Origin of the sequence: Kocuria sp. 2SI (assembly GCF_005502825.1) — a bacterium.
Classification (GTDB): Bacteria; Actinomycetota; Actinomycetes; order Actinomycetales; family Micrococcaceae; genus Kocuria; species Kocuria palustris.
The window spans coordinates 57105-114775 of record NZ_SCNB01000010.1; the positions used below are offsets into that span (position 1 = coordinate 57105).

A 57671-nucleotide genomic window follows, 5' to 3' on the forward strand; every position below is an offset into this window, starting at 1 on the left:
CGCCGGATCGGAGAGGTCTTCGGCGTGGACGAGCTGATCCTGGGCGGCGGCGGGACCCTGAACTGGTCCATGGTCCGCGACGGGCTGTGCGATGAGGTCAGCATCGTGATGATGCCGCTGGCCGACGGCGAGACCGACACCAACTCCCTGTTCGAGGCCAGCAGCGAGCACTCCAACCCCCCTGCCGATCGGCTTCGCGCTGAAGGGCGCGGAGCCTCTGGAGGACGGCAGCCTGTGGCTGCGCTACGACGTGACGGGCCCGGTCGAGCAGGATCAGTCATGACCCGCATCCTGGTCACCGGATCGACCACCGGCGTGGGCCGCGCCACCGCCGCGGCGCTGCTGGAGGACGCCCACGACGTCGTCGTCCACGCCCGCTCCCAGGATCGGCTGGCAACCGTCGAGGACCTGATCCGTGACGGAGCCGCATGCGTCGTGGGCGATTTCGCGGACCCCGAGCAGGTGCGCGGGATCGCCGAGCAGGCCCAGCGGATCGGCCCGCTGGACGCGGTGATCCACAATGCCGGGATGATCGCCGGGCCCGCCCTGCTGCTGGTCAACGTGGTGGCGCCCTATCTCCTCACCGCGCTGATGGCCGCGGTGGCGCGGCTGCGCCCGGACGTGCACGCACATGCCGTCGATCCCGGCTGGGTGCCCACTCGCATGGGCGGCCCCGACGCCGCCGAGGACCTCGATCTGGCCCATGTCACCCAGGCCTGGCTGGCGACGACCCAGGACCCCGAGGCGCTGAGCTCCGGCGGGTACTGGCATCACGGGCGCGTGGAGCAGACCCATCCGGCAGTGCACGACGAGCGCTTCCAGCACGAGCTGATCACCGCGCTCGCCGAGCACACGGGAACGCATCTGCGCGACGGCTGAGCGTCGCTGGTCCGTGGAGGCCGCGGCCGGTCAGGATGCCGCAGTGCCGACCGGAGGCGGCTCAGGCCGGCCGCGTCTCCCAGAAGGCCACCGCAGACGCCGCGGCCACGTTCAGCGAGTCCACCCCGTGGGACATCGGGATCCGCACGGTGAGATCGGCGTGATGGATGGCCGGCGGCGTGAGCCCGTGGCCTTCGGTGCCCAGCAGAAGGGCGAGCCTCTCCCCCGATTCCCGCACGCGGGTGCCGAGCTCGTCGAGGGCCAAGGAGTCATCCTCCAGCGCCATGGCCGCGGTGAGAAAGCCGGCGTCCTTGACCTGCTGCAGATCCGCTGTCCAGTGCTCCAGTCGCACCCACGGGACCTGGAAGACCGTGCCCATGGACACCCGGATCGCCCGGCGGTAGAGCGGATCGGCGCAGCGCGGGGTCACCAGCACGGCATCGACCTGCAGGGCTGCCGCCGAGCGGAAGATCGCCCCCAGGTTGGTGTGATCGACCACGTCCTCCACGATCGCCACGCGCTGCGACGAGGCCAGCACCGAGGCCAGCGGCAGCGGCTCCGGGCGCTGCATGGCCGCCAGCGCCCCGCGGTGCAGGTGGAAGCCGGTGACGCCCTCGAGCACCTCGTCCTCCCCCACATAGAGAGGGACCTCGGGGTGGGCGTCGAGCACATCGGCCAGATCGAGCACCCACTTGCGGGACATGAAGAACGACCGCGGCTGATGCCCCGCCGCAAGCGCCCGGCGCAGCACCTTGGAGGACTCCGCCAGGTACATCCCGCGCTCGGGCTCGAGCTTGCGCCGCAGCGAAACATCCGTCAGCGAGGTGTAGTCGGCCACCCGAGGATCGGCCGGATCCCTCAGGACCGTCAGCTGCGGGAACCGCGCGCCGAGCTCGTCGAAGGACGGGGGGATCTGCTGGCTCACAGCACCTGCCTCACCATGTTGGCCAGGGCGGCCAGCCCCAGGATGACGATCACCGTGCGCAGAGCCACCGGAGAGAGCCGGCGGCCCACCTTGGCGCCCAGCCACGAGCCGACCGACGACGAGATCGCGATCAGCACCACGACCCACCAGTCGATGCGCTCGAAGGAGAAGAGGATGTAGGACACGGCGGCCACGATGTTCACCGCGGCCACCAGGAAGATCTTCACGGCGTTGGCCGACTGTATGGACGCCAGCAGGAACACGCCCAGGATCCCCAGCAGCAGCACGCCCTGCGCGGCCACGAAGTAGCCGCCGTAGATGCCCGCGATGAAGACCAGCACGTAGAGGATCGACGGCTGCGGCAGGGAGTTCGGATCCAGCTGTGCCGGCTCCTCGCCGTGGGCCCGGGCGGCGTCAGCGATCTCCTGAGCCTGAGCCTCCTTCCGCTGCCGCACAATCCCCTGCAGTCGGGGCTGGAAGACCACGAAGAACAGAGCGACGACGATCAGCGCCGGCGCCACATAGGAGAAGACCTCCTCGGGCAGCACCATGAGCAGCCCGGCGCCTATCGCGCCGCCGACGATGGAGCACGGCAGCAGCTTCAGCAGGGTCCCGCGCAGGCCGCGCAGCTCGGCGCGGTAGTTCCACGCACCGGTGAGGTTCCCGGCGATCAGCCCCATGGCATTCGACATGGTCGCTGTCACCGGCGGCACGCCCATGGTGACCAGCACGGGGAAGGTCACCAGAGTGCCGGAGCCCACGATCGTGTTGATCAGACCGGCCCACACCCCGGCCACGAGGATCAGCCCCGCCTGCCACCAGGTGAACTCGAACGAGTCGAGCAGCCCGGACATCCACTCCATCGAGAGGACCGGATCAGTCGCGGCGGAACGCGGCGAAGCGATCGCCCACGCGCACGAGCTTCAGCGGCATGCCGAAGGTCTCCGAGAGGTTGGACTGCGTCATGACCTCGCCCACCGGTCCAGCAGCGACCACGCGGCCCTCGCTGAGCAGCAGGGCGTGCGTGAAGTTCGGGGGCACCTCCTCGAGGTGATGGGTCACCATCACCACGGCAGGGGCCAGCTCGGAGGCGGCCAGCTCATCCAGGCGGGTCACCAGGTCCTCGCGCCCGGCCACATCCAGCCCGGAGGCGGGTTCATCGAGCAGCAGGATCTCGGGATCGGTCATCAGGGCGCGGGCGATGAGCACGCGCTTCTTCTCCCCGGAGGACAGCGAGCCGAACTTCCGATCGGCCAGTCCCTGCAGGTTCCAGTCCGACAGCAGCTGCGCGGCGCGCTGCGTGTCGGCCTCGCCGTAGCGCTCGCGCCAGCGCCCGGCCACGCCGTAGGCGGCTGTGAGCACGACGTCGGCGACGGTCTCCCCGCCGGGGATCTGCTCCGCGAGATGGGAGGAGGTCAGACCGATCCGGGGGCGCAGCTCGAACACATCCACTCGGCCCAGGGTCTCGTCCAGGATCTCGACGGTGCCGCGGGTGGGGTGCTGGCGGGCAGAGGCCAGGGAGAGCAGGGTGGACTTGCCGGCGCCGTTGGGCCCCAGGACCACCCAGCGCTCGCTGTCCTGCACGGACCAGCTCACCTGCTCCAGCAGGTTCTTCCCGCTGCGGACGAGATCGACATCGGTCATCGACAGGGCTGCGCTCATGACGGCCACTCTAACCCCGCTGGCATGCCTGCCGAGTGCGAACCGCTCGGTCATCGATGCCGGATGACAAGCCCACTGCCGCTAGACTCGCCGCCATGACCGAGCAACTCGCCCTGATCGCCCTGGCGCGGACACCGCATCCGGAGACCGTCGGGCAGATCATGGAGACCATCGAGGAGGCCGGGGGCGACATCGAGTCCCACGGCCGCGTCCGCGTCACGCCCAGCGCCTCCGGCGGCGGCTCGGCGGATGGAGACCTCATCGGCTACAACGCCGCCTACGCGAAGTTCACGGGCCTGACCCTGGACGCGGCTCGCCGGATCGTGCGGCCTGATCCCCTCTCGTCCCTGTGGGACGACGTCGACGTCAGCGTCGTCCCCGCCTCGATCCTGGATCCCGAGCGCCGCAAGCTGCTCGTCATGGACATGGACTCCACCTTCATCCAGCAGGAGGTCATCGACCTGCTGGCCGCCAAGGCAGGAGTGCAGGACCACGTCGCCGATATCACCGAGCTCACCATGCGCGGGGAGCTCGACTTCGCCGCGTCGCTGCGCGAGCGCGTCGCCCTGCTGGAGGGCCTGCCGGACTCCGTGATCGGCGAGGTCGCCCAGGAGCTGCGTCCCACGGTGGGCGCTGCTGTGCTGGTCGAGACGTTCCACCGCGCCGAGTGGACCGTGGGCGTCGTCTCCGGCGGCTTCCGCCAGGTGCTCGAGCCGCTGATGGCCAAGCACGAGATCGACCACTACCTGGCCAATGAGCTGGAGGTCGTGGACGGTCGCCTGACCGGACGCATCCTGGGCCCCATCGTGGACGCCTCGGTGAAGGCCTCGATGCTGCGCGCCTGGGCCGAGTCGGACGGAGTCGCTGCCGATCAGACCATCGCCGTGGGCGACGGCGCGAACGACATCCAGTTGCTGGAGGCCGCCGCGGTGGGCATCGCGTTCAACGCCAAGCCCGTGCTGCGCGAGGTCGCCGACGCCCAGATCAACATCCCCAACCTGGATGCGGTGCGCTTCTTCGCCGACCTCTGAGGTCCCCCTGCACGACGACGGCGGCGCCGAGCTCACTGAGCTCGGCGCCGCCGTCGTCGTATGTCGAAGGTGCTGGATCAGCCCTGCGACTGGGCCAGGAAGTCCTCGGCCCCGCCCACGAGCTCCACATGCCCGGTGGGGACGTCGGCGGTGACCATGGCGGCGATCTCCTGAGCGAACTCCTGGACCGTGTAGAGACGTCCGGCGGACTCGCGGCGCTGATCAAGGGCCCCGGGGCGGGCGCGATTGAGCAGCGTGGCGGTGACGGTGCCCTCGATCATGTCCGCGGAGACCACGACGAAGTCGATGCCCTTCTCGGAGAGCATGGGGATCCGCTCGGTGAGCGCATCTTCGCCGGCGCGCTTGGACAGCGCCACCTGCTCGTACTCGGGCATGGTCTCGACCTCGCGGATGAAGTGCGCCTGGTGGCTGGTCACGAACACCACGCGACCGCCCTGGGGCAGCGCCTCGGCCGCGGTCTCCAGGGCGCGGACCTGGGCGTCGCGGTTCAGGCGCATGGCGTAGTCCTCGCCGAGGTCCGACTCCATGCCGCCCGAGGCGTTGAGGATCACGACGTCGACGGACCCGAAGCTGTCCTGTGCAGCCTGCAGCAGCGGGCTGATGCCCTGATCATCGGTGAGGTCGGCGCCCACGGCCACGGCCTTGCCGCCGGCCTCCTCGATCTGCTGTACGACCTTATTAGCGCGCGGAGCCTTCTGCCGGTAGTTCACGACGACGTTCGCGCCCTGTCCGGCGAGGATCTTGGCGGTGTCGGCGCCGACGCCGCGCGAGGATCCGGTGATGACGACAGTCTTGCCTGCCACTGAGTCCATGGTGCTCTCCTGTGCTCGCTGCTGCTGGATGTCTGCGACCGCTCGAGGGCCTCAGATGCTGTGTCGGGTGCGTCCGGGAAGGCGGAGGCCTCAGACGCCCATGCCGAAGCCGCCGTCGACCGGGATCACGGCTCCGTTGATGTAGGCGGCCCCGGAGGAGGTGGCCAGCCAGCGCACGACCTCGGCGACCTCCTCGGGCTCGCCGAAGCGGTTGGCCGGGATGCGCTCGGCGTAGCCGGCCGAGACGTCTTCGGGAAGCTCCGCAGTCATGTCGGTGCGGATGTAGCCCGGGGCCACGACGTTGGCGGTGATGCCACGGCCGCCGAGCTCGCGGGTGATGGAGCGGGCCATGCCCTGGAGCCCGGCCTTGGAGGACGCGTAGTTGACCTGCCCCGGACCGCCCGTGTAGCCGACGATCGAGGAGATGAACACGATGCGCCCGGCCTTCTTCTTGAGGAAACCGCGGGTCGCGCGCTTGGAGACCCGGAAGGCCCCGGTGAGGTTGGTGTTCACCACGGAGGTGAAGTCCTCCTCGCTCATGCGCATGAGCAGGGTGTCCTGCGTGATCCCCGCGTTGGCCACCACGACGTCCACGGGGCCCCAGGTCTTCTCGATCTCGGTGAAGGCCGCGTCCACGGACTTGGTGTCGGAGACGTCGCAGCGCACGGCGTCGACGCCCTCCGGAGCCTCGCCCGAGCGGTAGGTCACGACGACCTGATCGCCCTGGGCACGGAAGGCCTCCGCGATGCTGCGTCCGATGCCTCGGTTGCCGCCGGTCACCAGGACCACTCGCGGAGTCTGCGCGTCCTGTGTCTGAGCTGTCATGTGGTGTCGAGCCTTTCGAAGCGGAAGAAGTCCAGCGACACATTACCGGCCGGCGTCCGCCGATCCGTGGTGGAGCATCTCAGAGATTCCCCGTTCCGGCTTGTGCCGATCAGCAGTCAGCCGCCCGGCCCGAGGTTGTCAGCGCGCGGGTGCACAATGGTGGGATGCCGTCGGGCGGCTGATCCGACGGCCGCGGCGCACCGGGTTCCTGCTGCGCCGTCTGAACGCGGCGGAAGGAGCTGAGGACATGACGCCCCGATACCTCAACCCCTCCGACCTCGCCGCCATGCAGGCCACGGCCGAGCGAGCGCGCGCCCGCTCCCGCGCTGTCGAGCCCCGAGCCTCCTCGTCCTCAGGATCGGGCGGGAAGCGTCGGGGGAAGGACGCGGACTCCTACTCGATCACCTCCACACCGGAGGCCCACTCGGCGGACATGGGCCGGCGCATGGTCGTCTACGGCATCCAGATGCTGCTGCGCGTGGTCTGCCTGATCGCGTTCGTGCTCGTGGACCACTGGATCCTGCGCATCGTGTGCGGGCTGGGCATCATCGTGCTTCCCTGGTCGGCCGTGCTGCTGGCCAATGTGGGCGCGGACCGCACCGAGCGCTCGTCGTCGTACATGGCCCCTGATCCGGAGCCGGCCCCCGTCCAGCTGACCGCCGAGCCCGCGAGCGATTCCGATGCGGAGACGATCGACGGCGAGTGGAGCGAGGACACCGAGCGCATGCTCGAATCCGGCCGGGGCCGCTCCGCTGCCGGAATGCAGGACAATGGAGCCGGCGGCGGGTCCGACTGAGACCCGCCCGCACCGCCTGAGAACCTCTTCACCAGACCACCAGGAGTCCTCTCCCCCATGTCCTTCGATCTGCTCGGCTCGCTGTCCGACGGCCCCCGGGAGCCCCGGGAGGCCGCTTCGGCGGATCAGGACGGCGCGGCCCCTCAGTGCTCGCGCCGCGGCTGCCGTCAGGCCGCCGTGTGGGTGCTCGAGTGGAACAATCCTCGCGTCCACGCCCCTCAGCGGCGCAAGCGCTGGGTGGCCTGCCAGGAGCACCGGCAGCACCTCGGCGAGTTCCTGGACGCTCGCGGCTTCCTGCTCGAAATCCGTCCGCTGTCAGAGGTGCAGGCATGAGGCGGTTCCTGCAGACCTACTCGTTCCTGCTCTCCGGGCGCTGGATCGGCTGGTTCATCGTCTGCTGCCTGGGCGCGGCCCTGTGCCTGTACCTGGGCAGCTGGCAGTACGACCGCGCCGAGCAGATCGATCACAGCAACCAGCTGATCATCGACAACTACGACGCCGATCCCCTCACCGGCCAGGAAGCCCTGTCCGCCTTCGAGGACTACGACGGCTCCCAGCGGTGGCACCCGGTGCAGCTGCGCGGGGAGTACCTCACGGAGGACACCGTCCTGGCTCGCAACCGGGCCTCCGAGGGGCAGATCGGCTACGAGGTCCTGGTGCCGCTGCGCACGCAGCAGGGTGCCGTCGTGCTGATCAGCCGCGGCTGGATCCCCACGTCCGAGACCGGCGACGGCAGCCCCTCCGAGGTCCCGGAGGCTCCCGCCGGCCAGGTCGAGGTCACCGCCCGCGTGCAGCCCTCGGAGGGCACGCCCGAGCGCACCGCTCCCGAGGGCCAGGTCGCCTCGATCCACCTGCCGGACGTGGAGGAGGTCTCCGGCGCGGATCTCGTGGACCAGGCCTACGGGCAGATGATGGCGGAGGACCCTGCCGCGCAGACGCGGCCGGCCGGATTCGCCGAGCCGGACCTGGACTACGGGCCGCAGCTGTCGTACTCGATGCAGTGGTCGGCCTTCGCGCTGCTGGCCTTCGTGGCCTACGGCTACTCGGCGCGCCAGAAGGTGCGCAACGACGCCTGGGACCGCGACTACGCCGCCCGGATCGAGACCGAGCTGGCCCAGTACTACGACACCGAGGGCCGCTTCATCGGCATCGGCGACGGACGCACCGAGGAGGACCTCATGCGCCAGCTCGAGATGGTCGACGACATGCCGGCGCATCTGCGCGATCTGACCCGGCCCAAGCGCCGCAAGCGCTTCGGGGTGCAGGACGCCGCCGAGGAGGATGCCGCCCTGGACGTGCGCTGAGGCTCGCTCGCAGCGGCTGCCCGGCTCCCGCAGTGCCCTGGAGCCGGGACCGCGAGGCTCAGGCCAGCGAGATGAGGTCCTGGTACTCCTGCGACCAGTGGTCCTCGATGCCGTCCGGCAGCATGACCACGCGCTCCGGGTTCAGCGCCTCCACAGCTCCCTCGTCGTGGGAGACCAGGACCACGGCACCCTCGTAGCGGCGCAGCGCGGCCAGGATCTCCTCGCGGGAGGCCGGATCCAGGTTGTTGGTGGGCTCATCGAGCAGCAGCACGTTGGCCGAGGAGGCCACCAGAGTGGCCAGGGCCAGGCGGGTCTTCTCACCGCCGGAGAGCACGCCGGCGGGCTTGTCGACGTCGTCGCCCTGGAACAGGAACGAGCCGAGCACGGTGCGGGCCTGGGTGTCGGTGAGCTCCGGGGCCGCCGTCTTCATGTTCTGCAGGACCGTGCGGTCCTGATCCAGGGTGTCGTGCTCCTGGGCGAAGTAGCCGAGCTTCAGGCCGTGGCCGGGCTCGACCTGCCCGAAGTCCGGCTCGGCCACGCCGGCCAGCATGCGCAGCAGCGTGGTCTTGCCCGCGCCGTTGAGGCCCAGGATCACCACGCGCGAGCCGCGGTCGATGGCCAGGTCGACGTCGTTGAAGATCTCGAGCGAGCCGTAGGACTTGGACAGCCCGGAGGCCCGCAGAGGGGTCTTGCCGCAGGGCGCCGGTGCCGGGAAGCGGATCGCGGCGACCTTGTCCTGGACGCGCTCGCCCTCCACGGAGGCCATCAGCCGCTCGGCGCGCTTGAGCATCTGCTGCGCCGCCACGGCCTTGGTCGCCTTGGCGCGCATCTTCTCGCCCTGGGCCTTCAGTGCCGTGGCCTTCTTCTCCGCGTTGGCGTACTCCCGCTTGCGGCGGTGCTCGTCCTGCTCGCGCTGGGCCTTGTAGCGCTTCCAGTCCATGTTGTAGACATCCACGACCGCCCGGTTGGCGTCGAGGTAGAGGACCTTGTTGACCACCATCTCCATGAGCTCGACGTCGTGGGAGATCACCAGGACGCCGCCGGAGTAGCTGCGCAGGAACTCGCGCAGCCAGGCCACCGAATCGGCGTCGAGGTGGTTGGTGGGCTCGTCGAGCAGCATCGTGTCGGCATCCGAGAACAGGATGCGGGCCAGCTCCACGCGTCGGCGCTGACCGCCCGAGAGCGTGCGCAGCGGCTGGTTGAGCACACGGTCCGGAAGGTCCAGGTTCGCGGTGATCGTGGCGGCCTCGGACTCGGCCGCGTAGCCGCCGCCGGCCTGGAACTCGGTCTCCAGGCGGGGGTAGCGCTTCATGGCCCGGTCCCGCACGGTCTCGTCCTCGGAGGCCATCTCCTCCTCGGCCGTGCGCATGCGGGCGATGACCTCAGCAAGGCCGCGCGCAGAGAAGATCCGGTCGCGGGCCAGCTGCTCCATGTCCTCGACCTTGGGATCCTGCGGCAGGTAGCCGATCGTGCCGCTGCGGGTCACGGTGCCTCCGGCCGGGATGCCCTCGCCGGCCAGCACGCGGGTCATGGTCGTCTTGCCGGCGCCGTTGCGCCCGACCAGGCCGACCTTGTCGCCCTTCTGCACCCGGAAGTCCACGTCGTCCATCAGCAGCCGGGCTCCGGCTCGCAGTTCGAGGTTCGACACGGTGATCACTTCAGGCACGGCCTTTCGACGGGGGCGGGCGCCGTCGGCGGACGGCGGAACCGATGCAGTCTAGCCGGGAGCATTCCCCGGCGCTGTCAGCTGGGACACCGCTGCCCGGATCGACCGGACCGGCGACGCGCCCCCGCGCCCGGTCGGGGCGCCTCCCCGCAGGCCTAGACTCGACCGGAGGCTGTGCCCCCGCCATGGAGGCGACAGATGAGATCCCGATCGAAGGCGAACCCGATGACCAGTGACCCGACCCCGGCCGGCACCGCGTCCACGGGCGACCCCGATCGCTCGCCCCGGCGCGGAGGGGCGTCGTCCGGCGGCTCGCACATCGCCGCGGCGGAGCCCGTGCTGCACCAGCACTCGGATGCCCCGGGGCCCGCACAGCCGCCGGAGCAGCTGGATGCCGGCGGCGGCGTCTGGCGCGATGCGATGGGCCGTGCCGCAGGACGCGCCGCGCAGATCCTGATCCTCGGCATCCTGGCGGCAGCCCTCGTCTGGGTGATGATCATCGTCCAGCTGGCGGTCATCGCGGCGCTCGTCGCCCTGATCCTGGCGACCACGGTCGGGCCGCTGGTCAACGCCCTGGTGCGCCGCGGCCTGCCGCGCTGGGCCGGTTCCGCGATCGTGTTCGTGGCGCTGATCGTGGTGGTCTCGGGCATCGTCGCCGCGGTCGCCGCCACGGTCACGGCCGAATGGGACACGCTGTCCCAGCAGTTCGCCCAGGGGGTCGATGACATCGAGGGCGTGCTCACGGATCCCTCCGTGCCGATCGACTCCCAGATGCTCTCCGACCTGACGTCCTCCGCCGGGTCCATGCTCTCGTCGCAGGCGGTCGTCTCGACTCTGTTCTCGAGCTTCGGAACCGCCGGCAGCGTCCTCACGGGCACGATCCTCTCGCTGGTCATGCTGTTCTTCTTCCTGAAGGACGGCCCCCGGATGTGGAACTTCCTGCTGCGTTGGTTCCACGGCGGGGTCCGCGCCCGCATGGCCGAGACAGGTGATCGCACGGCCGAGGTCCTGGGCGGATACGTCCGGGGCATCGTCATCGTGGCCACCGTCGACGCCACCCTGATCGGTCTCGGACTGTGGGCGATCGGCGTCCCGCTGGCGCTGCCGCTGGCGGTGCTGTGCTTCCTGTCCGCCTTCATCCCGATCGTGGGCCCGTTCTTCTCGGGCTTCTTCGCGGCCATCGTGGCGCTGGTGACGCTGGGGCTCCCCTCGGCGCTGGCGGTCGCGGCGCTGACCATCATCGTCAACAACGTCGACGGCAACCTCCTCCAGCCCCTGATCGTGGGCAAGTCCCTGAGCCTGCACCCGCTGATCGTGCTCACGGCGCTGACGATCGGCGGGCTGGTCGGCGGGATCGTGGGCACCATCCTGGCCACGCCCCTGACCGCGGTGGCCTGGTCGGTGATCCAGATCTGGTCGGATCGCTACCAGTCGGGAGATGACCCCGTGCTGGGGGCGGACCCGGTGGACCCGGCGACGTCGGCGGCGCGTCGGGCCTCGCTGGCCGAGCGCTGGCGCTATCAGGCCATGCGGCTGCAGCCTGCCCGCCATGCCTCCCGTGGCGCGACCGCGACCGATGCCGCCACCGGTCAGCTGCTGCCGGCCGCGCATCCGCCGACCCAGCCGCTGCGGGATCCCGTGGCCGAGTGGCCTGTGCACCAGCCCGACGGCGGCACACCCCGGGCCGATCCGCGCTCCGAGGAGATCGGCGATCTCGGTCGTCCCGCGCCGTGGGGCGAGACCGCAGGCGCGGGCGGCCGGTCGAGCAGCGGTCCCGACGAGGGCGAGACCGCGGACTCTTGCCACGACCGGCGCCCTGCTGCCGATTGATATCCGAACCCTCCCCTATCCTTGTGCCATGCCTTCATCAACGCCAGCATCCTCCCGTCCTCAGGATTCCGCCGACTCCGCACAGACCGCTCCTGCCGCCGCACGGAAGCAGACGGCCCCTGGTCGCAGCGCGGGCACGGATCTCGGCCTGATCGCCGTCTTCGCGGCCTTCGTGGCCGTGTGCGCCGTCCTGCCGGCCATTCCCGTGGGACCCCTGGCCGTGCCGATCACCCTGCAGACGCTGGCCGTGTACCTCACCGGACTGGTCCTGGGCGGGCGCCGCGGCTTCCTGGCCGTCGCGCTCTATGTGGTGGTGGGCCTCGTCGGTCTGCCGATCTTCTCCGGCTTCCGCGGCGGACCGGCGGTCCTCGCCGGCCCCTCCGCCGGCTACATCATTGCGTTCCCGATCGCCGCCGCCTGCGTAGGGTTCTTGGCCTACGCCGTCCTGCGCCGCGGCGTCTCACGAGGCCGTGTGCTCCTCGGGCTGATCAGCGCTGCGCTGCTCGGCGGGTTCCTGATCACCCGCGTCTTCGGCATCCCCGGGATGATGCTCAACGGCGGACTCACCCTGCGCGATGCCTTCCTCGCAGATCTGATTTACTGGCCCGGCGATCTGCTCAAGCTCGTGCTGGCGGCGCTGATCGCCGCTGCCGTGCACCGCGCCTTCCCCCGGCTGGCCGCACGGTCGTGAGCGGCGGGCAGCACCGCGGAATCGAGCTGCGCGAGATCGTCGTCGAGGTCCCCGGCCCGCCGAGCAGCAGCGAGCCCGTTCGCCTGCTCGGGCCGCTGAGCGTCGCGCTGCACGAGCGCCGGATCGCGGTGATCGGGCTCAACGGCTCCGGCAAGTCCACGCTGCTGCGCGTGCTCAACGGCCTGGCCGAGGTCTCCTCGGGTTCGGCCCGCGTCCACGGGACGGACGCGGTGCACGACGTCCGCGCGGCCCGTCGCGCCGTCGGGTTCCTGTTTTCGGACCCTTCCGCCCAGCTGCTGATGCCCACCGCGCAGGAGGACGTCGAGCTCTCCCTGCGAGTCGCGGGCGAGCCCCCCGGGAGGCGGGCCGAGCTCGCCGGGCGGCTGCTCGAAGAGGCGGGACTGTCCCGGCAGCGCCACCAGTCGATCCATGACCTCTCCGGCGGTGAGCGCCAGCTCGTGGCTCTGACGGCGGTGCTGGCCGTGCAGCCCAGGGTGCTGGCCCTCGATGAGCCCACCACGCTGCTGGACCTGCGCCACCGGGATGCCCTGCTCGAGCGCCTCGACGCCCTGCCCCAGCAGCAGATCATCTCCACGCACGACCTGGAGCTGGCGGCCACGGCCCAGCGGGCGCTGCTCATCCACGACGGCCTCCTGCTGGATGACGGCCCCGCCGAGGAGGTCATCGACCGCTACCGGCGCTGCTGCCGCGAGGGCTTCCCCACCGCTCCGTCGAGACCCGGGGCCGGTCCGTGAGCCGTTCGCGCCGCGAGCTCTTCGGCTTCCACCGCCCGGCCGACACCCCGGTCCACCGCGCCCCGCTGGCGCTCAAGGCCTCCGGCGTGGCGGTGATCTCGGTGCTGCTGATGCTGCCCTTCCCATGGCTGCTGCGACGGCTCGGCATCGAGGCGCCCGAGACCTCGTGGGCGGTGCCCGCCGGGTGCCTGCTGCTGGTCCTGCTCGCGGCAGCCGCCGCACGGATAGGTCCGCGCGCCTGGTGGCACAGTCTCCGTCCCGCCTCGTGGATCCTGGGTCTGCTGGCGGCCTATCACCTGCTGCTGCGCCGCGATCCCGCCATGGCCGCCGAGGTGCTGCTCACGGTCGTGACCGCGCTGCTGGCCACCCGGGTCCTGCTGGAGACCACGCCCCTTCCCGAGCTGCTCGACGGGCTCGTGCGGCTGCTGTCCCCGCTGCGGCTGATGGGGGCGGATCCGGAGCGGATCGGGCTGGCGATCCAGATCATGCTGCGCTCGATCCCGTTCCTGACCGGCGTGCTCGACGACCTCCGCGATGCCGCCGCCGCGCGCGGTGCCCGTCTCGGCCCCGTCGGGCTCGCCGCTCCCCTGGTGATATCCGCCGTGGCCCACGGGCAGCGCACCGGCGAGGCCCTGGCTGCCCGCGGACTGGACTCGCCCCGGCCGTGACCCGTCCCACGGTCGATAGAGTGGCCGTGAACCAGCACCCGAGATCAGGAGAGTCGATCGTGAAGTTCCTCTGCCGCATGCAGGTCCAGTTCCCCGAGTCCATGCCCGCCGAGGAAGTGGCCCAGAAGCAGGCCCAGGAGAAGGAGTACTCCCAGGGGCTGCAGGAGGCCGGCGAGTTAGAGGCCATCTACCGCGTGGTCGGGCAGTACGCCAACGTCTCGATCTTCGAGGTGGAGTCCAACCAGCGACTGCACGAGATCCTCTCGGGCTTCCCCATGTACCCGTACATGACGATCGAGACCACTCCCCTGTGCCAGCACCCGAACTCGATCCGCTGATCGAGCGCTGACGCGGGGCTGTCGGGCCCGCGCACACGACGACAGCGCCCGGTCGCGCAGCGGATCAGCTGCGCGACCGGGCGCTGTCGTGCGCCGCAGGCGGGTCAGATGTTGAAGCCCAGGGCCCGCATCTGGTCGCGGCCGTCCTCGGTGATGCGCTCCATGCCCCACGGCGGCATCCAGACCCAGTTGACGTGCCACTCGTCGACGAGCGGGCCGAGGTTCTGCTCGACCTGCTCCTCGATGACGTCCTGCAGCGGGCAGGCCGCCGTGGTCAGCGTCATGTCGAGCTTGAGGGCCCCGTCCTCCATGTAGGAGGCGCCGTAGAGCAGGCCCAGATCGACGATGTTCACGCCGAGCTCGGGATCGATGACGTTCTTCAGCGCGTCCTCGACCTCGGAGATCTGCGGCGCGCCCGCGGGGACCTGGCCCGCGTCGGCGGTCGTTTCGGTCATGGTGTCCTCCTCGTCCGGGTTCAACCGGTCACTTGGCGGCAGCGACGTACTTGTCGTAGCCCTCGGCCTCGAGCTGCTCGGCCAGCTCCGGGCCTCCCTGCTCCACCACGCGGCCGTCGGCGAAGACGTGCACGTGATCGGGAGCGATGTAGCGCAGGATGCGCGTGTAGTGCGTGATGAGCATGACGCCCATGCCGTTAGCGGCCTTGGCGCGGTTCACGCCCTCGGACACGACCTTGAGGGCGTCGATGTCCAGGCCGGAGTCGGTTTCGTCCAGCAGCGCCATCTTGGGCTTGAGCAGCTCGAGCTGCATGATCTCCATGCGCTTCTTCTCGCCGCCGGAGAAGCCCTCGTTCACGTTGCGCTGGATCATCTGCGGATCCATCTTCAGCTGAGCGACGGCCTCCTTGACGTCCTTGGTCCAGGTCCGCAGAGCGGGGGCCTCGCCGTCGACGGCGGTCTTGGCCGAGCGCAGGAAGTTGGAGGTGGTCACGCCCGGGATCTCGACCGGGTACTGCATGGCCAGGAAGAGCCCGGCCCGCGCCCGCTCGTCCACGGACATCTCCAGGACGGACTCGCCGTCCAGCAGGATGTCGCCCGAGTCCACGCGGAACTTGGGGTGGCCCGCGATGGTCGAGGCCAGCGTGGACTTGCCGGAGCCGTTGGGCCCCATGATCGCGTGGACCTCATCCGAGTTGATGGTGAGGTTCACGCCCTTGAGGATCTGCTTGCTGTTCTCGTCGTCGAGCAGGACCGATGCGTGAAGGTCCTTGATCTCCAGAGTGCTCAAAAGTCTCTCCTGAAATGGTGAAGGTGTGGGTGCCGTGATCGGCAGGTGCTTCGGTGGCGGGACCTCAGGCGCCGCGCTCGACGTTGGCCAGCTCGGCCTCGACGATCTCGCGCAGGCGCTCCTCGATGCTCTCGTCCTCGATCTGCTGCAGGATCTCGAAGAGGAAGCCGCGCACCACCAGGGCGCGGGCGTCGCGCTCCGGGATGCCTCGCGACATGAGGTAGTAGAGGTGCTCGGCATCCAGCTGCCCCGTGGTGGAGGCGTGGCCCGCGCCGGCGATGACTCCGGTCTCGATCTCCAGGTTGGGGATCGAGTCCATCCGGGGCCCGTCGTTGAGGATCAGGTTCCGGTTGAGCTCGTAGGTGTCGGTGGCCTCGGCGGCCGGGCGGATCAGGACGTCGCCGACCCACACGCCGTGGGCGCCTTCGCCCTGCAATGCGGACTTGTAGGTCACGCGCGAGCGGCAGTTGGGCTGCGAGTGATCCACGAACAGCCGCGACTCGAGGTGCTGGCCGTCATCCACGAAGGTCAGGCCGTACATCTCGACGTCGGCACCCGGTGCGCGGAAGCGCACCGACGGGGTCACGCGCACGGTGTCGCCGCCCAGGGAGACGACCACGTGCTTGAAGCGCGAGTCGCGGCCGAGCGAGACGTGCTGCGCCGAGGCGTGCACGGTGCCCTCGTCCTCCCACTCCTGCAGGGAGACCACGGTGATGTTCGCCGAATCGGCGATCGAGAACTCGACGTTCTGCGAGACCACGGCTGAGCCGTGGTGGCGCAGCACGATGCGCGCCTTCGAGAACTGCTCGGCGACCACGACCAGGTGGGAGGCGGCCGGATCCGGGCTCGTGCCCTCGATCTCGATCATCACGGTGCCGTCGATCTCGGCCTCGGCCGGCACGGTCACCACGGTGGCCTCCTGGAAGGCGGCCCAGGCGCTGGCCGAGAGGAGGTCCTCGGGGATGCCGGCCGAGCCCATGCGGGCGTCGTCGCGGCCCACGGTCTCGACGCGCACGCGATCGGAGCCGGACACGGTCACCGCCGGGGCGGGCCCCGTCAGCTCATCCGTGTGCAGTCCCCTGAGGCGCTTGAGCGGGGTGAACCGGAAGTCCTCCTCGCGCCCGGTCAGCTCCGGGAAGTCCGCGAGGTCGTAGGACGCCTGCCGATCGGCGCGCGAGGTGCCGGCGATCTTGGTGCCCTTGACCTTGCCGTCCTCCTGCGAGGCGGAGACCCCCATGGCCTCCTCCTCGGACTCGACCATGGCGGTGGCGAGCTTCTCGCCCTCCTGGGTCATCCCGGGGATGGCGATGCGCGCCTCATCGGTGCGCACGCCGTCGACCACATCCTCCTCGGGGGTGGTGGTGCCGGGTGCTGCGGCGGTGCTGGGCTTATCAGCCAACGGATCCCTCCATCTGCAGTTCGATCAGGCGGTTGAGCTCGAGCGCATACTCCATGGGCAGCTCGCGGGCGATCGGCTCCACGAAGCCGCGCACGATCATGGCCATGGCCTCGTCCTCCGGCAGGCCGCGCTGCATGAGGTAGAACAGCTGCTCCTCGGACACGCGCGAGACTGTGGCCTCGTGGCCCATGGAGACGTCGTCCTCGCGGATGTCGACGTACGGGTACGTGTCCGAGCGCGAGACGGTGTCCACGAGCAGGGCGTCGCAGACCACGTTCGACTTGGCGTGGTGGGCGCCCTCGCGGACCTGGACCAGGCCGCGGTAGGCGGAGCGGCCGCCGTTGCGGGCCACCGACTTGGACACGATCGACGACGACGTGTGCGGGGCGACGTGCACCATCTTGGAGCCGGTGTCCTGGTGCTGGCCCTCGCCGGCGAAGGCGATCGAGAGGGTCTCGCCGCGGGCGTGCTCGCCGGTCATGTAGACCGCCGGGTACTTCTGGGTGACCTTGGAGCCGATGTTGCCGTCGACCCACTCCATGGTGGCGCCCTCATGGGCGATGGCGCGCTTGGTCACCAGGTTGTACACGTTGTTCGACCAGTTCTGGATGGTCGTGTAGCGCACGCGGGCGTTCTTCTTGACGATGATCTCGACGTTGGCCGAGTGCAGCGAGTCCGTCTTGTAGATCGGCGCGGTGCAACCCTCGATGTAGTGGACGTAGGAGTCCTCATCCGCGATGATCAGCGTCCGCTCGAACTGGCCCATGTTCTCCGTGTTGATGCGGAAGTAGGCCTGCAGCGGGATGTCCACGTGGACGCCCTTGGGCACGTAGACGAACGATCCGCCGGACCACACGGCCGTGTTCAGCGCGGCGAACTTGTTGTCGCCCACCGGGATGACCGTGCCGAAGTACTCCTCGAAGAACTCCGGGTGCTCGCGCAGCGCGGTGTCGGTGTCCATGAAGATGACGCCCTGGGCCTCCAGGTCCTCGCGGATCTGGTGGTAGACGACCTCGGACTCGTACTGCGCGGCCACGCCGGCCACCAGGCGGGAGCGCTCGGCCTCGGGGATGCCCAGCTTCTCGTAGGTGTCGCGGATCTCCTCGGGCAGCTCCTCCCAGGAGCCGGCCTGCTGCTCGGAGGCGCGCACGAAGTACTTGATGTTGTCGAAGTCGATGCCCGACAGGTCCGCGCCCCAGGTGGGCATGGGCTTGCGCTGGAAGAACTTCAGGGCCTTCAGGCGCAGGTTCAGCATCCACTCGGGCTCGTTCTTGCGCGCCGAGATGTCGCGCACGACGTCCTCGTCGATGCCGCGGCGCGCGGAGGCTCCCGCGACGTCCTTGTCGGCCCAGCCGTACTCGTACGTCCCGATGCCCTCGAGCTCGGGGTTCTTCTCCAGGATGTCGGAGATGGTGGTGTCGTTGGCTTGTGTCACATCTGTCACGACGGCCTCCTCTGGTGGTCTGCTGCCGATCCGGGCTCTGCCCGGTCGACCGCGGTGGTTCGGATGGTGAGGGAAAGTCTCAGGTGCGCTCGGCGCTGCGTGGTGGATCCTCGTCCCGGCGCTCGAGGGGCACATGCGTGTTGCACACGTGCCCCCCGGAGGCCAGCGTGGACAGCCGACGGATGTCGACGCCCAGCAGGGAGCCGATCATCCTCGTCTCCGCCTCGCAGAACTCGGGGTAGTCCTCTGCCAGCTCGAGCAGGGGGCAGTGCCCCTGGCACAGCTGCAGGGAGGCCATTCCGCGGCGCTGGGAGCCGACCTGCACGACGGTGGAGCTGGCGGCGTAGCCGTCGGCGGCCATCTGGCGCACGAGGGCGTCCATACGATCGGCGACGTCCTCCCCTGCAGCCTCGACGGCCGGGCGGTACCGGTTCTCGATGCGCTGCTGGTGACGCTGCACGAAGCCTCGCAGGGCCTCTTCTCCCCCGAGCTCGCGCATGGCGCGCAGCGCGTCGTGGGCGACCTCGAGGTAGTCGTTGCCCAGGCGCTCGTGGCCCTCCGGGGCCACCACGTAGCGACGGGCGGGGCGACCCGCACCTGCTCCGGGGCGGCGCACCAGGGTGACCTCGATGAACCGATCCCGCTCCAGGGCATCCAGGTGACGGCGCACTGCGGCGGCCGTGAGGCCCATCTGCGCTGCGATCTCGCTGGCGGAGACGGGTCCGGATTCCAGGACGGCGTTGAGGATCCGGGATCGGGTGGTGGACTCGGCGGCGTCCTCGGTGCTGCGCGCGCTCCTGACGTCCGTCTGGACCATGCTCGTACCGCCTCTCGCCGTCTCGGGGGCCCGTGATGCGGACCCTGTCCAATACACAACTCGAGTATGTCCAAATCCATTCCGCGTTCCTAGCAAGGTCACCCTCAGAAAGACCGGGATGTGATGAGAACCTCATCCTTCGACTCGGTCAGGCGCAAACGCGCAGGGGCCGCTGGATTCCGCAGCGACGGATTCCAGCGGCCCCTCCCGAACCGGTGCGGGCTTCGATGCGCCCTCAGACGGTGACGGGCCCGTCGCGGCGCTCGGCCTCCGTCAGCACGGGAGCCTCGGAGGTGACGTGGAAGCCCTTCTCCACCGCCATGGACACGACGGCCACGAACAGGGCCGAGCCGATGAGGTGCAGCGCGACCACCAGGATCGGCAGGCCGTTGAAGAACTGGTAGAAGCCGATCAGCGCCTGCATGATCACGACGAGTCCCACGAGCTGCAGCGACCGGCGCACCGCCATGGGCCAGGTCCGGCGGCCGACGAGCAGTCCGACCAGCACCAGCGCGACGACGGCGTAGGCGGGCAGAGCGTGCAGCCGGGCGATCACGAGGGCGTCGAAGGTGTGCCGCACGACGTCGCCGGCGTCGCCGCCGTGAGGACCCGTGCCGGTGACCAGCGTGCCCAGGTAGATGCTCAGCGCCGCGAACACGGCCAGTGCGATGAGCAGCCCGCGGATCGGGCCGCGCTGCTGCGGCGACTGTCCGGCCAGCTCCGCCTGCGCCACGTGCTCCAGGCTCAACCGCCGGGTCCGATTCACGAGGATCGCGGCCATGGCGATCATGGCGGAGGAGATCATGAAGTGGATGCCCACGATCCACGGATTGAGACCGGTCAGCACCGTGACGCCGCCGACCACAGCCTGAACGGGGATGCCGAGACCGAGCAGCAGGGTCAGCACGAACAGCGACGCGTGACGGCGGGCCATGCGCACGACGGCCAGGAAGGCCAGCACGGCGACGATCATGAGCACGCCCGTCAGCGTGCGGTTGCCGAACTCGATGAACCCGTGGATGCCCATCTCCGAGGTGTTGGTCCAGGACTCGTCCGTGCACCGGGGCCAGGTGGGGCAGCCGAGGCCGGAGCCGGTGAGCCGGACCAGGCCGCCGGTGAGGATCAGCAGCATGTTGGCCGCCAGGGAGGCCCAGGCCGTGAAGCGGACCCATCCGTCGACCTCGCCGCGCAGGAAGAAGCCGATCGGAGCTCGATCACTGCGCGGCTCGGGTCCGGGCCCCGGAGCCTCCCGCGGGTCGTCGCCGAGGTCCGAGGCGGTCGGGGCCGAGGAAGGGGTGCTCACGTGCTCACGTCCAGGATCTGAAAGGGGGGTCAGTGCTTGCGCGACCGGAGCGCCGGGCGCCCGACCAGTCTAGTCCCTCACCCTGTGCACCCGGACCGGAGCCGGCGGCCCGTGCGCAGTCTCAGCTCCAGCGGAACAGACGGACGGTCGCCGCCCAGCTGAGCAGGCCCCATACGGCCAGGACCGCCAGATGCAGCACCAGGGGGCCGTGGCCGGTGCCGACCAGCACGATGCGCAGCGACTCCCCCAGCGCAGCCGATGGCAGCAGCGAAGCCGCCCAGCCGAGCACACCCGGAAGGGCTGCGGCCGGGCCCAGGGTTCCGCCGGCTGCCGCCAGCAGGACCCACAGCAGATTGACGACGGCCAGCGTGGCCTCAGCGCGCAGCGTGCCGGCCACGAGCAGGCCCAGCCCGGTGAACACCGCGGCGCCCACCCCGAGGATCAGCAGCATGGCCAGCACGGACAGCGGCTCGGGCCGCCAGCCCAGGGCCAGACCGATCCCGCAGATCAGCACCGTCTGCACGGCCAGCACCGCCAGGATGGCGCCGAGCTTGCCGGCGATGAGCCCGAACCGGCCCAGGGGCGTGGTGGACAGCTGCCGCAGCACGCCGTAACGGCGGTCGAAGCCGGTCTGGATGCCCTGGCCGGAGAACGCGTTCGAGATCACCGACAGCGCCAGGACCCCGGGCACGGCCAGGTCGATCCTCTCGGCACCGGCCGGCAGCGCCCCGTCGAGCAGATCCATCCAGGTCAGCGCGAACAGAGCCATGACCGGGAGGATGATCAGCAGCAGCAGCTGCTCGCCGTTGCGCAGCATGGTGCGCGTCTCGTAAGCGGCCTGGGCGGCGACGCGCCGGCCAGCAGGGGCCGGCCGCGACGGGGTCGGGTCCTCGGAAGCAGTACGGGACAGGATGGTCCTCTCGGTCATCGGATCTGCCTCCCCGACAGCTCCAGGAAGACGTCCTCCAGCGAGCGGGGCTGGAGGCTCAGGGACAGGGGCAGCTCGCCGGTGGCCGCGAGCCACTGGCTCAGCTCGGCCAGCTCCTGCGGGCGCGTCGCACCGCTGATCACGATCCGGGCTCCCTCCGCGCTGACCTGCAGGTCCGGGCGCTGCACGAGCTCAGGGGGATGCTGCGCCCAGCGCTGCTGCTGGGCGGCGGTGAGCTCCACGCGCAGGGCTCCGGAGCGGCCGTCGCCGTCGATCAGCTCCTGCACGGAGCCGCAGGCGCGGACCTGGCCCTCATCCACGATGACCACCTGGTCGGCCAGGCGCTGGGCATCGTCGAGCAGGTGCGTGGTGAGGATGACGGCGGTGCCGTCGCCGCGCAGCTCGTCGATCAGGTCGAAGACCACCGCGCGCGACTGGGGATCCAGGCCGGCCGAGGGCTCGTCGAGGAAGACGATCTCCGGCCTTCCGGCCAGCGCCGCGGCCAGCGACACGCGCTGGCGCTGGCCGCCGGAGAGCCGCCGGATGGGGGTTCCGGCGAAGGAGCCGATGCCCAGGCGCGCCTGGAGCTCGTGCTGCGGGACCGGGTCCTGGTACATCGCGCTGATGTGGCGCAGGTACTCCCCTGCCCTGACCGACTGCGGCAGGCCGCCGTCCTGCAGCATCACGCCGGCGCGGGCGCGCAGCTCCGGTCGGGCGCCCCAGGGCTGCTCACCCAGCAGTCGGACGGTCCCGGACGTGGGCCGCCGAAGGCCCTGGGCGCACTCGAGCGTGGTCGTCTTGCCCGCCCCGTTGGGCCCCAGCAGCGCGGTGACCTCGCCGTTGCGGGCCGTGAGGCTCAGGCCGTCCACGGCCCGGAGCCTCGAGCGCGGCGCAGGCGTGTCCGCGCCCGTGTCGGGGTCGCGGCTCCCCCGGCGACGCCGGCTGGGCGCACGGCGCTGCGGGAACGCCATCACCAGGTCCTCGATCTCGAGCGCGGCCGTCACTGCTGCATCTCCGCGCGCAGTTCGCGGACGGCCGAGCGGATGCGCTCGCGGCTGGGCGTGCCCACCGGGTGCAGGGGCCGCCTCGGCGGGGCGGTGCGCATGCCGCAGATGTCATTGAGGGCGTAGAGCGAGCTCAGCGGCCGCTCCCAGCGCAGCACCTCGATCAGCGGGGAGAACGCCCGGCGCCAGCGATCCACGAGCTCGACGTCCCTGGCCGCAGCGGCGGCGCGGAACGCGACCCACTCCCGGGGCAGTGCGGCGGCGAAGCCGGTGTGCCAGGCGATCGAGGCATCGGCCGAGTTCAGGATCAGCGAGGTCCCGGCGATCCCGAAGCTCGTCCCGGGCTCGGCCAGCTCCAGGAAGAGGTGGCGACGGTTCTGCAGGGCTCGCTCGGAGTCGACCGTGTCCTTGAACGCCACGACGTTGCCCAGATCGCTCAGCTCGGCGGCCAGGTCCACGGGGTAGACGAAGCCGGTGGTCGAAGGGTTGTTGTCCAGGCACAGCGGCAGCGCGACCGACGAGGCCACGGTCTCGACCTGATCCGCGATCTCGGGCGAGCGCAGGGCCACATAGGACAGCGGGTTCAGCACCAGGCCGTCCGCTCCGGCACTCTCCGCGTCCCACGCCAGCTCCAGGACGTCCTGGGTCGTCATGGCGGAGACTCCGGCTCCCACGGGGATCCCGGAGCCCGCGGCAGCCTGGACGGCCGTGCGCACCACGGTGGCGCGCTCCTCGGAGCTCAGATAGGCGAAGGAACCGGCCGTGCCGAGCACGCAGATCGAGTCCACGCCCGAGCCGACCAGGACCTCGACCTGGCGGGCGAGCTCAGGCAGGTCCACGGCACCGGCGGTCGTGAACGGTGTGACCGGATAGGCGATCAGCCCGGAGAAGTCCATCCTGAGCGTGCTCTCGATTCTGGAGGGAGTGATGGGGCCGCGACCCGTGCGGGTCCGGGGAACGGGGACTCAGCGCGAGCCGGCTGGTCGGCGGGCGCGAGGGTCGCCGTGCGTCAGCTGCGCGACGTTCAGAGGATCGGTCCGCCGAGGAACGGATCCAGCGCCACGGCCACGAACACGAGGCTCAGATAGGTGATCGAGCCGTGGAAGACCTTCATGGCCTGTGTGGAGGTGGGCTCAGCCTGGCTGGCCAGCCCCAGCAGCCGGTGGCACTGCAGCAGGAACCAGGCTCCGGCGGCCAGCGTGACCACGGCGTAGACCCAGCCGGCGCCGCTGACCGGGACGAGCAGCAGCGAGCAGATGACGGTGGCCCAGGCGTAGAGCACGACCTGGCTGGCCACGCGCCCATCCGAGGCGATCGCCCCGAGCATGGGGATCCCGGCGCGGGCGTAGTCGTCCGAGTACTTCATCGACAGCGGCCAGTAGTGGGGCGGGGTCCACAGGAAGATCACCGCGAACAGCACGACGGCCGGCCACTCGACGGTCCCCGTCACCGCGGCCCAGGCGATCAGCACCGGCATGCAGCCGGCGACCCCGCCCCAGACGATGTTCTGGCTGGTCCGCCGCTTGAGGATGATCGAGTAGAAGACCGCGTAGAGGAAGATCGCCGCGGCCGTCAGCACGCCCGACAAGACGTTGACCGCCAGGGCGAACAGCAGCACCGAGGCCACCGAGAGGACCCAACCCAGGACCAGGGCCTCCCAGTCGTTGACCACGCGGGTGACCAGCGGGCGCTTGGAGGTGCGCTTCATCAGCCGGTCGGACTCGCGGTCGATGTAGGAGTTGAAGGCGCCCGCGGCACCTGCGGAGAGCGTGCCGCCCACAAGGGTGACCAGGATCAGCCAGATGCTCGGGAAGCCGCCGTTGCCGTGGTAGTGGTGGGCGAAGATCATGGTCGGCACCGTGGCCACGAGCAGCAGCTCGACGATGCGCAGCTTCATCAGCTGCAGGTACGCCCGCACGCGCTGACCAGGTGTGGTCCGCCCGCTCTCCCGACGCGCATCCGACGGATCCTGGGGACCGGTCGGTGCTGCATGCCTGGAGACCTGCGCTGAACTCACGTGAACTGACTCCCTGGAACGGTGACGGGGTCGATGACTCGGAAACGGACTCCCCGTCGTCCAGGCCGACCCGGGCCCGGAAGGTGGTGTGCGCGGCGCCTGGCGGATGGCGTGCGACGGGGATGATCCGGCCAGTATAGACCCTCATGGCCGCTCGCGCCGTGGCCCGCGACGCATCACCGGCGATGCGACCGGAGGAGGCATCGACTACGCCCTCAGGCAAACCACGGAATCACCCCTTCCGCTGACCGACGTGTGTTCTAGGCTGGATCCACAACTCCGGCGTCGCCGCACGTGCGAGCGGTGCCATGCGCCCCCGAGAAAGGACAGTGCACCTGTGCCTCAGTCTGATCAGACACTCACCTGGACCGATGTCGATCGCCGCGCCGTGGACACCGTCCGCGTGCTCGCCGCGGACGCCGTGGAAAAGGTGGGCTCAGGACATCCCGGGACGGCCATGAGCCTGGCCCCGGCCGCCTACCTGCTCTTCCAGAAGGTCATGCGCCATGACCCCAGCGATGATCGCTGGACCGGCCGCGACCGCTTCATCCTCTCCCCGGGCCACACCTCGCTGACGCTGTACATCCAGCTCTTCCTGGGCGGGTTCGGCCTGGAGATGAAGGACCTGGAGGAGCTGCGCACCTGGGGCTCCAAGACCCCGGGCCACCCGGAGTACCGCCATACGGCCGGCGTGGAGATCACCACCGGCCCGCTGGGCCAGGGCCTCTCCTCGGCCGTGGGCTTCGCCTACGCCCAGCGCTACACCCGCGGGCTCTTCGACCCCGAGTCCGCTCCGGGCCAGTCCCCGTTCGACCACCGCGTCTACACGATCGTCTCCGACGGCGACCTCCAGGAGGGCGTGACCTCTGAGGCGTCGTCGCTGGCCGGGCACCAGGAGCTCGGCAACCTCATCGCGATCTACGACCAGAACCAGATCTCGATCGAGGACGACACCGACGTCGCGTTCACCGAGAACGTCGCCGAGCGCTACAAGGCCTACGGCTGGCACGTCCAGACCGTGGACTGGACCGCAGGCGGCCCCAACGGCAACGAGTACGTCGAGGACGTCCAGGCCCTGCACGACGCCATCCGGGCTGCGGAGGCGGAGACCTCCGCCCCGTCGCTGATCTGCCTCAAGACGATCATCGGCTATCCGGCGCCCAGCAAGCAGAACACCGGTGGCATCCACGGCTCCAAGCTCGGTGCCGAGGAGCTCGCGGCCACTAAGAAGGTCCTCGGCTTCGACGCCGAGCAGAGCTTCGTGATCGAGGACGAGGTCCTGTCGCACACCCGCGAGCTCGTCGAGCGCGGCAAGGCCGATCGCGAGGAGTGGGATAAGGGCTTCGCCGAGTGGCGCCAGGCCCACCCGGACCGCGCCGAGCTCTACGACCGCCTGCGCGACGGCACCCTCCCCGAGGGCTACGCCGAGGCCTTCCCGCAGTTCCCTGCCGGTGAGACCGTGGCCACCCGCGCGGCCTCCGGCAAGGTCATCAACGCGATCGCCGACACCTTCCCGGAGCTGTGGGGCGGCTCCGCCGACCTCGCGGGATCGAACAACACCACGATCGAGTCGGCCAACTCGTTCAACCCGTCCAGCCGCACCACCAAGAAGTTCTCGGCGGACCCGTACGGACGCGTCCTGCACTTCGGCATCCGCGAGCACGCCGCTGCCGCCATCGTCAACGGCATCACCATGTCGTCGCAGACGCGCGCCTTCTCGGGCACGTTCCTGATCTTCTCGGACTACCAGCGCCCGGCAGTGCGCCTCGGCGCGGTCATGCAGGTCCCGTCGATCTACATCTGGACCCACGACTCGATCGGCCTGGGCGAGGACGGCCCCACGCACCAGCCGGTCGAGCAGCTCAGCTCGCTGCGCGGCATCCCGGGCCTGAACGTCGTGCGCCCGGCCGACGCCAACGAGACCTCGGTGGCCTGGCGGACCATCATGGAGACCACGGAGAGCCCCTCCGGCCTGGCGCTGACCCGCCAGAACGTCCCCACGTTCCGCCGCGAGGACATCCACCCGGATGGCGAGGGCGAGGCCTTCGCCTCGGCCGAGGGCACTGCCAAGGGCGGCTACGTCCTGGCCGACGCCCCGGAGGGCACGTCCCTGGACGTCGTCCTCATCGGCACCGGCTCCGAGGTGCAGCTGGCCGTGGAGGCCCGCGAGCAGCTCAAGGAGAAGGGCATCGGCGCGCGCGTCGTGTCCATGCCGTGCCGCGAGTGGTTCGACGCCCAGGACCAGGACTACCGCGAGTCCGTGATCCCCCGCGAGCTCACCGCACGCGTGAGCGTCGAGGCCGGCATCGCCATGTCCTGGAACGACCTGCTCGGCTCGAACGGCCGCGCTGTCTCGCTCGAGCACTTCGGCGCCTCCGCCGCCTACGAGCGCCTCTACAGCGAGTTCGGCATCACCGCCGAGGCCGTCGTCGAGAAGGCCCAGGAATCCATCGCCGCCGCGAAGTGACGCACCCGGTGACTGTGGCCGATCCGTCGGCCGCAGTCACCGGCCCCAGCACGACCACGCAGCGTCGCCTGCACCGCAGACGCACTGACGATCCTTCGACATCACAGGAGCATCATCATGACCGACACCACTGCCAAGCTCTCCCAGGCCGGAGTCTCCATCTGGCTCGACGACCTCTCCCGCGAGCGTCTGAGCACCGGCAACCTGCAGGAGCTCATCGACACCAAGGACGTCGTGGGCGTGACCACGAACCCCACGATCTTCGCGGGCGCGCTGTCCAACGGGGAGTCCTACGCGGCTCAGGTCAAGGAGCTGGCCGCCGAGGGCGTCGACGTCGACGAGGCCGTCCTCCGGATCACGACCGACGACGTCCGCGACGCATGCGACGTCTTCGCCCCGATCGCCCAGGCGACCCAGGGCAAGGACGGCCGCGTCTCGATCGAGGTCGATCCCCGGATGGCGAATGACGCCCAGGCCACCTCGGAGATGGCCCAGCGCCTGGCGCAGACCATCGATCGCGACAACGTGCTGATCAAGATCCCGGCCACCGAGGCCGGCCTCCCCTCGATCACGGCCACGCTGGCCGAGGGCATCTCGGTCAACGTGACCCTGATCTTCTCGCTCGAGCGCTACCGTGCCGTCATCAACGCCTTCCAGACCGGTCTGGAGCAGGCGCTGGAGAACGGCAAGGACCTCTCGAAGATCCACTCGGTCGCCTCGTTCTTCGTCTCCCGCGTGGACTCCGAGGTCGACAAGCGCCTGGATGCCATCGGCACCGATGAGGCGACCGCGCTGAAGTCCAAGGCCGGCCTGGCCAATGCCCGCTTGGCCTACCAGGTCTACCAGGAGGCGTTCTCCACGGAGCGCTGGAAGCGCCTGGCCTCGGCCGGCGCCAACGCCCAGCGCCCCCTGTGGGCCTCGACCGGCACCAAGGACCCGTCGCTGCCGGACACGCTCTACGTGGACGGACTGGTGGCCGCCGACGTCGTGAACACCATGCCGGAGAAGACCCTGGACGCCGTGGCCGATCACTCGGAGATCACCGGCGACACGATCACCGGCACCTATGACGAATCCAACGCGCACCTGGACCGCCTGGCCGAGCTGGGCATCGACTACGACGAGGTCGTGAACCTGCTCGAGAAGGAGGGCGTCGAGAAGTTCGAGGCCTCCTGGGCCGAGCTGCTTGAGACCGTGCAGTCGGCGCTGGACTCCTCGCGCTGAGTCCCTCAGGCCACCGGATCTCGCGTCTGCTCGCTGTCCGGTGGCCCCCGTCGGCCCGTCCGCTCCGGCCGTCGCCGCAGCGGACGGGCCGACGCACCGCAGGACCGCAGCATCGCAGGACTTCAAGCATCGGATCGCGAGGCAGATCGGCCGCCGACGGCCGAACCGGAGCCCCGCTCATCGAGAGGACATCATGAGCACCCTTTCCGTCACCGCCGCGGGCGCCGCCCGCGAAGCCATCGATCGCCACGTGCCGCAGCTCGTCGAGGACCGCTTCGCCTCGCGGCTGTTCGCCAAGGACCACACCCTCTGGGGCGCCGACGCCGAGGACGAGGCCTCGAAGCGCCTGGGCTGGGTCGAGGCGCACGACGTCTCCCGCCCCCTGATCGAGGAGATCCTCGAGCTTCGCTCGGCGTTCGAGGCCGAGGGCGTCGACCGCTTCGTGCTCGCGGGCATGGGCGGCTCCTCGCTGGCCCCCGAGGTCATCACCCGCACCGCAGGCGTGGAGCTGTTCGTGCTCGACTCCACGGACCCGGTGATGGTCCAGGCGGCGCTGTCGGATCGCATCGGCCGCACCGCGGCGATCATCTCCTCCAAGTCCGGCTCGACCGTCGAGACCGACTCGGCCCGTCGCGCCTTCGAGAAGGCCTTCACGGATGCCGGTATCGATCCGGCGCGCCGTCTGGTGGTCGTGACCGATCCGGGCTCCCCGTTCGACCAGACCGCCCGCGAGGCCGGGTATCGCGCCGTCTTCAACGCCGATGCCTCGGTGGGCGGGCGCTTCTCCGCCCTGACGGCCTTCGGCCTGGTCCCCTCGGGGCTGGCAGGCGCAGACATCACCGCCCTGCTGGATGACGCCGAGGCCGCCGCCGAGATGCTGCGCGAGGACGCCGAGGACAACCTGGCTCTGCGCCTCGGTGCGGCCCTTGGCGGCACCTCGCCGCTGCGCGACAAGATCGTGCTGCAGGACCGCGGCTCCGGCATCGTCGGATTCGCCGACTGGGCCGAGCAGCTGATCGCAGAGTCGACCGGCAAGCTGGGCACCGGCATCCTCCCCGTCGTCGTGGGCCAGGACGCTCCCGAGCTGCAGGCGCCCGTGGCCGCCGACGTCCTGCCGGCGCTGCTGGTGGCCTCGGACGACGAGAGCGTCCTGACTGGAGACGTCGACGCCGTGGCGGTCGCCGGCTCGCTCGGCGCGCAGATGCTGCTGTGGGAGGTGGCCACCTCCGTGGCCGGCGCCCTGCTGAAGATCAACCCGTTCGATCAGCCGGATGTCGAGTCCGCCAAGATCGCCACTCGCGCCGTGCTCGCGGACAAGCCCGAGCCGACTCCGGCGGACCTCGTCGACGGCTCCGTGGAGATCCGCGGCGACGCCTCGCTGCTGGACGGAGCCGATGACCTGCGCGAGGCCATCCAGGCTCTGCTGAAGACGCTGCCGGACAACGGCTACCTGGCTGTCCAGGCGTACTTCGACCGTCTGACCTGGACCGAGCTCGAGGATGCCCGTCCGCTGCTGGCCAGCATCACCGGACGCCCCACCACGTTCGGCTGGGGCCCGCGCTTCCTCCACTCGACCGGTCAGTTCCACAAGGGCGGCACCCCCGTGGGCTCGTTCCTGCAGATCACTGCAGCCTCGGACACCGACCTGGACATCCCGGGCGGCGACTTCACCTTCGGCGAGCTGATCTCCGCCCAGGCCGACGGCGACGCCCAGGTGCTGCGCGAGCACGACCGCCCCGTGCTGCAGCTGCGCTTCACCGATCGCGAGACCGGCGTCAGCCAGGTGCTCGACGTCCTGCACGCGATCCTGGGCCGCTGACCCGGTCCTGGCAGAACCGGACCCCATCCGGCCTCAGCCTGCGCCGCGCCGTCGCCCGCTCTCAGGGCGGCGGCGCCGCGCACGCCGGACCCGGCTCTCGCCGCGTTCTCGCGCTGCTCCCCCGCCGTCGCCGCTCGGCCGTCGTCGGGCAGGAGTAGTCTCATCCCCGCCCGACGTCCTCGGATGCTCAGCGCACCCGACGTCGTGCCCGCACCCCAGCCCTGCTCTCCAGAGGAGCCCCGTGCCGCATTCCGCACCTCCTTCGACCAATCCGCTGCGCGATCCCCGCGATCGCCGCCTCGCCCGCGTTGCCGCACCGTCGGCCCTCGTGCTCTTCGGCGTGACGGGCGATCTCGCCCGCAAGAAGCTGCTGCCCGCCATGTACGACCTCGTGAACCGGGGCCTGCTGCCGCCGTCGTTCTCGCTGGTCGGCTTCGGACGCCGCGAGTGGAGCCACGAGGACTTCGCCGCCTACGCCCGCAAATCGGTGATGGCCAACGCCCGCACCGAGTTCCAGGAGACCGTGTGGCAGCAGTTCGCCGCCGGCCTGCGCTTCGTGCAGGGCGAGTTCGACGACTCCGCCGCCTACGACCGCCTGACCGAGGTCCTCGCCGAGCTCGATGAGGACCGCGGCACCCGGGGCAACCACGCCTTCTACCTCTCGATCCCGCCCAAGGCCTTCGAGCTCGTGTGCCAGCAGCTGGCCGAGCACGGCCTGGCGGAGAACCCCGAGGCCGAGGGCTGGCGCCGCGTGGTCATCGAGAAGCCCTTCGGCCACGATCTCGAATCCGCCAAGGAGCTCAACTCGATCGTGGAGAGCGTGTTCTCCCACAACGCGATCTTCCGGATCGACCACTACCTGGGCAAGGAGACGGTCCAGAACATCCTGGCCATGCGCTTCGCCAACGCCATGTACGAGCCCCTGTGGAATGCCGACCACATCGATCACGTGCAGATCACCATGGCGGAGTCGATCGGGATCGGGACCCGCGCCGGGTACTACGACGGCGTGGGCGCGGCCCGCGACGTCATCCAGAACCACCTGCTGCAGCTGCTGGCGCTGACCGCCATGGAGGAGCCCGGCAGCTTCACCGCCCGTGCGCTGCGCTACGAGAAGGCCAAGGTCCTCTCGGCCGTCGTGCTCGGCGACGACCTCGGCGAGTCCTCGGCCATCGGCCAGTACGGCGAGGGCCTTCAGGGCGGCGAGGAGGTCAAGGGCTTCCTCGAGGAGCAGGACATCCCCTCGGACTCGCGCACGGAGACCTTCGCGGCGCTGCGCCTCGAGGTCGACAACCGCCGCTGGCAGGGCGTGCCGTTCTTCCTGCGGGCCGGAAAGCGCCTGGGCCGGCGCGTCACCGAGATCGCCGTGATCTTCAAGCGCACCCCCAACCGCCTGTTCACCCCGCACGACACCGAGGAGTTCGGTCAGAACGCGGTCGTGATCCGCATCCAGCCCGACGAGGGCGTGACGATCCGCTTCGGCTCGAAGGTCCCCGGCACGCAGTCGGAGATCCGCGACGTCACCATGGACTTCGGCTATGGCCATGCGTTCACCGAGTCCTCCCCCGAGGCCTACGAGCGCCTGATCCTGGACGTGCTGCTCGGCGAGCCGCCGCTGTTCCCGGATCACGAGGAGGTCGAGCTGTCCTGGAAGATCCTCGACCCGTTCGAGCAGTACTGGGCCGCCCATGACGTGCGCCCCGAGACCTACGCCCCCGGCTCCTGGGGACCCGCATCGGCGGACCGGCTGATGCAGCGAGAAGGAAGGACCTGGAGGCGACCGTGATCATCACCCTCGAGAACACCACCACCGCAGACGTCGACAAGACCCTGCAGCGCCTGCGCGAGGAGAGCGGCGTGGTCACCCTGGGCCGCGTCCTCACGCTCGTGATCGTGGCCGAAGCCGGGCACTCCGAGAAGGCCCTGGATGCCGCGATCGAGGCCTCCCACGAGCACCCGTGCCGCATCATCATGCACGTGGCGCACTCCGTGAACGACTCCACGCGCCTGGACGCCCAGGTCCGCGCCGGCGGCGACGCCGGTGCCTCGGAGGTCGTCGTGCTGCACGGCTACGGCGAGCTCGCCGAGCCGTCCGAGACCCTGGTCTCGGCGCTGCTGCTGCCGGACGCCCCTATCGTGGCCTGGTGGCCGCATCGGGTGCCGGTCAGCCCCGCCGCGTCGTCGATCGGCCGGATCGCCCACCGCCGCATCACCGACTCCACCACCGCGGAGGACGTCGTGCAGACGCTGGCAGACCTGGCGGCCAACTACCGTCCCGGCGACACCGACATCTCCTGGACGCGGCTGACCATGTGGCGCGTCCAGCTCTCTGCGGCCTACGAGCAGGCCCCGCCCAGCCCCATGGTCGAGGTCGTCATCACCGGCGCCGAGGACTCCTCCCGCGTCCGGCTGCTGGGGTCCTGGCTGGGTTCTCGGCTGGACTGCCCCGTGCGCCTGGAGCACTCGGAGCGCTGCGAGCACGGCCTGGACACGGTCCGCCTGGTCCGCGAGGACGGCGAGATCGTCCTGGACCGCCCCGGCGACACCCTGGCCACGCTGAGCCAGCCCGGTCAGCACGACCAGACGGTCGCCCTGCCGCACCGGACCCTCAGCGCCTGCCTGGCCGAGGAGCTGCGCCGCCTGGACCCGGATGAGGTCTACGGCGACGTCCTGCGCGCGGTGGTCGACTTCGAGACCCTGTTCCAGGCCGGGCAGTCCCCCGCCGGGTCCGGATTCGCGGATCCCGCAGAATCGACGGATCAGCTGTGGGTCTCCGGCCAGGAGGCCGACGCCGAGGCAGCCGAGCAGGAGCACCTCACGGAGGAGCGGTCATGAGCGCACCCGAGATCCGCACCGCCTCGTCCAAGGACGAGCTCGCCGACCTGGTGACCCGCGAGGCGATCGCGGTCCTCGCGCAGGCCCAGCAGCAGCGCGGCCGCGCCTCGATCGCCCTCACCGGCGGGACCATGGGCACCAAGTCAGTCGCTGCTCTGGCCGCGGCCTCGCGGACCACGGAGCAGGACCTGAACTGGTCCCGGATCGATTTCTGGTGGTCGGATGAGCGCTTCCTGCCCCGCGGCGATTCCGAGCGCAATGTGCAGCAGGCCATGGACGCCGTGACCGCCGCGGCCCCCGAACTGCAGCTGCCGCCGGAGAACGTCCATGTGATCGGCAGCGCCGATGAGTTCTCCACGCCGGAGGACTCCGCGCAGGACTACCTCGACGAGCTTCGCGCTGCGGCCGCCGATCAGGGCACCGGCGGGCTTCCGCCCCTCGACATCGCCCTGCTGGGCGTGGGCCCGGACGGCCATGTGGCCTCGGTGTTCCCGGGGCGTCCGGAGCTGGAGATCGAGGAGGCCACTGTGGTGGCCGTCCACGACTCCCCCAAGCCGCCCCCGCTGCGCGTGTCCATGACGCTGCCGCTGATCCGCACCGCCGCCCACGTGTGGTTCGTGGTGGCCGGCGAGGACAAGACCGAGGCCGTGGGCCGCCTGCTGGCCGGAGGTCCGCTCGAGCAGACGCCGGCCTGCGGTGCCCGGGGCACCGTCAGCACGCGCCTCTACGGCACGCCCGACGCCCTTCCCGAGGGCCGCGGCTGAGACGGAGCACAGGAAAGAGGCCCTGCCTCCCCTTCTCGGGGAGGCAGGGCCTCTTGTCTGCGGCGACTGCGGCTCAGAGTCCGGCGGTCGAACCCGCGGTCTCCACGAAGCGCATCGAGATGCCGTAGGCGGCGATGCACACAGCCCAGACGATGATCACCGTGGTGGTCAGCCGCACGAGGTTCTTCTGCGCGACGCCCGACGTGTTCAGCGACTGGGTCATGCCGCCGCCGAACATGTCCGACAGTCCGCCGCCCTTGCCCTTGTTGAGCAGGACCAGGACGACCGCCAGAACGCTGGTGAGGACGATGATCCCCAGCAGGATGTCTTGCAGGATCTCCATGGATCTCCCTCTGAAATCGTGGTCCGGGCAGCCGACCGAGCGAGATCAGTCGGTCGTGAGGTGCTGCTCGAACTTCACAATGCTAGCAAACTCATCCGCATCGAGGCTGGCACCGCCGACCAGGGCGCCGTCGACGTCCTTGCCGCGCAGGATCTCTGCGACGTTCTTGGACTTCACGGAGCCGCCGTAGAGGATGCGGGTCGACTGGGCGGTCTGCTCGTCGTAGAGCTTCTCGAGCTCGGCGCGGATAGCCGCCGACATCTCCTGGGCATCCTCCGGTCCGGCGACCTTGCCGGTGCCGATGGCCCACACGGGCTCGTAGGCGATGACGAGCTGGGCGACCTTCTCGGCCGGCAGGCCCTTGATCGAGCCGCGGACCTGCTCCAGCGTGTGCTCCACGTGCTGGCCGGCCTCGCGGACCTCGAGGCCCTCGCCGACGCACAGCACCGGGGTCAGGCCGTGGCGGTGGGCGGCCTCGATCTTGGCCAGGCACTGCTCGTCGGTCTCGCCGTGGATCGTGCGGCGCTCGGAGTGCCCGACCAGCACGTACGTGCAGCCGAGCTTGGCCAGCATCTCCCCGGAGATGTCGCCGGTGTAGGCGCCGGAATCCTGATCGGAGAGGTCCTGGCCGCCGAAGCGCACGGGCAGGTCATCGCCGGTCACGACGGTCTGCACGGAGCGCAGGTCGGTGAAAGGCGGGAACACGGCGACCTCGACGCGGTCGAAGTCGTGCTTGGCGTCCTGCAGCGTCCACACCAGCTTCTGCAGCAGAGCCACGCCCTGCTGGTGGTCGAGGTTCATCTTCCAGTTGCCGGCGATCAGCGGAGTGCGATCGAATGCGCCATTGGTCTGCGAGGTCATGCGAGTCTCCTTCGTGTGCGGCCCACGGGGCCTGTCGGTGCGGTGGTGCGCCGCCGTCGTCGTGCGGAGCCCGTGCTCGGCACGACGACGGCGGCGATGAAGCGGGGGCGGATCAGCCCATCACGGCGACGCCCGGCAGCTCCTTGCCCTCGATGAACTCCAGGGATGCGCCGCCGCCGGTGGAGATGTGTCCGAACTGGTCGTCCGAGAAGCCGAGCGTGCGCACGGCGGCTGCGGAGTCGCCGCCGCCGATGACGGACATGCCCGAGCCCTCGGTCAGCGCCTCGGCGATCGCCCGGGTGCCGCCGGAGAACGCCTCCATCTCGAACACGCCCGCGGGCCCGTTCCAGAAGATCGTCTTGGCGGCGCGGATGGCCTCCGCGAAGGCCTTGGCGGAGTCCGGTCCGATGTCCAGGCCCATGCCGGAGTCGCCGATAGAGCCGCCCTCGATGTCCTCGACGGGACGGACCTCGTGCTCGGCGTCGGCGCTGAAGGAGGCCGCGTAGACGATGTCGGTGGGCAGGACGATCTCCGTGCCCTCCCCCGCCGCGCGATCGAGGTAGCCCTTCACGGTGTCGAGCTGATCGTCCTCCACGAGCGAGGAGCCGATCGAGTAGCCCTGCGCCTTGAGGAAGGTGAAGACCATGCCGCCGCCGATCAGCAGCTGATCGGCGCGGCCGATGAGGTTCTCGATCACGGCGAGCTTGTCCGAGACCTTGGATCCGCCCATGACGACCACGAACGGATGATTGGGATTCGAGACGACCTTGGTCAGGACGTCGACCTCGGTCTTGACAAGATCGCCCAGGTAGGACGGCAGGATCTTGGCGACGTCGTAGACGGAGGCGTGCTTGCGGTGCACGGCACCGAAGGCATCGCCCACGAACGCACCGTTCTCACCGGTGAGGGCAGCGAGCTCCTGGGCGAAAGGCTGGCGCTCGGCCCCGTCCTTGGACGTCTCGCGGGGATCGAAGCGCACGTTCTCGATGACCAGGACCTGGCCGTCGCTCAGTGCCTCGGCCTTGGCCTGGGCGTCCGCGCCCACGACATCGGAGGCGACCTGGACGTCGAGGTCCGAGAGCTCGGCGAGCTTCTGGGCAGCCGGGGCGATCGAGTACTGGGGGTCGACCTGGCCCTTGGGGCGGCCCAGGTGGGCGCACACGATGACGCGGGCGCCGGCCTCCGAGAGCTTGGTGATCACGGGCAGCGAGGCGCGGACGCGGCCGTCGTCGGTGACGGTCGAGCCGTCGAGCGGCACGTTGAGATCGGAGCGGACCAGGACGCGGCGTCCGGAGACGCCCTCGGCGAGCAGATCATCCAGTGACTTGGCCATGGCGGTGTTCCCTTCTTGTGGCTTCTGGCGGTGCCCGCGCGGGGTCCGGCGGGTCCGCCGCGGACTGCCTCCAGTATCCCGTGTGCGCGGGCGGAACGGCGGTTACAGCTCGGATGTCGGTGCGCGGGTGCGCAGACGACAGCGCGGGGCGCCGCAGCGAACAGCTGCAGTGCCCCGCGCGCGAGGTGCCTCACGACCAGGTGCCGGCCGGGGCCGAGCAGGCGGTCGTGCAGAGGCTTGATCAGAACTTGGAGGCGACCAGGTTCGTCAGGGAGACCAGGCGGGAGGTGTAGCCCCACTCGTTGTCGTACCAGGCGATGACCTTGACCTGGTTGTCGATGACCTTGGTCAGCGGGGCGTCGAACACGGTCGAGACCGGGTAGCCCTCGATGTCCTTGGACACGATGGGATCCTCGCTGTACTCGATGATGCCCTTCATGGAGCCCTCGGCGGCCTTCTTCATGGCCGCGTTGACCGACTCGACGGTGACGTCCTTGGCGACGTCGATCGTGAGGTCCACCAGCGAGCCGGTGGGGGTGGGAACGCGCACGGCGAAGCCGTCCAGCTTGCCCTGCAGCTCCGGCAGCACCAGGCCGACGGCCGCGGCCGCACCGGTGGTGGTGGGGACCATGTTCAGGGCGGCGGCACGGGCGCGGCGCAGGTCCTTGTGGGGGGCGTCCTGCAGTCGCTGATCCGAGGTGTATGCGTGGATGGTGGTCATCAGGCCGCGCTCGATGCCGAACTCGTCGTTGAGGACCTTGGCCATGGGAGCCAGGCAGTTCGTGGTGCAGGACGCGCCGGAGACGATGTTCTGCGTGGCGGGATCGTAGGAGTCCGCGTTGACGCCGAACACGAAGGTGCCGTCGATGTTCTTGCCCGGAGCGGACAGGACGACCTTCTTGGCGCCGGCCTCCAGGTGGGCCTTGGCAGCGTCTCCGTTGGTGAAGAAGCCGGTGGACTCGACGACGATGTCCACGCCGAGCTCGCCCCAGGGCAAGTTCGCCGGATCCTTCTCGGCCAGCAGCTTGACCTCGTGCCCGTCCACGGTGAGGGTGTCGTTCTCGAGCGAGACCTCACCCGGGAAGCGGCCGTTGATGGAGTCATACTTCAGCAGGTGAACCAGCGTCTGCGCCTCGGTGAGGTCGTTCACGGCGACGATCTCGATGTTCTCGCCCTGCTCGCGGACTGCGCGGAAGAAGCTGCGTCCGATGCGGCCGAAGCCGTTGATGCCAACCTTGATGGTCACTGCGATCGATCTCCTTGTCTGAGGTGACGTCGTTCGACGAGTGCGCGACCAGTCCGCCCCAGCGGTTCAGAGCCGGGCGCACATCTGATCGCTCGAGGTTGAGTGGGCTTCCGAGGGAACGCAACTGTTCGCACGTCCGTCCGGGCGCTCCCGGATCGACGCTGCCGTTCCGGGCCCTTCAGCCTCTCGTCCCCTCCAGTCTAGTGGCATGGACCGCAGTTGCCCAGAGGATCGCAGAGAAAAGCTCGACTTCCTCGGGCGCCCTCTGCGCAAAAACACACACAAACCAACATTCAGGCCGATGGAGGCGGCCCGGAGGTCGCCTTCCGGCTCAGGCGCGCTCGCCCGGCTCCCCGCCCTCGGTCCCGGCGATGCCCAGCTCCTCGGCGCGGCGGTCGGCCATGGCCAGCAGTCGGCGGATGCGCCCGGCGATCGCGTCCTTGGTCAGCACCGGATCCGACAGGCGCCCCAGCTCGTCCAGGGAGGCCTGCTTGTTGGCCAGGCGCAGCTCGCCGGCCATGCGCAGGTGCTCGGGGACGTCGTCGCCGAGGATCTCCATGGCCCGCTCGACGCGCGCGCCAGCGGCCACGGCTGCCTGCGCCGAGCGGCGCAGGTTGGCGTCGTCGAAGTTGGCGAGGCGGTTGGCGGTCGCACGGACCTCCTTGCGCATGCGCCGCTCCTCCCATGTCATGAGGCAGTCATGGGCGCCCATGCGGGTCAGCAGCGCGGCGATCGCATCTCCGTCGCGGATCACCACCCGGTCGCCGCCGCGGACCTCGCGCGCCTTGGCGATCACGTCCAGGCGACGGGCCGCACCCACCAGCGCCAGAGCCGCCTCGGGGCCGGGGCAGGTGAACTCCATGGCACCGGAGCGCCCGGGCTCTGTGAGCGAGCCGTGGGAGAGGAAGGCTCCGCGCAGCACGGCGGCGGCATCGCCGACCGAGCCGTTGACCACGACCGGAGGCAGCCCGCGCACCGGTCGTCCGTGCGCATCCAGCAGGCCGGTGCGGCGGGCCAGGGCCTCGCCGTCCCGTGCCACGCGCAGCACGTAGTTGCTGCCTCGGCGCAGTCCTCCTCCGCCGGAGATCACGCCGAGCTCGCAGGCGTGGCCGAACTCCTCGATGACGATGGACCTCATGCGCCGGGCGACCGCAGCCGTGTCCAGCTCGATCTCGATGACGATGCGCCCGGAGACGATGTGCAGGCCGCCGGAGAAGCGCAGGACGGCGGAGAGCTCAGCGCGGCGCTCCGAGGCCTTGGTGACCTCGGTGCGGGCGAGCTCCTCCTTGACCGATGCCGTGAGGGACATCAGATTCCTTTCGGTGCAGAAGCTGTGGGGGTGCTCCGGCGCGCGTCAGCCCGAAGCGCGTGGGAGGCACCGGGACACCATAGCGGCAGCCCCTGCTCACCGCCCATTCGACGGTGCATCGTTCCCGGTGCGACCAGGGCGGTCGCGGCAGCGGCTCAGCGCTCCATGACCTCCTGATACGCCGCCGCCAGCTTCAGCGGCGAGTGGATCGACAGCCCCTCAGCCCGGCGCAGATCGGCGAAGTGCACGATCGCGCCCATCCGCGCCGCCGCCCGCTCCAGGGCCTCGCGGTCCTCCACGGAGCTCGGATCGGCCACGACGGCGTCGATCCCGACGTCCGGGGCGTAGTGGCGCAGGATCTCGAGCTCCTGTGCGCTCGTCTTACCCTGCGTCTCCGAATCCCGGGACAGGTTCATGGTCACGAACTTCATGCCCTCGGTGTCGCGAATCGCCTGGCGCATCTCCGGCATGAGCAGGTGCGGCAGCACCGAGGTGTGCCACGAGCCCGGGCCCAGGATCACGCAGTCGGCGGACTCGATCGCGCTCAGGGCCTGCAGGCACGGCTCGGCGTCGACCGGCAGGAGCCGGACGTCGCGGATGTACGGCTCGCGCGCCAGATCCACCTGGCCGGTGACGGTGCGCAGGCCGTCGGGGGCGGTGTCATCCGGGACCTCGCCCTCGATGACCAGCGGAGTCAGCGACATGGGCAGCACGGTGCCCTCGGCCTCCAGCAGGGCGCCGGCCCAGCGCAGGCCCTCGACGGGATCGCCAAGCAGCTCCCACAGGGTCACGATCAGCAGGTTGCCCAGCGCGTGGCCGTCGAGCGAGCTCAGCCGCTCCGGCCCGGAGTCGAAGCGGTGCTGCATGACGTCGCGCCAGGTCATCCCCCAGTCGGAGTCATCGCACAGCGCCGACAGCGCCATTCGGAGGTCGCCGGGGGGAAGGACGTCGAGCTCCTGGCGGAGCCGACCTGAGGAGCCGCCGTCGTCGGCGACGGTGACCACGGCGGTGAGTCGCTTGGTCAGCAGGCGCAGCGCCGACAGCGAGGCGGACAGGCCGTGGCCGCCTCCCAGGGCGACGACGGAGCGGCCGCTCTGGCGCCGCGGTCGCGGCGCTGCGCCGCCCTGGCGGGGGCTCTGCGGCGAGCGTCCCTGCGGAGAAACGTCGAACAGTCGGTTCTCGGTCATGGTGCGGTCCAGGTGATCGTGGCGGTCGTGGGTCGGGGCAGCGGCCTACTCGCGGCCCACGTCCCGATGCTCGACGTTCACGACGACGCGCGGCAGCTTGGACAGCCGCTTGGCGACCTCCTCGGTCATGGCCACCGAGCGGTGCTTGCCACCGGTGCAGCCGATCGCGATGGTCGCATAGTGCTTGTTCTCCGTGCGGTAGCCCTCGAAGACCGGCTCCAGCATGGAGGTGAAGCGCTCCACGAACGTGCGGGCGCCGTCGCCCTGGAAGACGTAGTCGCGCACCTCCTTGTCCCGTCCGGTGCGCGGGCGCAGGGCCGGCACCCAGTGGGGGTTCGGGATGAAGCGGACGTCGGCGACGTAGTTGGCGTCGGCGGGCACGCCGTACTTGAAGCCGAAGCTCATGACGGTCAGGCGCAGGACCACGGGGCCGTTCGTGGAGTACAGATCCGCGACCGCCTTGGACAGGCCGTGGACGTTGAACGACGACGTGTCCAGCACGACGTCGGCGGATTCGCGCAGCGCCGAGAGAAGCCGGCGCTCGGCTGCGATGCCGTCCAGGATCCGGCCTCCGGCCTGCAGCGGATGAGGACGGCGCTGGTGCTCGTAGCGAGCGACCAGCACCTCATCCGAGGCCTCGAGGAAGAGGATCGAGAACTCGACCCCGTTGGCCTCCAGCGCCGAGAGCGTGTCCTGCATGTCGTCGAACAGGGCCTTGCCGCGGACGTCGATCACGACCGCCAGGCGCGGGATGGCCTCCGGCGAGCGGGAGACCACATCCGCCAGTGTCTGCAGCATCTGCGGCGGCAGATTGTCGACGACGTACCAGCCCTGGTCCTCCAGGGCGTTGGCCGCCGTGGAGCGCCCCGCCCCGGACAGACCGGTGACCACGAGCAGCTCGGCCGTGCGCGGACGCTCCGGGCGCGCCTGATCCTGGCCCGGGGTCGAGTGGGTGTTCTCCGTCATGTTCTGCCTCCTGGCTCCAGAGCCTATCCCGACGCGCGGGGGTCTCAGTCGAGGATCTCGCCGGTGTCCATGTCGACGGCCGGCAGCGGCTCCTCGGAGCCGTCCTGCTCGGCGTGCAGCCCAGCGAAGACCTTCAGCGCCAGGGCGCTGCCGAAGCCGGGGACCTCCTCGAGCTGCTCGACGCGGGCCTCCTTGATCTTCTTGACGGAGCCGAAGTGCTTGAGCAGGGCCTTCTGCTTGGCGGGACCCACGCCCGGGAGGTCGTCCAGCACGGAGGCCGTCATGGCCTTGCCGCGCTTGGCGCGGTGGAACGTGATGGCGAAGCGGTGGGCCTCGTCGCGCAAGCGCTGGACCAGGTACAGGGCCTCGGAGGCGCGCGGCAGGATCACGGGGAACTCGTCGTCCGGGACCCAGACCTCCTCGAGCCTCTTGGCCAGCCCGACGACGGCGACATCGTCGATGCCCAGATCCTCCAGGGCTCGGGCGGCCGCGGCGACCTGGGGCGGGCCGCCGTCGACGATCACGAGGTTCGGCGGGTAGGCGAAGCGCCTGCGCTGGGCGGGGTCATCGGCCAGGTCCTCCTGGTCGAGCTCTCCGGTGCGCGGGGCCTGCTGCTCCTGCTGCTGCTCGAGGTGGCGGCGGAAGCGCCGGTGGATGACGTCGTACATGGAGGCGGTGTCATCGCGGGCTGCCTCTCCCGTGATGGAGAACTTCCGGTACTCGGCCTTCCGGGGCAGTCCGTCCTCGAAGACGACCATGGAGGCCACGACGTTGCTCCCCTGCACGTGGGAGATGTCATAGCACTCGATGCGCATGGGGGCATCGGGCAGATCCAGGGCCTCCTGCAGCTGCTGCAGGGAGGCGGAGCGGGTGGTGATGTCCCCGGCGCGCCGCGACTTGTGCAGGGCGAGGGCCTGCCGCGCGTTCTCCTGAACCGTCTGCATGAGCTGGGCCTTCTCGCCGCGCTGCGGCGTGGACACGGAGACCCGGGAGCCGCGCAGCTCGGTGAGCCACTGCTCCATCTGCTCGCGGTCCTCGGGCTCCTGGGAGACCAGCACGGTGCGCGGGACGGCGTCCTCTCGGTAGTCCATCTCGGCGCTGCGCGGACGGTGGTGGCTGCCCTCCGCGGCCTCGCGGGCGCGCTGGACCTCGCGCTGCTCGACGGCGGCGGACTCGGTCTCGCCGTAGACCTGCTGCAGCAGCACCTGCAGCAGGTGCCCGGCATCGGTCTCCTCCACCTTCTCGGTCACCCAGCCGCGCTGGCCCCGGATGCGTCCGCCGCGCACGTGGAAGACCTGGACGGCGGCCTCGAGCTCGTCGTCGGCCAGGGCGAAGAAGTCGGCGTCGACGGCGTCGGAGAGCACGACGGCATTGCGCTCGAAGGCCTTGCGCAGGGCCTCGACGTCGTCGCGGCGGGCCGCCGCGGTCTCGAAGTCCATCTGCGCCGCCGCCTGCTTCATGAGCCGCTCCTGCTCGCGGATGAACGGCTCGGCGTGCCCGGCCATGAACCGGCAGAGGTCATCGACCAGGTCACGGTGGTCCTCGACCGAGATCTGCCCCACGCAGGGTGCCGAGCACTTGCCGATGTAGCCCAGCAGGCAGGGCCGCCCCGAGCGCTCGGCGCGGCGGTAGACGCCCTTGGAGCAGGAGCGCACCGGGAAGACGCGCAGCAAGGCGTCGAGGGTCTCGCGGATGGCCCAGGCCTGGGAGTAGGGGCCGAAGTAGCGGGTGCCCTTCTGCTTGGCGCCTCGGGTCACCATGGCCCGGGGCACCTCCTCCCCCAGCGTGATGGCCAGGTAGGGGTAGGACTTGTCGTCCCGGTAGGCGATGTTGAAGCGCGGGCGGAACTGCTTGATCCAGGTGTACTCGAGCTGCAGGGACTCCATCTCCGAGCCGACCACGACCCACTCCACGCCGGCGGCCGTGGTGACCATGGCTCGGGTCTTGGGGGCCAGCGTGGACGGCGGGGCGAAGTAGGACCACAGCCGGTTGCGCAGGTTCTTGGCCTTGCCGACGTAGATGACGCGCCCGGTCTCGTCGCGGAAGCGGTAGACGCCGGGGTCCTGCGGTATCTCGGATCGCTGGGGGCGGTAGGAGGCCGGATCAGCCACGCCGGGCATCCCCCTCCAAGGTCGTGGAGGTGTTGAAGGTCTCCGCACGCTCCTGGCCCGACAGCTGCCCGATCGCCTCCATGACCCGGTCGGTCAGCTCACGGCGCTGCCTGCCGGTCTGGCGGCCCTCGGCGCGCGGGACCTCGATCAGCTCGCCCACGCTCACGGTGAACCGGCGCGGGCGCGGCCACGTGGTCCCCAGCGGCTGGACGTCCTGCGTGCCCTCCAGGGCGACGGGGAGGATCGGAGCCCCCGTGCTCAGTGCGGCGTGCGCCACACCGGTGCGGCCGCGGTAGAGGCGTCCGTCGCGGGAGCGGGTGCCCTCCGGGAAGACGCCGAAGACTCCCCCGGCCTCGAGCAGCTCGATCGCCGGATCCATGGCGGCCGCCGCATCGCGACGCGACGAGCGGTCCACCGGGATGATGCCCAGCAGCTCGTAGACCTGGCGCATGGCCCAGCCGCGGATCCCCGGCGTGTTCAGCGGCGAGGCCTTGGCGATGAAGGAGACCCGTCGCGGGAAGATCGCGGAGAGGATGATGCTGTCGATCAGCGCGCGGTGGTTCGAGGCCACGATCACCGGCCCCTCGGCCGGGAAGTTCTCCTTGCCGCGGATCTGCGCGCGGCACAGGACCATGAAGGCGGCGGCCACGGCACGCTGCGTGGTGCGGTAGAGCCCGATCTGCGCGGGGACCGCACGCAGCCTGTCCAGCGCGCTCATCGTGCGCCCCCCGCCCCGACGGCCTCGGCCTGGCCCTCGATGACGGCGCCGTCCAGGATCTCCCGCAGGAACTCGCCCGTGAAGCTGTCCGGCGACGCGGCGACGTCCTCCGGGGTGCCCTGGGCCACGACCGTGCCGCCGCCCGACCCGCCCGTGGGGCCCATGTCCACGACCCAGTCCGCGGTCTTGATGACGTCGAGGTTGTGCTCGATCACCATGACGGTGTTGCCCTTGTCGACCAGGGCGTGCAGGACCTGCAGCAGCTTGGAGATGTCCTCGAAGTGCAGTCCGGTGGTGGGCTCGTCCAGCACGTAGATGGTCTGACCCCGGGACTGGCGCTGCAGCTCCGCGGCGAGCTTGACGCGCTGGGCCTCCCCGCCGGAGAGCGTGGTGGCCGGCTGGCCCAGTCGGACGTAGCCAAGCCCCACATCCACGAGGGTGTTCAGGTGCCGGGCGATCGCCGTGTAGGCGGAGAAGAACTCGGCGGCCTCCTCGATCGGCATGTCCAGGACCTCGGCGATGTTCTTGCCCTTGTACTGGACCTCGAGGGTCTCGCGGTTGAAGCGCGCGCCCTTGCAGACCTCGCACGGGACGTAGACGTCCGGCAGGAAGTTCATCTCGATCTTCAGGGTGCCGTCGCCGGCGCAGGCCTCGCAGCGCCCGCCCTTGATGTTGAACGAGAACCTGCCCGGCTGATAGCCGCGGATCTTGGCCTCCTGGGTGTCCGCGAACAGCTTGCGGATCCGGTCGAACACGCCGGAGTAGGTGGCCGGGTTGGAGCGCGGGGTCCGTCCGATCGGCGACTGGTCCACGTGCACGATCTTCTTGAGCTGGTCCATGCCCTCGATGCGCTTGTGCCGTCCGGGAACCTGCTTGGCGCCGTTGAGCTCGTTGGCCAGGCGGGTGTAGAGGATGTCGTTGACCAGGGAGGACTTGCCCGATCCGGACACGCCCGTCACCGCGGTCAGCACGCCCAGCGGGAACTCGACGTCCACCCCGCGCAGGTTGTTCTCCTTGGCGTCGATGACCTTGAGCATGCGCTTCCGGTCGATCGGCCGGCGCTGAGCGGGCACCGCGATCTCCCGGCGACCGGCCAGGTAGTCGGCGGTGATCGACTCGCGGTTCTCGAGCAGCTCGTCGTAGCCGCCGGTGTGCACGATCCTGCCGCCGCGCTCGCCGGCGCCCGGGCCGACGTCGACGATCCAGTCGGCCTCCCGGATGGTGTCCTCGTCGTGCTCGACGACGATCAGCGTGTTGCCCATGTCCCGCAGCTTGATCAGGGTCTGGATCAGGCGCCTGTTGTCGCGCTGGTGCAGGCCGATGGACGGCTCGTCCAGGACGTAGAGCACGCCGACCAGCCCAGCGCCGATCTGCGTGGCCAGGCGGATGCGCTGGGCCTCGCCGCCCGAGAGCGTGGCGGCCGGGCGCTCGAGGTCCAGGTAGTCCAGTCCGACGTCCAGCAGGAAGTTCAGCCTGGCGTGGATCTCCTTGAGCACCTGGTCGCCGATCTGCGCCTCCCGGGTGGAGAGATCCAGCGACTGGAAGAACTCGAGGGCCTCGCGCATGGGCAGTCGCGTGGCATCGGCGATGGACAGCCCGCCCACGGTCACGCTGAGCATGGTGGGGTTCAGTCGCTTGCCGTCGCAGGCCGGGCAGGGCACCACGCGCATGTACTGCTCGTAGCGCTCCTTGGCCGAGTCCGACTCGGTCTCCTCCCGCTTGCGGCGGATGTAGCCGTAGACGCCCTCGAAGCCCTGGGTGTAGCGGCGCTCGCGGCCCCAGCGGTTCTTGTAGGAGACGGTGACCTTGAAGTCCTTGCCCTCGAGCAGCGCCTTGCGCGCCGCCTTGGGCAGGTCCTTCCACGGAGTGACGAGATCGAAGCCCATCTCCTCGCCCAGTCCCGCCATGAGGCGGTTCCAGTAGTCGCTGTGGGCCTTGCCCTGCGACCACGGCTGGATGGCGCCCTCGACCAGCGTGAGGTCCTCGTCCGGCACGACCAGGGTCTCGTCCGCCTCCAGGCGCGAGCCGATGCCGTCGCACTCCGGGCACGCGCCGAACGGAGCGTTGAACGAGAACGACCGGGGCTCGATCTCCGCGGCCCCGATGGGGTGGTCATTGGGGCAGGCCAGGTGCTCCGAGAACGTGTGCCGGCGCTCCACGCCCTCCGGCAGCTCCTCCCCCTCGCGGGTGACGATCTCGATGACGACGCGGCCGTCGGCCAGCCCCAGCGCGGTCTCGACGGAGTCGGTGAGGCGGCGCTCGGCGCCCTCCTTGATGACCAGGCGGTCGACGACGACCTCGATGTCGTGCTTGATCTGCTTCTTGAGCTTGGGCGGATCGTCCAGCGAGATCTGCTCGCCGTCGATCACGGCGCGCGAGTAGCCGGACGTGATCAGGGAGGACAGCAGGTCCTCGAACTCGCCCTTGCGACGGCGGACGACGGGGGCCAGCACCTGGAAGCGGGTGCGCTCCGGCAGCTGCATGACGCGGTCCACGATCTGCTGCGGGGTCTGTCGCGTGATCGGCTCTCCGCACTGCGGGCAGTGGGGGTGGCCCACGCGCGCCCAGAGCAGTCGCATGTAGTCGTAGATCTCGGTGATCGTGCCGACCGTGGAGCGGGGATTGCGCGAGGTCGACTTCTGGTCGATCGACACCGCCGGAGACAGGCCCTCGATGAAGTCGACGTCCGGCTTGTCCACCCGCCCCAGGAACATGCGGGCGTAGGACGACAGCGACTCGACGTAGCGGCGCTGGCCCTCCGCGAAGATGGTGTCGAACGCCAGGGACGACTTCCCGGACCCGGACAGACCGGTGAACACGACCATGGAGTTGCGGGGGATGGTGAGGTCGACGTCCTTGAGGTTGTGCTCGCGGGCGCCGCGGATCACGATCTCCTTCAGGTCGGCTCCGGGCGCGGTGCTGCGGGGGCTCTCAGGAGCGTGCTGGCTGGGGGTGAGAGTTCGTTCGGACACGTCCGGAATGCTATCGGCAGGAGCCGACACCGCAGGCACGGATCAGCCCACCGCGAAGGCCCCGCCAGGCGACTCAGTGCAGGCCGCGCCGGTAGGCCACCAGCAGCCAGCCCACGTTCACGAAGACCCCGATGATCGCCGGCAGCGCGACCCCGAAGCTCCACAGCAGGCCCGTGGCCGCCGACAGCGCGAAGACCACCAGCCCCAGGAAGCACAGCACCGCCATGACGTGCAGCATCCAGTGCTGGCCCCACAGCCAGATCAGCAGCGGCACGACGTAGAGGATCGTCAGGCCCAGGGCTGTGGTCAGCGAGGGGCCCGGCTCGATCCCCTGGACCTCGGGCAGGGAGGAGGCCTCGACGATCTCGGCGTCGCGGCTCTGCACGTAGATCATGGCCAGGAAGCTCAGCAGCGAGGCGAGGCTCAGGACGATCAGCCGCGGCGGACGACGCGTCTCCCAGACCTCGTCGGCGGGCGGGAGGATCTGAGGCACGGCGGGCTCCTGGGGGTCGGCGGACGGCCTGGTCGGTCTCGAGCGCGGCAGCGCCCGCCGCCAGGGTATCGGGGTCGGACCCGTGGCACGTCTTCCGCAGCCGAGGGGTGAGAGGGGCCTCACATCAGTGCTGTCACGTGCCACGCCGGGGTGCCGCGGGCCGGAAGAATCTCTACAGTGGGCGCCATGAACGTCACCGAGACCGCCGCCATCGAGCTGGCGGAGATCACCGTCCGCCGCATCGTGGTCGGCGAGATGCAGAACAACGTGTACCTGCTCACCTCCAAGGAGCACGGCTCCCAGGTGCTGATCGATGCTGCGGCCGATGCTCGCGCCATCGCCGGGCTCGTGGGCGCCGGCTCCACGGACTGCTCGCTGTCGGGCAGCCTGCAGATGATCATCACCACGCACTCTCACCACGATCACATCGGGGCGCTCGAGGAGGTCAAGTCCCGCTCCGAGGCCGTCACGGCCTGCGGCACCGACGACGAGGACGACATCCACGTCGAGATGGACCTGACGCTCGATGACGGAGACGTCGCCGAGTTCGAGGGCTTCGACCTGGAGGTCATCGGCCTGCCGGGTCACACCCCCGGCTCCATCGGCCTGGTCTACCGCGACCCCCAGGGCCCGGTGCGCATCTTCACCGGTGACGCCCTCTTCCCGGGCGGCGTCGGCAAGACGAACTCGCCGGAGGCCTTCCAGCAGGCCTACACGTCAGTCGTCGAGCGGATCTTCGACCGGTTCGACGACGACACCGTGATCCACCCCGGCCACGGCGAATCCACCACGCTGGGCCAGGAGCGCCCGTCGCTGGACGAGTGGCGCGAGCGCGGCTGGTGAGCCGCAGCCCGTCCGCAGCCTCCGCCCGCTGAGATGGAGATCCAGCGCAGGTCCTTCGACCCGGATGAGCTCGGCGCTCGCGAGACGACGCTGCTGGTCAAGTCCCTGTTGATCCCGCGGCCGATCGCCTGGGTCGGCACCCGCGACGCCGACGGCACGGACAACCTCGCTCCGCACTCGTTCTTCACGATGGCCTCCGAGGAGCCGCCGATCGTGCTGTTCACCTCGAGCGGGCGCAAGGACACCCTGCGGGCGATCGAGCAGACCGGCGAGTTCACGATCTCGCTCATCAGCGCCGCCCAGCGCGAGGCCGCGAACCAGACCTCAGCGCCCTACGCGCCCGAGATCAGCGAGTTCGACGCCGCACGCATCCCCGCTCTGCCCTCCCAGCTCGTCTCCGCCCCGGCGGTCGCCGGCTCCCCCGCCGTCCTGGAGTGCCGGTGCGAGCAGGTCATCCCGGTCGGGGACAGCTTCGTGGTCCTGGGACGCGTCGTGCACGTGAGCGTGGACGAGTCGGTCCTGCGCACCGACGACCGCGGCCGGACGCTGCCGGATGCGCGTCTGCTCGACCCCATGAGCCGTCTGGGGCGCAACGAGTGGGCGCAGCTGGGGACCATCCACGCGATGGACCGGCCGCAGCAGGCCTGAGTGCTGCACCGGCGGGCACCGGGCTGCGGCGGTGCTGCGCTGTCGTCGGGCCTGGCTAGGCTTGGCCCACGATGACACTGCTGAGCGCCCTCTCCCCCGCCCTCGCCGCCGCCGGCTCCCGCTATCTGCGCGGTGACTTCGCGCGCAACCCTCTGAGCTCGGACGAGATCTACGAGGGGTTCCACGGCTGGGCCGCCGAGGCCGGGATCGAGCTCTACCCGCATCAGGACGAGGCCGTGCTCGAGTTCGCAGGCGGCGCCAACGTCATCCTGGCCACGCCCACCGGATCCGGGAAGTCGCTCGTGGCCATGGGCGCGCACTTCGCGGCCATGGCCCGGGGACAGCGCTCGTACTACACCGCCCCTCTCAAAGCGCTCGTGTCGGAGAAGTTCTTCGCGCTGTGCCAGGCCTTCGGGGCGGAGAACGTCGGCATGGTCACCGGCGACTCCGCGGTCAACGCGGACGCGCCGATCGTGTGCTGCACGGCGGAGATCCTGGCCAACATCGCGCTGCGCGAGGGCACGGACGCCGACCTCGGGCCCGTCGTCATGGACGAGTTCCACTTCTACGCCGACCCGCAGCGCGGCTGGGCCTGGCAGGTGCCGCTGATCGAGCTGCCGCAGGCCCAGTTCCTGCTGATGTCCGCCACCCTGGGCGACGTCACCCGGTTCGACGACCGGATGCGCGAGCTCACCGGCCGGGAGACCGCCGTCGTCGACGACGCCGAGCGCCCGGTCCCGCTGAGCTACTACTACTCGGAGGTCCCGGTCCACGAGCAGATCGACGAGCTCGTGAGCACGCACCAGGCGCCCGTCTACGTGGTCCACTTCTCCCAGCTGCAGGCCATGGACCAGGCACAGGCGCTGATGAGCGTCAACGTGCTGTCCAAGGAGGAGAAGGAGCAGGTCGCCGAGATGATCGCCGGCTTCCGCTTCGCGGCCGGCTTCGGCAAGACCCTGAACCGGCTCGTGCGCCACGGGATCGGCGTCCATCACGCGGGGATGCTGCCCAAGTACCGGCGGCTCGTGGAGCAGCTGGCCCAGCGCGGTCTGCTCAAGGTCATCTGCGGCACCGACACCCTGGGGGTGGGCATCAACGTCCCCATCCGCACCGTGCTGATCACCGCGCTGTCCAAGTTCGACGGCAACCGCACCCGGCGGCTCAATGCGCGCGAGTTCCACCAGATCGCAGGCCGCGCAGGGCGTGCGGGATTCGACACCCAGGGCACCGTCGTGGTGCAGGCTCCCGAGCACGACATCGAGAACAAGCGGGCGCTGGAGAAGGCGCGACGCAAGCACGGGGACGACGAGAAGAAGCTGCGTCAGATCCCGCGCAAGAAGCCCCCGCAGGGCTTCGTGGCGTGGTCGCGCAAGACCTTCGAGACCCTCATCGAGGCCCAGCCCGAGCCGCTGCGGGCGTCGTTCCACATCACGCACGCCATGCTGCTGAACCTGCTGCAGCGCCCCGGAGACCCCGTCCGGGCGACCGCCCATCTGATCGCCCACACGGACGCCCCGGCACCGGAGCGCCGCCAGATGGTCCGCGACGCCCTGTCGATCCTGCGCGAGCTGCTGGCCACCGAGGTCGTCGAGAAGCTGCCCGAGCCGGATGAGCACGGCAGCCGCTACCGTCTCACGATCGACCTGCAGGAGAACTTCGCCCTCAACAGCCCGCTCTCGCCGTTCGCCCTGGCCGCGCTCACCCTGCTGGATCCGGAGGCGCCGGAGTACACGCTGGACATCGTCTCCGTCATCGAGGCCACCCTGGACCGTCCGCGCCAGGTGCTGATCATGCAGGAGAAGAAGGCCAAGACCGAGGCCCTGGCCACCATGAAGGCCGAGGGGCTCGAGTACAACGAGCGGATGCGCGAGCTCGACGAGATCACCTGGCCCATGCCGCTGCGAGAGATGCTCGAGGACGCGTTCGAGACCTACCGCACCTCCGCCCCCTGGGTCGCCCAGCATGAGCTGACGCCCAAGTCGGTCGTCCGCGACATGTTCGAGCGCGCCATGACCTTCGGGGACTACGTCCAGCACTACGGGCTGGCCCGCTCCGAGGGCATCCTGCTGCGCTATCTCTCGGACGCCTACCGTGCGCTGCGCCAGACCGTGCCCCAGGACCTGCGCACCGAGCCGTTCGACGACCTCGTCGAGTGGCTCGGCGAGACCATCCGCCAGACGGACAACTCCCTGCTCGACGAGTGGGAGAAGCTCACCGAGGGCGGCTCCCCCGCCGGCACGTCGCAGGACTCCGTCGAGGAGCTGCTCGAGGAGCAGGCCCCAGCGATCACCCGCAATCCCCGGGCCTTCCGGGTCATGGTGCGCAATGCGCTGTTCCAGCGCGTGGAGCTGTTCGCCGACGAGAAGGAGAAGGTCCTGGGCGCCCTCGACGGCGACTCCGGCTGGGACCGGGACCGCTGGGCGGAGGCCATGGACGCCTACTTCGGCGAGTACCAGGACATCTACACCGATGCCCAGTCCCGCGGTCCCGCACTGATCCGCATCGACGAGGGGCCCGAGGGCCTGGACGGCTTCTGGAGCGTCCAGCAGGTCTTCGACGACCCCGACGGCCACCACGACTTCGGGATCAACGCCAGGATCGACCTGGCGGCCTCGGACGAGGACGGGTTCCCCGTGGTGCGCGTCGACAACGTGGGCCCCATCACCGAGACTGGCAGATAATGCGCTTGCAGCACCATAGTGGTCTATGATGCGTTCAGATCCGCATAGGGGGACATCATGTACGCACTGACGGTCGATCGTCGCCGCTCGCGCTCGGAGGGGGCCGAGCTGGACATGGCGGGCGCGCGCGATCGGCTCAACCAGCGGCATCCGGAGGCGGTGCTCCCCTGGAGCATCTCCGCCGGCGACGAGCTGCAGGCCCTGTTCGAGGATCCGCAGACAGTGGTGACCGCCGCGCTGGAGCTGGCCGAGACCGGCCGCTGGCACGTGGGGATCGGCCTGGGGCCGGTGGAGACGCCGCTGCCGGAGACGGTGGCCGAGGCGACCGGGCCGTGCCTGGTCCTGGCCCGCGACGCCGTCGAAGCCGCCAAGAAGCTGACCAGCCGCACCGCGGTGCGCGCGCCGCGCCCCAGTGCTCGTGCGGCTCACGACGCCGACGCCCTGCTGGCGCTGCTGTCGGTCATGCGCCAGCGCCGCACGGACGCCGCCCGTGAGGCGTCCCGGTACGCGGATCAGGGCATGACGCAGGAGCAGATCTCTCAGGTGCTGGGCATCGATCAGTCCTCCGTCTCCCGACGACTGCGCACCGCCCTCTGGTACGAGGAGTCCGAGGCGCGCACCGTCCTCGTGGATCTGCTGGGCCGGGCCCACGAGCGCGGCATGGACGCAGAAGCCAAGCTGGTCTCATGACCTCCGCGGCTTCCCCCGAGCCCCGCTTCACCTCCGGATCGCTCGCAGGCCTGCGCGGGGCGCTGACCGTGTGGCTGCCGGGGGTCGTGCTCGCTGCGACTCTCCTCTGGTGGTTGCTCGAGGGAGTCCCCCTGTGGTGGTCGGCCCCCGCTCTGACGGTCGCCGGTGCTCTGCTGGGCGATCCGGCGGTGCGGCTCGTGCTGGAGATCGCCCGGGACACGGAGACCGCCGAGCGCGCCCGGCTGGAGCACCTGGAGCAGCTGCGCGCGGACCCGGTGCTCAGCGCACCGCAGCCGGAGCCCTCCGAGCAGGAGGAGCAGGACGCCCCGCCGCTGCGCGGAGGTCTCGTGATCGGCGTGCTCGAGCGCATCGCCGTGAGCGTGTGCGTGATCAGCGGCTACGCGACCGGCATCGCCGTGGTCGTGGCGATCAAGGGCCTGGCCCGGTACGGGGAGTTCACCTCGCCGAGCCAGCGCGAGCAGTTCATCATCGGCACCCTCGCCTCGCTGCTCTGGGCCGCCGGCACGGCCGGTCTCGTGCTGCTGGTCTCCCCCGTCGGCTGAGTGCAGCCCCGTCAGCAGAGTCGAGCCCTTCCAGATCCTGCTGCCGCGCGCCTGACGAGCATCGCGCTCGCCGAGCCGGGTGCTTCGGATCCACGAGCCTGCTCGAGCTGACAGACGAAAGACCCCGCCGCCCCAGAAGGGGCGGCGGGGTCTTCGCTCAGGCACTGCGGCCGATGATCAGCGACGCCGATCATCGGGTCAGGCGGTCACTGATCAGCGGCTGTGCTGCCGGTGCCGTTCGCGGCGGTATCCGAGCCGTTGTCTGACGAGGTGCCGGGGACGGCGTCGGTGTCCCTGGGGACGGTCACCGGCTTGGGCGCCTCGCCGGTCCGCTCGTACTCCTGGTGGGCGCCGCGGGCGCGCTCCACGAGGTCCTGGTAGGCGCTGTGGTCATCGATGAGCTCGTCGCGGTGCTTGTCCTTGATGGACGGCATCTTCTCGACCAGGGCGGCGCCCTTGGCGGCCAGCTTCTGGCGCTGCTCGTCCGAGGCGTCCTTCGGCAGGGCGATGTACTCCTTGGACACGCGGCGCAGGCCGTCGACCACGCGCAGGGCGCGGCCCTTGGGGCTGAGCAAGGAGGCCACGACGGTCACGAGCAGGACGCCGACGATCACGGACAGCGACTGGCCGATGGTGACCTCCGGCGGGAAGTGCACGGCCTCGCCGCCGTTGATGAACGGCAGATCGTTCTCGTGGAGGGCGTGGACGATCAGCTTGTAGCCGATGAAGCCCAGGATGACCGCCAGGCCCCAGGAGAGGTAGATGAGGCGATCGAGCATGCCGTCGATCAGGAAGTAGAGCTGGCGCAGGCCCATCAGCGAGAACGCGACGGCGGTGAAGACCAGGTAGGTCTCCTGAGTGAGGCCGAAGATGGCAGGGATCGAGTCGAAGGCGAACAGGATGTCCGTGCCGCCGATGCAGACCATCACGAGCAGCATGGGGGTCATGGCCCGCTTGCCGTTCTCGTAGGTGAACAGCTTGTCGCCGTCGTAGTAGTCGGTGGTGTGCATGTACTTCTTGGCGGTGCGGACGATGAAGTTGTCCGCCTCGTCGTCGTCCTCGCCGGACAGCTCGCCCCGGATGAGTCCGATGGCCGTGAAGATGAGGAAGGCGCCGAAGATGTAGAACAGCCAGGCCAGCTGGTTGATGGCCGCGGCGCCGATGAAGATGAACGCGGTGCGGGCCACCAGGGCGAAGGTGATGCCGAAGAGCAGAACCTTCTGCTGATCAGCCCGCGGCACCTTGAAGGAGGCCATGATGATCAGGAAGACGAAGAGGTTGTCGACCGACAGCGCCTTCTCCGTGATGTAGCCGGCGTAGTACTCGGTGGCGTAGACCCCGCCCCATTCGATCAGTACGAACAGGCCGAAGATCAGTGCGACTCCGACGTAGATCGCCGACCAGATGGCGGCTTCCCTGATGTGCGGCTCGTGCGCCTTGCGCACGTGGAAGAAGTAGTCGAAGGCGAGCATGCCGATGATCACGGCGATGGTCAGCCCCCAGACGAGGGGTGAGACATCCATGGGGAGGTCCTCTCGATGGCAGATCGGGGCGGAAACGCAAGTCTCTCCATCGGCCCGACCCGTTCAGCGCGCTGTGCGCGCTGAACGACGGCGGCCCGATCACTGCACCCGGCGGGGGTTAGGCGCCCCGCGTGCTGACGTGCACAGTGCGATCGGATACTCCCCTACGCTGACCTGCATCTTACACAGGCAGCTCTTGCGATCCGGCTGTGCCGCTCAGGCAGTGCTCAGGATCCGCTGGCCTCGCGGACGTGGCGGATCTCCCGCTTGACGTCGTGCAGCTCGTCGCGGATGCGCGCGGCGAGCTCGAACTTGAGGTCCATGGCCGCCTGGTTCATCTGCTCCGTGAGCTGCTGGGCCAGGTCCTCGAGGCTGTCCGCCGGGACGTCCGAGCGCGACTCGCGCAGCTTGGCGGCCTCGGCATCCGCCTCCTTGGTGCGCTCGTCCCGCCTGCCCTTGGTGGGCGCCAGCTTGCCGCTGGCCCCGGCACGCGCGGCCAGCAGCTCGTGGGTGTCCTCCGACTCGCGGGCCAGCTGCTCGGTGATGTCCCCGATCCGCTTGCGCAGCGGAGTGGGGTCGATCCCGTGCTCCTTGTTGTACGCGATCTGGACGTCGCGGCGGCGATTGGTCTCATCGATGGCGGTGCGCATGGAGTCGGTGATCTTGTCCGCGTACATGTGCACCTGGCCGTCGATGTTTCGCGCGGCACGGCCGATGGTCTGGATCAGCGAGGTGGTGGAGCGCAGGAAGCCCTCCTTGTCCGCGTCCAGGATGGCCACCAGCGAGACCTCCGGAAGGTCCAGGCCCTCGCGCAGCAGGTTGATGCCGACCAGGACGTCGAACACGCCCTGCCGCAGCTCGGAGAGCAGCTCCACCCGGCGCAGGGTGTCCACGTCCGAGTGGAGGTATTGGACCTTGACGCCGTGCTCGAGCAGGTAGTCGGTGAGGTCCTCGGCCATGCGCTTGGTCAGCGTGGTGACCAGCACGCGCTCGTCACGTTCGGTGCGGGCGGTGATCTCGTCCATGAGGTCGTCGATCTGGCCCTTGGTGGGCTTGACCACGATCTCCGGGTCGACCAGGCCGGTGGGGCGGATGATCTGCTCGACGTAGCCGTCCGCCTGGCCGAGCTCGTACGGTCCGGGCGTGGCGGACATGTAGACCGTCTGCCCGATCCTCTCCAGGAACTCGTCCCAGGTCAGGGGGCGGTTGTCCAGGGCCGAGGGCAGGCGGAAGCCGTGGTCCACGAGCGTGCGCTTGCGGGACATGTCGCCTTCGTACATGCCGCCGATCTGCGGGATCGTCACGTGGGACTCGTCCACGATGAGCATGAAGTCGTCCGGGAAGTAGTCCAGCAGGCAGTGCGGGGCGGAGCCGGGGGCGCGGCCGTCGATGTGGCGGGAGTAGTTCTCGATCCCGTTGCAGTAGCCCATCTGCTCCATCATCTCGAGGTCGTACGTGGTGCGCATGCGCAGCCGCTGGGCCTCGACGAGCTTGTTCTGGGACTCGAGCTCCTCCAGCCGATCCCGCAGCTCGTCCTCGATCTGGCCGATGGCACGGGACATGCGCTCGGCTCCGGCGACGTAGTGCGAGGCCGGGAAGACGTACATCTCCTGCTCATCTCGGATGATCTCGCCGGTGACGGGGTGCAGGGTGTAGATGGCCTCGATCTCATCGCCGAAGAACTCGATGCGGATCGCGTGCTCCTCGTACATGGGGATGATCTCCACCGTGTCCCCGCGCACGCGAAACGTCCCGCGGTGGAAGTCCATGTCGTTGCGGGCGTACTGCATGTTCACGAACTGGCGCAGCAGGTCGTCGCGATCGAGCTGGTCGCCCACCCGCAGGGTGACCATCTGCTGGATGTACTCCTCCGGGGTGCCCAGGCCGTAGATGCAGGACACGGTGGAGACCACCACGACGTCCCGACGGGTCAGCAGAGCGTTCGTGGCCGAGTGCCGCAGCCGCTCGACCTCCTCGTTGATCGAGGAGTCCTTCTCGATGAAGGTGTCCGTCTGCGGGACGTAGGCCTCCGGCTGGTAGTAGTCGTAGTAGGAGACGAAGTACTCGACCGCGTTGTTCGGCAGCAGCTCCCGCAGCTCGCTGGCCAGCTGGGCGGCCAGGGTCTTGTTCTGGACCATGAGCAGCGTGGGCCGCTGCACCGACTCGATCAGCCAGGCGGCCGTGGCCGACTTGCCGGTGCCGGTGGCGCCGAGCAGGACGATGTCCTTCTCCCCGTCCTCCACGCGCCGCGTCAGCTCGGCGATGGCCTTGGGCTGGTCGCCGGCGGGCTTGAACTTCGAGATGACCTCGAACGGGGCGACGACGCGATGGATCTCCTGGGCCAGACTCATGGGTCCAGGCTACGGCCAGGCACCGACAGCACAGCAGCCCCCCACAGCTGCGCGGACAGCGCAGCTGTGGAGGGCGATGTCGGGGCACCCGAAGGTCGGTCGGCGCGGGTACGGCGTTCAGCGGCGGCGGGCCGCCGCCGCTGTCTCGTCCGAGTCGACGACGTCCTGCTCGCCGGTGCGGCGGCGGTAGTCCTGCACCACGTCAGGCTGCTCCGGGTGCTCGAGCTCGGGCGAGTGCTCCGGCTCCGTGCCGTGGTAGTGATCTGGGGCGATCACGTACTCCGGATCCAGCTCGCCGGTCTGCGCACGGCGCTCGTACTCCTCCGGCGGCAGCGTGCGCCGCCAGCGGCGGCTCTTCAGCGGAGCCACCTCCCCGGCGTCCTCCCGCATGGCGCGCAGCAGCGACCACATCTGGAAGTAGCCGAGCACGAAGAACGGCAGCCCGATGAGGATCGCGACGTTCTCCAGGGCGCTGAGACCCGACTTGCCGGCGCCGACGAGGATCGTGGCCGCCACAAGGCCGATGGCCACGACCCACCACACCCGCTGGTGCGCCGGTGCGGCGTCGTCATGCCCGCTCGCCATGTTGTCCATGACGAGTCCTGCCGAGTCCATGGACGTGATGAAGAACAGCGTGACGATCACGATCACCAGCACCGAGAACGCCTCCGTGAGCGGGAAATGGCCCAGGAAGGCGAAGATGGCTCCGGGGATGTCTCCCTCCCCCACGACCGTCTCCACGAGACCGCCGCCCTGGTTGAACTCGATGTCGAACACCGCCGTGCCGAAGATCCCGAACCAGATCACGGAGAACAGCACGGGCAGACCCAGGACTCCGCCGATGAACTGACGGATGGAGCGCCCCTTGGAGATCTGAGCGATGAAGATGCCCACGAACGGCGACCAGGTGATCGTCCAGGCCCAGTAGAAGACCGTCCAGCCGTTCTGCCAGCCGGTGTCGTCGAGGGTGTCGTTCCAGAACATGAGTCCCGGGAGCTCCTGCATGTACACGCCGAACCATTCGATGGTGCCGCGCAGCAGCATCACGGTCGGGCCCGAGACCAGGACGAAGACCAGCAGGCCGATCGCCAGCAGGATGTTCGTGTTGGACAGCACCTTGATGCCTCGGTCGAGTCCCATTGCCACGGAGACCGAGGCGACGATGGTCACTGCGGCGATGATGAGGATCTGGCTGAGAGCAGACTCGGAGATGCCGAAGAGGCTGGCCAGTCCGGCGTTGATCTGCAGCGTGCCCAGGCCGATGGACACGGCCACGCCCGTCAGCGTCCCCACCAGCGCGACGATGTCGATCAGCTTGCCGATGGGGCCGTGGATCCGGGCCCCGAGCAGGGGCTGGAACATGG

The 57671-nt window shown here is 69.8% G+C and carries 51 protein-coding genes (2 of these 51 cut by a window edge); 21 read left to right on the forward strand and 30 right to left on the reverse strand.

The genetic code is table 11. The features are described from left to right. A protein-coding gene (locus tag FFS25_RS14020; RefSeq protein ID WP_212742726.1) for an SDR family NAD(P)-dependent oxidoreductase crosses the window boundary here: on the forward strand, positions 1-879 show its 3' portion. The gene continues 111 nt to the left of window position 1, outside the view; the window shows 879 of its 990 coding nt (coding positions 112-990); its start codon lies off the left edge, out of view; its stop codon occupies positions 877-879. Between the two features lie 61 nt (positions 880-940). Here the strand turns inward: FFS25_RS14020 and FFS25_RS07460 are convergent, their stop codons facing one another. The 3 genes from FFS25_RS07460 to FFS25_RS07470 are packed head-to-tail and all read right to left on the reverse strand — an operon-like array spanning position 941 to position 3466. Further along, complete coding sequence (locus tag FFS25_RS07460; protein WP_137802448.1) at positions 941-1750, reverse strand: TrmH family RNA methyltransferase; 810 nt, start codon at positions 1748-1750, stop codon at positions 941-943. 50 nt (positions 1751-1800) lie between these two features. After that, positions 1801-2667, reverse strand: coding sequence for a sulfite exporter TauE/SafE family protein (locus FFS25_RS07465; protein WP_137802424.1), 867 nt, complete (start codon positions 2665-2667; stop codon positions 1801-1803). Positions 2668-2680: 13 nt separating this feature from the next. Further along, the gene (locus FFS25_RS07470) at positions 2681-3466 is read right to left on the reverse strand and encodes an ABC transporter ATP-binding protein (RefSeq protein WP_137802425.1); all 786 of its coding nucleotides are present in this window, start codon (positions 3464-3466) and stop codon (positions 2681-2683) included. A gap of 95 nt (positions 3467-3561) precedes the next feature. On the opposite strand from FFS25_RS07470, the gene serB reads away from it, so the two are divergent. Beyond that, the gene (serB, locus tag FFS25_RS07475) at positions 3562-4497 is read left to right on the forward strand and encodes a phosphoserine phosphatase SerB (protein ID WP_137802426.1); all 936 of its coding nucleotides are present in this window, start codon (positions 3562-3564) and stop codon (positions 4495-4497) included. 77 nt (positions 4498-4574) lie between these two features. Here serB and FFS25_RS07480 read toward each other — a convergent pair whose 3' ends face one another. Beyond that, positions 4575-5330 carry an SDR family oxidoreductase gene (locus tag FFS25_RS07480; protein WP_006213156.1) on the reverse strand — a complete coding sequence of 252 codons (756 nt, stop codon included), beginning with the start codon at positions 5328-5330 and terminating at the stop codon, positions 4575-4577. A gap of 90 nt (positions 5331-5420) precedes the next feature. Next, positions 5421-6155 (reverse strand): beta-ketoacyl-ACP reductase, encoded by a 735-nt coding sequence (fabG, locus tag FFS25_RS07485; protein WP_137802427.1) that lies wholly within the window; start codon positions 6153-6155, stop codon positions 5421-5423. Between the two features lie 247 nt (positions 6156-6402). Between fabG and FFS25_RS07490 the strand changes: the two genes are divergently transcribed. Genes FFS25_RS07490 through FFS25_RS07500 form a run of 3 tightly spaced genes read left to right on the forward strand, consistent with a single transcriptional unit; the run spans position 6403 to position 8255 of the window. Then, positions 6403-6951, forward strand: coding sequence for a DUF3099 domain-containing protein (locus FFS25_RS07490; protein WP_171004132.1), 549 nt, complete (start codon positions 6403-6405; stop codon positions 6949-6951). Positions 6952-7008: 57 nt separating this feature from the next. After that, positions 7009-7284 (forward strand): hypothetical protein, encoded by a 276-nt coding sequence (locus FFS25_RS07495; protein WP_006213159.1) that lies wholly within the window; start codon positions 7009-7011, stop codon positions 7282-7284. Further along, positions 7281-8255: an SURF1 family cytochrome oxidase biogenesis protein gene (locus FFS25_RS07500; protein ID WP_137802429.1), complete on the forward strand. Its 975-nt coding sequence runs from the start codon at positions 7281-7283 to the stop codon at positions 8253-8255. The genes FFS25_RS07495 and FFS25_RS07500 overlap by 4 nt, the downstream gene beginning before the upstream one ends. 58 nt (positions 8256-8313) lie before the next feature. Here the strand turns inward: FFS25_RS07500 and FFS25_RS07505 are convergent, their stop codons facing one another. Continuing rightward, a complete protein-coding gene (locus FFS25_RS07505; protein WP_024290436.1) occupies positions 8314-9912 on the reverse strand; it encodes an ABC-F family ATP-binding cassette domain-containing protein in 1599 nt (532 codons plus the stop codon). A 234-nt stretch (positions 9913-10146) separates the two neighbouring features. On the opposite strand from FFS25_RS07505, the gene FFS25_RS07510 reads away from it, so the two are divergent. Genes FFS25_RS07510 through FFS25_RS07530 form a run of 5 tightly spaced genes read left to right on the forward strand, consistent with a single transcriptional unit; the run spans position 10147 to position 14203 of the window. Beyond that, positions 10147-11751: an AI-2E family transporter gene (locus FFS25_RS07510; protein WP_249933814.1), complete on the forward strand. Its 1605-nt coding sequence runs from the start codon at positions 10147-10149 to the stop codon at positions 11749-11751. A 28-nt stretch (positions 11752-11779) separates the two neighbouring features. Then, complete coding sequence (locus FFS25_RS07515; protein WP_058870880.1) at positions 11780-12442, forward strand: biotin transporter BioY; 663 nt, start codon at positions 11780-11782, stop codon at positions 12440-12442. Continuing rightward, positions 12439-13197 (forward strand): energy-coupling factor ABC transporter ATP-binding protein, encoded by a 759-nt coding sequence (locus FFS25_RS07520; protein ID WP_137802430.1) that lies wholly within the window; start codon positions 12439-12441, stop codon positions 13195-13197. Before FFS25_RS07515 ends, FFS25_RS07520 begins: the two co-directional genes overlap by 4 nt. Then, positions 13194-13865, forward strand: a complete 672-nt coding sequence (locus FFS25_RS07525; protein WP_137802431.1) for a CbiQ family ECF transporter T component — start codon at positions 13194-13196, stop codon at positions 13863-13865. The genes FFS25_RS07520 and FFS25_RS07525 overlap by 4 nt, the downstream gene beginning before the upstream one ends. Beyond that, positions 13862-14203, forward strand: a complete 342-nt coding sequence (locus FFS25_RS07530; protein ID WP_137802432.1) for a muconolactone Delta-isomerase — start codon at positions 13862-13864, stop codon at positions 14201-14203. Before FFS25_RS07525 ends, FFS25_RS07530 begins: the two co-directional genes overlap by 4 nt. 104 nt (positions 14204-14307) lie before the next feature. Here FFS25_RS07530 and FFS25_RS07535 read toward each other — a convergent pair whose 3' ends face one another. From FFS25_RS07535 to FFS25_RS07580, 10 genes are all read right to left on the reverse strand, one after another. Continuing rightward, positions 14308-14658 carry a metal-sulfur cluster assembly factor gene (locus FFS25_RS07535; protein WP_006213168.1) on the reverse strand — a complete coding sequence of 117 codons (351 nt, stop codon included), beginning with the start codon at positions 14656-14658 and terminating at the stop codon, positions 14308-14310. A 28-nt stretch (positions 14659-14686) separates the two neighbouring features. Beyond that, complete coding sequence (gene sufC, locus FFS25_RS07540) at positions 14687-15448, reverse strand: Fe-S cluster assembly ATPase SufC (protein WP_006213169.1); 762 nt, start codon at positions 15446-15448, stop codon at positions 14687-14689. Positions 15449-15512: 64 nt separating this feature from the next. Then, on the reverse strand, positions 15513-16742 hold the full coding sequence (gene sufD / locus FFS25_RS07545; protein WP_502704723.1) for a Fe-S cluster assembly protein SufD: 1230 nt from the start codon (positions 16740-16742) through the stop codon (positions 15513-15515). A 97-nt stretch (positions 16743-16839) separates the two neighbouring features. Then, positions 16840-18291 (reverse strand): Fe-S cluster assembly protein SufB, encoded by a 1452-nt coding sequence (gene sufB / locus FFS25_RS07550; RefSeq protein ID WP_137802433.1) that lies wholly within the window; start codon positions 18289-18291, stop codon positions 16840-16842. Between the two features lie 79 nt (positions 18292-18370). Next, entirely contained in the window at positions 18371-19108 is a 738-nt protein-coding gene (locus FFS25_RS07555) for a helix-turn-helix transcriptional regulator (RefSeq protein ID WP_137802434.1), read from the reverse strand. Positions 19109-19343: 235 nt separating this feature from the next. Further along, the gene (locus FFS25_RS07560) at positions 19344-20411 is read right to left on the reverse strand and encodes a COX15/CtaA family protein (protein WP_137802435.1); all 1068 of its coding nucleotides are present in this window, start codon (positions 20409-20411) and stop codon (positions 19344-19346) included. A 121-nt stretch (positions 20412-20532) separates the two neighbouring features. Continuing rightward, a complete protein-coding gene (locus FFS25_RS07565) occupies positions 20533-21339 on the reverse strand; it encodes an ABC transporter permease (protein ID WP_249933815.1) in 807 nt (268 codons plus the stop codon). Beyond that, positions 21336-22343, reverse strand: coding sequence for an ABC transporter ATP-binding protein (locus tag FFS25_RS07570; RefSeq protein ID WP_137802436.1), 1008 nt, complete (start codon positions 22341-22343; stop codon positions 21336-21338). The genes FFS25_RS07565 and FFS25_RS07570 overlap by 4 nt, the downstream gene beginning before the upstream one ends. Further along, positions 22340-23239, reverse strand: a complete 900-nt coding sequence (locus FFS25_RS07575) for a dihydrodipicolinate synthase family protein (RefSeq protein WP_137802437.1) — start codon at positions 23237-23239, stop codon at positions 22340-22342. Before FFS25_RS07575 ends, FFS25_RS07570 begins: the two co-directional genes overlap by 4 nt. 128 nt (positions 23240-23367) lie before the next feature. Beyond that, the gene (locus tag FFS25_RS07580) at positions 23368-24360 is read right to left on the reverse strand and encodes a heme o synthase (RefSeq protein ID WP_137802438.1); all 993 of its coding nucleotides are present in this window, start codon (positions 24358-24360) and stop codon (positions 23368-23370) included. Between the two features lie 337 nt (positions 24361-24697). Here FFS25_RS07580 and tkt point away from each other — a divergent pair, with 337 nt between their 5' ends. The 6 genes from tkt to pgl all read left to right on the forward strand — a co-directional run bounded on the left by tkt (position 24698) and on the right by pgl (position 33469). Next, positions 24698-26827, forward strand: coding sequence for a transketolase (tkt, locus tag FFS25_RS07585; protein WP_137802439.1), 2130 nt, complete (start codon positions 24698-24700; stop codon positions 26825-26827). A 117-nt stretch (positions 26828-26944) separates the two neighbouring features. Beyond that, a complete protein-coding gene (gene tal, locus FFS25_RS07590; protein ID WP_006213179.1) occupies positions 26945-28051 on the forward strand; it encodes a transaldolase in 1107 nt (368 codons plus the stop codon). A 193-nt stretch (positions 28052-28244) separates the two neighbouring features. Then, a complete protein-coding gene (locus tag FFS25_RS07595) occupies positions 28245-29870 on the forward strand; it encodes a glucose-6-phosphate isomerase (RefSeq protein WP_137802440.1) in 1626 nt (541 codons plus the stop codon). 241 nt (positions 29871-30111) lie between these two features. Next, on the forward strand, positions 30112-31656 hold the full coding sequence (zwf, locus tag FFS25_RS07600; RefSeq protein WP_058870890.1) for a glucose-6-phosphate dehydrogenase: 1545 nt from the start codon (positions 30112-30114) through the stop codon (positions 31654-31656). Continuing rightward, positions 31653-32705: a glucose-6-phosphate dehydrogenase assembly protein OpcA gene (locus tag FFS25_RS07605; RefSeq protein WP_058870891.1), complete on the forward strand. Its 1053-nt coding sequence runs from the start codon at positions 31653-31655 to the stop codon at positions 32703-32705. The genes zwf and FFS25_RS07605 overlap by 4 nt, the downstream gene beginning before the upstream one ends. Next, positions 32702-33469 (forward strand): 6-phosphogluconolactonase, encoded by a 768-nt coding sequence (gene pgl / locus FFS25_RS07610; RefSeq protein WP_058870892.1) that lies wholly within the window; start codon positions 32702-32704, stop codon positions 33467-33469. Before FFS25_RS07605 ends, pgl begins: the two co-directional genes overlap by 4 nt. Positions 33470-33542: 73 nt before the next feature. Here pgl and secG read toward each other — a convergent pair whose 3' ends face one another. The 11 genes from secG to FFS25_RS07665 form a co-directional block, all read right to left on the reverse strand. Continuing rightward, positions 33543-33812 carry a preprotein translocase subunit SecG gene (gene secG, locus FFS25_RS07615; RefSeq protein WP_058870893.1) on the reverse strand — a complete coding sequence of 90 codons (270 nt, stop codon included), beginning with the start codon at positions 33810-33812 and terminating at the stop codon, positions 33543-33545. Positions 33813-33857: 45 nt separating this feature from the next. Then, positions 33858-34673 carry a triose-phosphate isomerase gene (tpiA, locus tag FFS25_RS07620; RefSeq protein WP_058870894.1) on the reverse strand — a complete coding sequence of 272 codons (816 nt, stop codon included), beginning with the start codon at positions 34671-34673 and terminating at the stop codon, positions 33858-33860. Between the two features lie 112 nt (positions 34674-34785). Further along, positions 34786-36006, reverse strand: coding sequence for a phosphoglycerate kinase (locus FFS25_RS07625; RefSeq protein WP_137802441.1), 1221 nt, complete (start codon positions 36004-36006; stop codon positions 34786-34788). Between the two features lie 241 nt (positions 36007-36247). Then, complete coding sequence (gap, locus tag FFS25_RS07630) at positions 36248-37252, reverse strand: type I glyceraldehyde-3-phosphate dehydrogenase (RefSeq protein WP_058870896.1); 1005 nt, start codon at positions 37250-37252, stop codon at positions 36248-36250. Between the two features lie 331 nt (positions 37253-37583). Then, positions 37584-38561 carry a DNA-binding protein WhiA gene (whiA, locus tag FFS25_RS07635; RefSeq protein ID WP_058870897.1) on the reverse strand — a complete coding sequence of 326 codons (978 nt, stop codon included), beginning with the start codon at positions 38559-38561 and terminating at the stop codon, positions 37584-37586. A 155-nt stretch (positions 38562-38716) separates the two neighbouring features. Further along, complete coding sequence (locus FFS25_RS07640; protein WP_235586717.1) at positions 38717-39748, reverse strand: gluconeogenesis factor YvcK family protein; 1032 nt, start codon at positions 39746-39748, stop codon at positions 38717-38719. Positions 39749-39793: 45 nt separating this feature from the next. Continuing rightward, positions 39794-40714, reverse strand: a complete 921-nt coding sequence (gene rapZ / locus FFS25_RS07645) for an RNase adapter RapZ (RefSeq protein WP_006213191.1) — start codon at positions 40712-40714, stop codon at positions 39794-39796. 44 nt (positions 40715-40758) lie between these two features. Continuing rightward, positions 40759-42825, reverse strand: coding sequence for an excinuclease ABC subunit UvrC (gene uvrC, locus FFS25_RS07650; RefSeq protein ID WP_058871105.1), 2067 nt, complete (start codon positions 42823-42825; stop codon positions 40759-40761). Then, positions 42818-43543: a lysophospholipid acyltransferase family protein gene (locus tag FFS25_RS07655; protein WP_082676867.1), complete on the reverse strand. Its 726-nt coding sequence runs from the start codon at positions 43541-43543 to the stop codon at positions 42818-42820. Before FFS25_RS07655 ends, uvrC begins: the two co-directional genes overlap by 8 nt. Then, a complete protein-coding gene (gene uvrA, locus FFS25_RS07660; RefSeq protein ID WP_137802442.1) occupies positions 43540-46515 on the reverse strand; it encodes an excinuclease ABC subunit UvrA in 2976 nt (991 codons plus the stop codon). The genes FFS25_RS07655 and uvrA overlap by 4 nt, the downstream gene beginning before the upstream one ends. Before the next feature lie 73 nt (positions 46516-46588). After that, positions 46589-47008, reverse strand: a complete 420-nt coding sequence (locus tag FFS25_RS07665; RefSeq protein ID WP_058870898.1) for a hypothetical protein — start codon at positions 47006-47008, stop codon at positions 46589-46591. A gap of 186 nt (positions 47009-47194) precedes the next feature. On the opposite strand from FFS25_RS07665, the gene FFS25_RS07670 reads away from it, so the two are divergent. The 5 genes from FFS25_RS07670 (at position 47195) to FFS25_RS07690 (ending at position 52433) form a co-directional block, all read left to right on the forward strand. Further along, positions 47195-47851: an MBL fold metallo-hydrolase gene (locus tag FFS25_RS07670; protein WP_058871108.1), complete on the forward strand. Its 657-nt coding sequence runs from the start codon at positions 47195-47197 to the stop codon at positions 47849-47851. A gap of 33 nt (positions 47852-47884) precedes the next feature. Beyond that, a complete protein-coding gene (locus FFS25_RS07675; RefSeq protein ID WP_058870899.1) occupies positions 47885-48499 on the forward strand; it encodes a flavin reductase family protein in 615 nt (204 codons plus the stop codon). Between the two features lie 71 nt (positions 48500-48570). Further along, positions 48571-51180, forward strand: coding sequence for a DEAD/DEAH box helicase (locus FFS25_RS07680; RefSeq protein WP_058870900.1), 2610 nt, complete (start codon positions 48571-48573; stop codon positions 51178-51180). 57 nt (positions 51181-51237) lie between these two features. Beyond that, complete coding sequence (locus tag FFS25_RS07685) at positions 51238-51870, forward strand: transcriptional regulator (RefSeq protein ID WP_137802443.1); 633 nt, start codon at positions 51238-51240, stop codon at positions 51868-51870. Continuing rightward, positions 51867-52433, forward strand: coding sequence for a hypothetical protein (locus FFS25_RS07690; RefSeq protein ID WP_024290462.1), 567 nt, complete (start codon positions 51867-51869; stop codon positions 52431-52433). The genes FFS25_RS07685 and FFS25_RS07690 overlap by 4 nt, the downstream gene beginning before the upstream one ends. A 206-nt stretch (positions 52434-52639) precedes the next feature. On the opposite strand, the gene FFS25_RS07695 is transcribed toward FFS25_RS07690, so the two are convergent. The 3 genes from FFS25_RS07695 to FFS25_RS07705 all read right to left on the reverse strand — a co-directional run. Continuing rightward, positions 52640-53956 carry a TerC family protein gene (locus tag FFS25_RS07695; protein ID WP_058870902.1) on the reverse strand — a complete coding sequence of 439 codons (1317 nt, stop codon included), beginning with the start codon at positions 53954-53956 and terminating at the stop codon, positions 52640-52642. Positions 53957-54183: 227 nt separating this feature from the next. Then, a complete protein-coding gene (gene uvrB / locus FFS25_RS07700; RefSeq protein ID WP_058870903.1) occupies positions 54184-56307 on the reverse strand; it encodes an excinuclease ABC subunit UvrB in 2124 nt (707 codons plus the stop codon). Positions 56308-56424: 117 nt separating this feature from the next. Next, positions 56425-57671, reverse strand: partial view of a BCCT family transporter gene (locus FFS25_RS07705; RefSeq protein WP_137802444.1) — the 3' portion only. It continues 532 nt past the right edge of the window; the window shows 1247 of its 1779 coding nt (coding positions 533-1779); the start codon falls outside the window, past its right edge; its stop codon occupies positions 56425-56427.

Excerpts from the sequence above, each read along its gene's own strand:
- FFS25_RS07465 (WP_137802424.1), bottom strand. The coding sequence starts at position 2,667 with ATGGAGTGGATGTCCGGGCTGCTCGACTCGTTCGAGTTCACCTGGTGG.
- FFS25_RS07470 (WP_137802425.1), bottom strand. The coding sequence starts at position 3,466 with ATGAGCGCAGCCCTGTCGATGACCGATGTCGATCTCGTCCGCAGCGGG.
- serB (WP_137802426.1), top strand. The coding sequence starts at position 3,562 with ATGACCGAGCAACTCGCCCTGATCGCCCTGGCGCGGACACCGCATCCG.
- FFS25_RS07480 (WP_006213156.1), bottom strand. The coding sequence starts at position 5,330 with ATGGACTCAGTGGCAGGCAAGACTGTCGTCATCACCGGATCCTCGCGC.
- fabG (WP_137802427.1), bottom strand. The coding sequence starts at position 6,155 with ATGACAGCTCAGACACAGGACGCGCAGACTCCGCGAGTGGTCCTGGTG.
- FFS25_RS07490 (WP_171004132.1), top strand. The coding sequence starts at position 6,403 with ATGACGCCCCGATACCTCAACCCCTCCGACCTCGCCGCCATGCAGGCC.
- FFS25_RS07495 (WP_006213159.1), top strand. The coding sequence starts at position 7,009 with ATGTCCTTCGATCTGCTCGGCTCGCTGTCCGACGGCCCCCGGGAGCCC.
- FFS25_RS07500 (WP_137802429.1), top strand. The coding sequence starts at position 7,281 with ATGAGGCGGTTCCTGCAGACCTACTCGTTCCTGCTCTCCGGGCGCTGG.
- FFS25_RS07510 (WP_249933814.1), top strand. The coding sequence starts at position 10,147 with ATGACCAGTGACCCGACCCCGGCCGGCACCGCGTCCACGGGCGACCCC.
- FFS25_RS07515 (WP_058870880.1), top strand. The coding sequence starts at position 11,780 with ATGCCTTCATCAACGCCAGCATCCTCCCGTCCTCAGGATTCCGCCGAC.
- FFS25_RS07535 (WP_006213168.1), bottom strand. The coding sequence starts at position 14,658 with ATGACCGAAACGACCGCCGACGCGGGCCAGGTCCCCGCGGGCGCGCCG.
- sufD (WP_502704723.1), bottom strand. The coding sequence starts at position 16,742 with ATGACCCAGGAGGGCGAGAAGCTCGCCACCGCCATGGTCGAGTCCGAG.
- FFS25_RS07555 (WP_137802434.1), bottom strand. The coding sequence starts at position 19,108 with ATGGTCCAGACGGACGTCAGGAGCGCGCGCAGCACCGAGGACGCCGCC.
- FFS25_RS07565 (WP_249933815.1), bottom strand. The coding sequence starts at position 21,339 with ATGACCGAGAGGACCATCCTGTCCCGTACTGCTTCCGAGGACCCGACC.
- FFS25_RS07575 (WP_137802437.1), bottom strand. The coding sequence starts at position 23,239 with ATGGACTTCTCCGGGCTGATCGCCTATCCGGTCACACCGTTCACGACC.
- tal (WP_006213179.1), top strand. The coding sequence starts at position 26,945 with ATGACCGACACCACTGCCAAGCTCTCCCAGGCCGGAGTCTCCATCTGG.
- FFS25_RS07595 (WP_137802440.1), top strand. The coding sequence starts at position 28,245 with ATGAGCACCCTTTCCGTCACCGCCGCGGGCGCCGCCCGCGAAGCCATC.
- pgl (WP_058870892.1), top strand. The coding sequence starts at position 32,702 with ATGAGCGCACCCGAGATCCGCACCGCCTCGTCCAAGGACGAGCTCGCC.
- secG (WP_058870893.1), bottom strand. The coding sequence starts at position 33,812 with ATGGAGATCCTGCAAGACATCCTGCTGGGGATCATCGTCCTCACCAGC.
- tpiA (WP_058870894.1), bottom strand. The coding sequence starts at position 34,673 with ATGACCTCGCAGACCAATGGCGCATTCGATCGCACTCCGCTGATCGCC.
- FFS25_RS07625 (WP_137802441.1), bottom strand. The coding sequence starts at position 36,006 with ATGGCCAAGTCACTGGATGATCTGCTCGCCGAGGGCGTCTCCGGACGC.
- whiA (WP_058870897.1), bottom strand. The coding sequence starts at position 38,561 with ATGTCCCTCACGGCATCGGTCAAGGAGGAGCTCGCCCGCACCGAGGTC.
- FFS25_RS07640 (WP_235586717.1), bottom strand. The coding sequence starts at position 39,748 with ATGACCGAGAACCGACTGTTCGACGTTTCTCCGCAGGGACGCTCGCCG.
- rapZ (WP_006213191.1), bottom strand. The coding sequence starts at position 40,714 with ATGACGGAGAACACCCACTCGACCCCGGGCCAGGATCAGGCGCGCCCG.
- FFS25_RS07655 (WP_082676867.1), bottom strand. The coding sequence starts at position 43,543 with ATGAGCGCGCTGGACAGGCTGCGTGCGGTCCCCGCGCAGATCGGGCTC.
- FFS25_RS07670 (WP_058871108.1), top strand. The coding sequence starts at position 47,195 with ATGAACGTCACCGAGACCGCCGCCATCGAGCTGGCGGAGATCACCGTC.
- FFS25_RS07675 (WP_058870899.1), top strand. The coding sequence starts at position 47,885 with ATGGAGATCCAGCGCAGGTCCTTCGACCCGGATGAGCTCGGCGCTCGC.
- FFS25_RS07680 (WP_058870900.1), top strand. The coding sequence starts at position 48,571 with ATGACACTGCTGAGCGCCCTCTCCCCCGCCCTCGCCGCCGCCGGCTCC.
- FFS25_RS07685 (WP_137802443.1), top strand. The coding sequence starts at position 51,238 with ATGTACGCACTGACGGTCGATCGTCGCCGCTCGCGCTCGGAGGGGGCC.
- FFS25_RS07690 (WP_024290462.1), top strand. The coding sequence starts at position 51,867 with ATGACCTCCGCGGCTTCCCCCGAGCCCCGCTTCACCTCCGGATCGCTC.
- FFS25_RS07695 (WP_058870902.1), bottom strand. The coding sequence starts at position 53,956 with ATGGATGTCTCACCCCTCGTCTGGGGGCTGACCATCGCCGTGATCATC.
- uvrB (WP_058870903.1), bottom strand. The coding sequence starts at position 56,307 with ATGAGTCTGGCCCAGGAGATCCATCGCGTCGTCGCCCCGTTCGAGGTC.